We start from the raw sequence: 57275 nt of genomic DNA, 5'->3' as shown, positions 1-57275 counted from the left end.
TCGCGCAGCAACAATAAACTCGCGGATCAGCTCTACGTCTTTGACCCCACGGATTGATTCAACACCAGATGAAACATCAACACCCGCCGGCTTCAGCTGGGTCATTAGCTGCGCAACGTTCACTGGGTTCAAACCACCGGCAAGAATCCACATGCCCGATGGCGGGGTCTCTAGAAGTTTGCTCGCATCAAAGGTGACACCGGCTCCTGGCTCAACCGCGTCAAGCAAAATCCGTCCGGTTTCCCAACGTTTTCGTTCGGTTGTTTCAAGAGCGTGGTAGTCATCGATGGAAAAGGCACGCAACGTAGCAAAGCCGGCGTTTACGGCCGCTTCAAGTTCCGTATAGGGCTCGGTGCCGTGCAGCTGAATGGTGCCGACTCCAGAACGCCGCGCAAGATCTAGAACTTCATCAATTGGCTGGTTACGGAAAACTCCAACGGTTTCAATACCCTCGGGAACCATAGCAATCAGGATTTGTACCAACTCGGGAGCCACGGTGCGTGGACTTCCCGGAGCAAAAACGAATCCTACGGCGTCGGCCCCCGCGTCAACTGCGGCCTGGACGGCTTCGTGTGTGGAAAGCCCACAGATCTTGATGTATGGCTGTGGCATCGTGGTTCTTTCCCCCTAGGGATTCTTGTTGGTACCTTACCAATAGTATCGACTCCGCAGCGCTACTATTCTTCGGCGCTCCCACGGCGATTTTCCTTGCTCTCCTGGCCGTAGACTTTGCGTTACGTGAATGCCCCTAAGTGAGCGCATTCATCTTCTCGCACCGCCACCGAAACGACTTCGGGCGCGGTTTGGTTCGGGGGGAACCACGCATCGGCGCTCCTTACGGCGCGTCTGCAACCTATCTCCCGGCCAAGGTGCCGGGCACGCGGTGCACGTGGATCATGCACCAAATTCATGAGATAGGAGCCGTTCCCATGGCTCGCACCAAGAAGATCCGTTTCCTCACCATCCTTGGCACCCTGGCGGCAGCTGGTGCCATGTTGGTATCCGGCATTGCACCGGCCTCGGCGGCAAGCACCGTGACCCCGTCCGCGCACACCTCGCATGACAAGAGCATCAACTATGTAAACCTCGGTGATTCGTATTCGGCAGGGTTCGGCTCCGGAACGTTAGCTCCGGCCACGATCCCCAACTGCCTGCGCGGAACCGGGCCAACGCACGTGAGCAAGATCGACGCCCTAAAAAACATCACGTTGAGCCTTGATGCTTCCTGCGCCGGGGCCACCACCAAGGACATCGCGGAAATCGTCGGTGCCATCAAGCCCCAGCTTGCCACCGCCGATCTGGTCACGCTGACCCTCGGAGCCAATGACCTGGACACCCGCGGACTGGTCATGGCCTGTAGCACCTTGGGTTCCGATGCTGCCTGCAACCGGGCTCTGATTGCCGGCATCATGGCGATCCCGGCCGTCGGTGCCTCGGCAAACAAAACCCTACGGGCCCTTGACGCAGCCACCCCGGGCAAGATTCTGGTTCTTGGCTATCCACGGCTCTTCAGCACCACCAACGGGAACCAGCCCTTGATCACCGCCAAACGCGCGAAACAGCTCAACGCCCTCGATGACATGCTCAACCTAGCAATTCGCCGGGCCACCGTACGAACCAGCGCACGATTCATCCCGGTGACAGGTGCTTTCCTCCGGCACGGCCTGGGCTCGGTGGCACCATGGATCTATTTCAACGCCGTCAACGTCACCGATCCGTTTAACCTCCACCCGACCCCCACCGGTTATCTCGAAGGCTACTATCCCGCAGTGAAACGCCAGCTGCGGCACCTGCGCATCATCCGCTAGTTCTAGGCGCTACGCGTAATTGTCCGGCAACTCTCCACAAGTTCAATGAAGGAGAGCTGCCGGACACATACTTGTGGACCTCTGGTGCTGTATTTCGGCGACACCTGCTATTTAGAGGGCCTTGGTGCTCAGCAATATTGCACGTAGCCTGGCATACTCCGGTGTTGCAAGAATCTTCTTGGCTTGCTCGAGACTTACCCGATCCTCATCCACCCCGAAGCTTTCGATAAAGTCGTCCTGACTATGCAACATTGCCCAGTGCTCGGCCTTTGGAAAGAAATAATCTAGTTCCGGATTTTCGGTGCGTTGGGCATAGACTTCCGCATCAATCAGGAAAACCTCAAGCTTTGATTCGGTTGCACCATCCTCGGCGGAGGTACGGACCTGATGTTCGGCGACCAGCAGGGTGTCTTTGGACAAGGAACCGGGAACTGGCGTGCGTTCAAGCTCGGTGCGCTTGTAGGTGTTCACGTCTCCATCCGTATCCATCGCCGTATTTGCGGCGAAACTAAGGGTATCGATTCCGTTCTCGGAGATCACTTCCCAAGGTTCAAAGGGATTTTCATGTGTTTCTGGATCGCAGCCCTTGCAGTCTTCGGCTTTCACGTGCCATCCTGCCGGGTAACTAAATTGCACGCCAAAGGTTTTGAAAGTTTTCCACGAACTTGTATCAATGGGTTCTAGCAGCGAGGAAGTTTCAACCGGCGTTACCGAGGGCTGTGGTGAATCAGTGGAGGACGGAGTCGCACTGGGATTCGAGGTTTGTGTGGGAGCCGGTGAGGTACTTGGTGGCGCTTCGCTGGCCGGTGGGGTGCTTGCCGCCCCGTCCGGCGGGGTGGATGTACAACCGGTGAGCAAGGCAAAAGCGGCAAGCGAGGTTAGACAGAGCGAAAGCCCCTGCTTACGTGTTGTCGTGAGGTTCATGATTTTTGTTCTTTCAGCGCGAGTGCTGGGTGGACAAAACACTATCTTCACCCAATATGCCTTGGCGGGCGTCCTCTTCCAAGCACTAATTCAAAACGAATCAATAACACCTCGGAGAATTCAGCTATTGAGGTGCATACGCAAAACCCCCGTGTGTCCGATGAAATTTCCATCGGACACACTGGGATTTCATCTGCGCCTAAAAGGCGCCACCCTTAGTCAAGCAACAAGGCAGGTTCTTCCATGATCGCCGCAACGTCCGCCATGAAGCGGGCGGAGAGATCGCCGTCCACAACACGGTGGTCGAACGATCCGCCAAGCGTGGTGATCCAGCGCGGAACTACCTCACCGTCAACAACCCACGGCTTCTGGCGAATGGTGCCAAAGGCAACGATTGCTACCTCACCCGGGTTGATGATCGGGGTACCCGTATCGATGCCAAGCACACCAATATTTGTCACAGTCAGGGTGCCACCGTTCATATCTGCCGGGGAAGTCTTTCCGGCGCGAGCGGTTTCGGCAAGGTCATTCAGGGCAATGGCGAGTTCGCGCATTGAGAGATCCTGAGCTTCCTTGATGTTTGGCACCATCAGCCCGCGCGGGGTTGCCGCGGCAATACCAAGGTTCATGAAGTGCTTCACCTGAATCTCGGCACCGTTTTCGGTCTCCACCCAGGAGGCGTTGACCGATGGGTTGCGGGCCGCTGCCCAGATGACGGCCTTGGCCAGCACCAACAACGGTGAAACACGAATGCCTTCAAAGTCGCGGCTCTTCTTCAGACGTGCCACGTACTCCATGGTTCGCGAAGCATCAACGTCAACAAAGATTGAAACGTGCGGCGCGGTAAATGCCGAATCAACCATGGCCTTGGCGGTTGCCTTGCGCACGCCACGCACCGGGGTGCGAATGATCCGGTTATCCAATTCCTTATCCGAGGAGGACCAGAACGTTGGGGCTGCATCGCGTTCGGCTTCACGCTGTGCTTGGTAGGAGAACACATCCTCGCGGGTGATCTCTCCGGCCCCGCCGGTGCCGATGACCTGGGTGAGATCCACACCGAGTTCCTTGGCTACCTTGCGTACCGGTGGCTTGGCCAACACACGGTTTACCAGGGCGGCTACGGCTGGCTTGGCCGCTGCCGTCAGCCGGGTGCCTGCGGCACCAAGTTCGGTTGCGCGGCGTGAGATGGTGTCGGCAAGTGCCGCAGGAGTTGTGGGCGCGGCAGCCGGAGCCGGTGCCGGTCGGCCCGAGGTGGCGGGAGCCGGTGCCGGACGCGACACTCGGGCACGACGCTTCACGGCATCTGCTTTGGGACCGGAGCCGACAAGTGGGCCAGGCATCTCGGATGCCACTGGGGTATCTGAGGTGGCGATGTCTTCAACGTCTGGCACATGCGGCATGGGCGCCGGTTTGCTACCGACCTCGTCAACGCTGAACAGTGGTGCTCCCACCGCGAGGGTTTCGCCCTCGGCGGCATGAAGTTCGCGTACAACTCCCGCATAGGGGCTCGGCAATTCAACAAGGGATTTTGCGGTTTCAATTTCCGCAAATACCTGGTTGATGGCCACGGTGTCCCCTGGCTTGACTTTCCAGCTGACGATTTCGGCCTCGGTGAGGCCTTCGCCGACGTCGGGAAGATTAAAGGTGCTCATCGTTGGTCTCCTTGCAGGAACTTTGATGCGGTCTGTGGCGCAGGACGCCGGGGAGTAAAAGTGAAGTTTTTAGTAAGCGAAGGAACGGTCTAGTGCTTCGAGTACCTTGTCGATATCCGGTAGGTATTGTTCCTCGACCTTTGCCACCGGGTACGGCATGTGGAATCCGCCAACACGGATGACCGGGGCTTCGAGTGAAAGGAACGCACGTTCGGTGATGCGCGCGGCGATTTCTCCACCGAGGCCACCAAAGGTTGGTGCCTCATGGGTGACGATTAGTCGGCCAGTCTTTTCTACTGATTCGGTGATGGTGTCAAAATCAATGGGTGATACCGAGCGCAGGTCAATGACCTCGATGGAGCGGCCGTCCTCTAGCGCTGCCTCGGCCGCGGCAAGTGCTACGGGGACCAGTGGGCCGTAGGTGACAATTGTTGCGTCATCACCCGGGCGAATGACCTGTGCCTTGAAGGCATCGGGGGCCGGGTTGACTGTGTCTACCTCGCCCTTGAGCCAGTAGCGGCGTTTAGGTTCAAAGAAGATCACCGGATCTTGGCACTCGGCAGCCTGCTGGATCATCCAGTAGGCATCGTGTGCGTTAGACGGAGTCATAATGCGCAAGCCGGCGGTGTGCGCAAAGAGTGCTTCCGGGGATTCGGAGTGGTGCTCGATGGATCCGATGCCGCCACCGTACGGAATACGAATGACAACCGGTGCCCCGAAGCGGCCCTCGGAGCGGGCACGCATTTTGGCCAGCTGGGTGGTGATCTGGTTGAAGGCCGGGAAGACGAAGCCGTCGAACTGGATTTCGGCGATCGGTGAGTACCCGCGGATGGCCATGCCAATGCAGCTACCAATGATTCCGGCTTCACCCAGCGGGGAATCGATGACCCGATCCGCCCCGTAGGTGTCGATCAGTCCGTCGGTGACACGGTACACGCCACCAAGGCGTCCAATGTCCTCACCGATCAGCAATGATTTGGGGTTGTTGGCAAGGACCTGATCCAGTCCCGCGGTAATGGCCTTGGCCAGCGTCATAGTGGTGCTCATCGGGCTGCCTCTTCCTCTGCAGTTTCTGCGAATCCTGCCTCATATTCGAGGTGCCATTTCAGTTCTTCCTGAATCAGCGGGTGCGCTTCGGCGTACACGTTGGCGAAAGACTGAGCCAGCGTTGGATCGGGGAAAGCCATGGCTTCTTCGCGAACGCGGTTTGCCATCTCGTGACCATCCTCGATGACCTGGGCAAAGAATGCTTCATCGGCAAGGTTGTTGTCGATCAGGTATTTTTCTAGCCGGGAGATTGGGTCGCGTCCCACCCAGGCTTCCTCATCGGCGCTCAAGCGGTATTTGGTTGGATCATCTGCGGTTGTGTGGGCACTCATGCGGTAGGTGACTGCCTCAATAAGAACGGGGCCTTCTCCGCGGCGGGCGCGCTCCAGCGCCCAGCGAGTGACCGCCAGGACCGCGAGTACGTCATTGCCGTCAACGCGAATGCCGGGGAAGCCGTAGCCTGCCGCGCGATCTGCCAGCGGGACCTTTGACTGCACATGGAATGGGACGGAGATGGCCCACTGGTTGTTTTGGCAGAAGAAGACTACCGGTGCGTTAAAGCTTGCGGCGAAGACCATTGATTCGTGGACGTCGCCCTCGGTGGAGGATCCGTCACCAAAGTAGGCGACTACCGCTTCGCCTTCTTGTTCCAGGCGTTTGGCGTCCCAGCCGGCCTGGTCGCGCTGGATTCCCATGGCGTACCCGGTGGCGTGCGGCATTTGAGCGGCAAGCACCATGGTGTACATGTGGAAATTGTTTTCCCGTGGATCCCAGCCACCATTGGAGATGCCACGGAAAACGCGCAGCATCTGTGGGAAGTCCACGTTGCGGGTCAGTGCCACACCGTGTTCGCGGTAGGTGGGGAAAATGTAGTCGGACGGGCGCGTGGCCCGGCCCGATCCAATCTGGGCGGCTTCCTGTCCACGCAGTGGAACCCAGAGTGCTAGCTGTCCCTGGCGCTGAAGTGCTGTTGCTTCCTGGTCAAAGCGACGAGTCAGGGCCATGTCGCGATAGAAGCCACGGAGCATTTCTGCGTCAACATCTTGGACGTAGCTGTCGTACTCGGCATGTGAGAGGCGTTCGCCTTCGGGGGTTAAAAGCTGGATCAGCGTTTCGTCCGAAGGCTCGTGCATGGTTTGGGTCATACCGAGTGAGTCCTAACATCAAAGAAATATGCCCCAATTGGAATGCATTCCGCATGGGGCATATAGCGGTTTCTATTGATTCAAGCCTAACGGGGAACCGTCGCTGATTACGACTTATAGCCCCTAGGAAACTTAAGATCCTTTTGGATAGTTCCGACAAAGCTCGATGAAGCGAGTGTTTGCCTCAACCTCACCAATGCTCACACGGACACCTTCGCCGGCAAATCCACGCACCGATAGTGCCTGCTCGTCGGCTAGCGCCATAAACTCGGCGGTCTTTTCACCCAAGGGCAACCACACAAAGTTTCCTTCGGCGGCCGGAACATTCCATCCACTGTCCTTTAAAGCTGCAACAACGCGGGTACGTTCATCAACGATTCTTTGTACCCTTTCCACAACCTGGTCATAGTTGGCAAGCGAGGTGACCGCAGCGTCTTCGGCGATCGAGGAGACGGCAAACATGGTTGCTGCAACACGCAGGTAGTCGGTGACCTCGGGGTGAGCTACCGAATAGCCGACGCGAAGATTCGCTAAACCGTGAGCCTTGGAAAAGGTCCGCAAGACAACAACATTCGTGTGCTCACGGTAAATGTCGATGCCATCTACCGCCTCTTCATCACGCACGAATTCTTGGTAGGCCTCATCGATAACTATGAGCACATTTGAGGGAACCTTGGCAATGAAATCAAGTATCTCGGTGCGTTTGAGAATCGGGCCCGTTGGATTATTTGGTGTGCAGAGCAAAATCACCGACGTACGTTCATTGACCGCCGCAGCCATGGCCTCTAGGTCGTGACGACCGTCTTCGAGCAATGGAACCTGCACGGGAAGTGCACCGGCAGTTTGTACAACGATCGGGTAGGCCTCAAAAGATCGCCATGCGAAGACAACCTCGTCCTGCACACCATCATCGTCCTGCCCGGCGAATGTCGAAAGGATCTGCGTGAGGGCCCCGAGGGATCCCGCGCCGGTAACAATATCTGCGGCAGGTACGCTCAAAAACTCGGCAAGTGCGTTACGGAGTTTGGTGGACAGCGGATCCGGGTAACGGTTGATTGCTATCTGGCCACGGATTGCATCCAGTACCGCGGGAATCGGCGGTAATGGGTTTTCGTTTGAGGAGAGCTTAAACGCTGTCAGCCCGGGAACTTCGGTCGGCGGCTTGCCAGCCGCATATTTAGGCATCCGTCCAATGATGGTGCGTGGCTGAACCGGATCGTGGGGCACAGAGTTTTGCGTGGTCATTCTCACAGCTTATCTAACGGCATACTGGGAACGCACTGAGAAATGCATGTTTTGACGGGTTAGAGTCCTAAACCTATGCAAGTATGGGGCAATGATCGCGTTTATTCTCCGCATTATCGTCAATGCACTTGGTTTGGCAGCAGCCGCATGGATCGTTCCCGGCATCAAGGTGACGCCAGCTCCCGTCGATAATCCCGACCTTGGGCTTGTACTTTCCTACCTCACGGTGGGGCTCATCTTTGGGTTGGTCAATGCGCTGGTTCGACCCATCATCAAAATCTTGGCATTGCCAATTACTTGCCTGACCCTTGGGCTTTTTGCCATCGTCATCAATGCGGCAATGCTGATGCTTACCTCATGGATCACCGATCACCTCTCTTACGGTTTGCACGTGGATAGTTTCTTCTGGGACGCAATACTCGCTTCCCTGATCATTTCCTTGGTCTCCGCCGTTATTGGTTTCTTTACCCCCAGCCGGAGGTAGTTGGGTGAATGCCCTGGTGAGGATCCCTCATGGGCCAACCCTTCACCTTGGGTTTCTGCTGAGGTTTTGATGTCTCGTTCACAATCCTGCGCAAACCATAAGACCGCACACGCAGGCTCCCGGCACCCGCCAAAAGAGCTGAAAGTTCAGCGGTTGATCTGGCGATGCTCGGGTCTGTAGAACCAATCAGTTCGCGCCCGTGATCACGATAGTTTTCCAACTTATGAGCCGGACCAAATCCATCCGCGTTCAAAGCGATTTTGAGATCTGGGTGGTCAAAATACACGGTGACTCGACTAATGCTCGACGGGTTATCAGAGCCGTCGGTTCCCGGCACCATATCTTCACGATCTTCAAGATGCAGTGCTTGTGTGGACTTGGGAACCGCGGCAAGTGCAACCGGAGAGCCCGCGGTGAGTAGATAAGCTACCTCGTAGGTGTTGGTAATCCTTGTGTCGCCGGCCAGATTCGCCGCATGAATTCCTCCCTGACTGTAACCACTGAGCACGATCTTGTCACCGGGCTTAGCTCCAGCATCGACAAGTGCTTCGGACACTGCGACCGAAACTTGCTGAGAACCAAACCCCATTCCTTCGGCGATGCCAGCGAACTCCCAGGGGTTCTGCGCACTCATCCCCGCTGGAATGCTCCCGGCAATGTGCCGAATACTGGATTCCGGCCTCAGCGCACTGTCCTGCGTACCGGGGATCGTGACAATGTGAGTGGGCCTTGCACTTCCCTGCACAGTACTGATGAGGATGCTTCCCGGCGGCTCAAGTTCTGCAATGTGCTGCAATTCAAGCAAGGTATCCACCCCAGCACCGGTTTTAAGCGTGCTTTGAGAATTGGCCGCTGCAACCTCTACGGTTCCCAACTGAACCACACCAAGCTTGTCGAGCTTCTGGCTCAATGCTGGGTAGAGCCGTTGAGCAACTGTCGTATCAAAGGCCCCGCCGTGTTCCTTATCCCGAAAATTAGCCCCGGGGTTGAGCTCACTGGGGAATAGTCTGCCAATGATCTCCGGAGATTCATTGATGAGCGCTTCCATGGTTTTATTCCGTGGCCGACGAGCATTGGTGGTCAGGTCCCATAAGAAAAGCACCGGCAGCCATTTCCCACGCGCCGCATTAGTCAAACGTTGTGCCTCGGCCTCGGCCTGTTCATAAAGCGTGCGTGATAAAGCCACCTTGACCATCAGGGCCCCGGTTTCGGCGGTTCTGAGCACGCAGAGGGAAGCCAGTATTTTGTTCTCACTCATAGTGCTGAGGAGTTTTAGTTGCAGCCGAGCCGGTGCGATTGCTAATAACGCCGCCGAGGGTTCGGGAAAATACATGAGATTTGTTGCCCCCTCCCCTAGATCTTCGGCCGCGTTGCGCAGCATCAGCGCTGTACGTTCAAGTTCCTCGAAACTAAATTCAATGCTTCCCACTCCCCCGGTGCTTTCATATCCCATCGCACCGTCAGCTCCTACCCCGCACGTTGATCACACCGTCCAGTTCCGGAGGCAGTGTACCGGTGAGCATTCCGCTCCCCGGTACCGAAATCCCCGAAAGAATTCTCACTTCGAGTTCTGCGAGGTCCGCGCGTGCCGACCAAATCTGGATGCGTGCCGCTTCCAGCCGATGATCCAGCTCAGCGATCTTGCCGGCAAGCTCCATGGCACGATCCCTAAAGGCTCTTCCCGCTGGAGATTCCCATTCCAGATGCGATACCCGCTCCAGTTGCTCCCGGGCCTTATAAACTGCCGCTTGGGTCGCCACCACTCGCATGAGCATCTCATCGGCAATTGCTTCAAGCATTGTTCGCCCTCCTTCTCCCGCCCTGGGGGTACGCCTAGCATTGATGTGTGCAAGGTTAGACGACGAATACGCACCCGGGGCGAGCCATCTAGCGACCTGTGGATAAGTACCAAGGCATCGAATCCGTTCACAAGGAACGTGGCAGTGATCACGCGCCCGGCCGTGTGTTGCTAAAACATGAAAGAATGGGCATCATGGCTGATTCCGCGCGCATTTCACTTGCATCCGAACCCCTCGCCCTTGGTGCTCTAGACGGTCGTTACCGTGCAGCAGTAGCTCCATTGGTTGACCACCTTTCCGAAGCGGCCTTGAACCGCGACCGTGTCCATGTCGAAGTTGAGTGGCTGATCCACCTCACCGACAACTCGGTCCTTCCGGGTACCTCGCCACTGAGCGAGGACCAGCGTGCAGCATTGCGCGCCATCGTGACCGATTTCAACGCAGCCTCGGTCACCGAGCTCGCCGAAATCGAAGCAGTCACGGTTCACGACGTGAAGGCAGTCGAGTACTACATCGCCCGCCGTCTCGAGGCCATCGGCATTGAGAATCTCACCGCTATGGTTCACTTCGGTTGTACCTCCGAAGACATCAACAACCTTTCCTACGCACTTGGCGTCAAGGATGCGGTCATGAATGTATGGCTTCCGGCAGCACGCGCCTTGGTTGCACAGATTACCGGCATGGCCGAAGAGTCCCGCGATGTACCGATGCTTTCACGCACCCACGGTCAGCCGGCAACCCCCACCACGCTGGGCAAGGAACTTGCGGTACTGGCCTGGCGCCTGACCCGCCAGCTCGATCGCATCGAGAAGACCGAGTTCTTGGGCAAGATCAATGGCGCCACCGGTACCTACGCTGCCCACTACGCATCTGTCCCGTCCGCCGACTGGCAGGAAGTCTCCCGCACCTTCGTTGAAGGTTTGGGCCTGAGCTGGAACCCACTGACCACCCAGATCGAGTCGCACGACTGGCAGGCAGAGCTGTACGCGGACATGGCACGTTTCAACCGCGTGCTGCACAACCTGTGCACCGATGTATGGTCCTACATCTCCATCGGCTACTTCGCGCAGATCCCGGTTGCCGGTGCCACCGGCTCCTCGACCATGCCGCACAAGGTCAACCCGATCCGCTTCGAAAACGCCGAGGCAAACTTGGAGATCTCCAACGGCCTGCTCGACACCCTGGGTGCAACCCTGGTGACCAGCCGCTGGCAGCGTGACCTCACCGACTCTTCCTCGCAGCGCAACATCGGCACCGCTTTTGGCCACTCGTTGCTGGCGATCTCCAACGTTGCCAAGGGCCTTGACCGCCTTGACGTTGCCGAGGCCGTGTTGGCCGACGACCTTGATCACAACTGGGAGGTGCTCGGCGAGGCCATCCAGATGGTCATGCGTGCCGAGGCCATCGCCGGCGTCGACGGCATGGAAAACCCCTACGAGCGTCTCAAGGACCTGACCCGCGGCCAGCGCGTTGACGCGGCTCGCATGCAAGAATTCGTCTCCGGTTTGGGTCTGTCCACCGAGGCCGAGGCACGCCTGCTGGCGCTGACCCCCGGGTCCTACAACGGCATTGCTTCGCAGTTGGTTGATCACCTGAAGAAGTAGTCAACAGACACTTTTTTGAATAGTGAGGGCCCCGACAGTTTTCTGTCGGGGCCCTCACTATAACGTTTGATGGGGCGTGATCGCCCGTAGGTAGTTTGCCTTCTTACCGATAGTCGTAGAAACCTGAACCAGATTTGCGGCCCAGTTTGCCCTCGGCAACCAGGGATGCGATACCAGGATTCGGCGTATCCTGTTCGTCACCGGTTTCGGCGTAGGTGGCCTGAGCAATGAAATTAACAACGTCTAGTCCCACCAGATCCATAAGTTCAAATGGCCCCATCGGGTGTCCCAGCGCGGTACGCGCGGTGGTATCGATATCTTCGAGGCTGGCAATACCAGCATCGGCTAGGTATAGCGCTTCCTTCTGAAGAGCGCCCATGAGTCTGTTCGCAACGAAACCAGGGATCTCACGGTTAATCAGCACCGGTTCCTTGCCCATACGACGTGCCAGTTCCATGGTAGTTTCCACCGTGGCATCACTCGTAGCTTCGTGGCGCACCACTTCAACACACTTCATCACCAACGCCGGGTTGAAGAAGTGCATATTGCAGACCCGGTCGGCTCGACCCGTGGCCTGAGCAACCTTTGAAGAACCCAGCGTTGACGAATTGGTAGCTAAAATTGCATGAGCTGGAGCCAATACTCCGAGCTTTTCAAAGATTTGCAGCTTAATATCAAGCCGTTCGGTGGCCGCCTCAATAATGTAATCGGCCGTGACTGCGGCCGAATCCAGATCAGTGCTGTAAATCAACAGCCCCAACGCTTCATCCACCTTCTGCTGGGTCAGTTTGCCTTTGGCAACCCGACCGGCTGCCCATCGCTCAAGTTCGGTGCGAGCCGAGGCCAACCCGTCCTCGGAAATATCTTGAATGACAGTGGTGTATCCGGCTAATGCCGCATTCATCGCAATCTGACGCCCCATAGTTCCGGCACCAATGACCAGAATCGTGGAAATATTTTCAATGCTTGGTTGCGTGTTCATCAATTGAAACCCTATGTTTTGAGAATTACTCTTAGATAACGCCATGCAGTGCTTCATCGGCCAATAGAGCCGCATCGAATAGCGATTTTCCGGCGTCCTGGTGCATTTTGATCAGTTCAACCCATTGATTCAAAGCCACCTTGCTTTGCAAAATAAAGCTCTCCGCTGCAGGGTTCAATGAGCCGGACCGGTGCACGATTCCGTAGGATGTACGGATCGTGGGTGTTGTCTCTACGACTACTGCCCCCAGTTTTTTCGCTAGAACAGCCAGCCGAATCGGCAAGAAGGCATTCGCGCTTCCGTTCAGAACAAAGGCAAGCTGCGCATGCCGAGTCGGAACGTAGGCACGTATCTGGGCGTTAATCGCATGTTCGCTCAGTGCCGCAGCAACGATGTCATTTTCTCGGTGCGCCAAATTACTGGCGGCCAATGGTAGTGATTGGAGCCCGGATAGCGCGACGGGTTGAGTTTCTGGCAGAGGCGTTCCTGGCGGCATAACGAGCATCATCCGCTGAACCCCGTATTGGATTTTCTGTAGGTTTTCAACGGGAATCGGGAAGGTGGTAAACCCAATTTCGCAATGCCCATTGAGTACCTCATCGCAAAGCTCTGCAACGTTGGCGTACTCGGTCATATCAATACGGATATCCGGATACTGTTTGGTAAACGATCCGCTCCAGGCGGCCACTGCCTCGCTGGACATTTCGGGCATGGTACCGATCGTGATGGATCCAACCGATAGTTCTAAGGCACCACGCATGACGTCCTTGGTCGAAAGGATCTCATTGAGAATCTTGCGGGCCGGCTCGACCAAGAGACGACCCGCAGAATTCAGCACGACGTTACGACCCGTTCGGTGAAATAGCTCAAGTTTGAGTTCACGCTCGAGTTGCTTGATCCCCTGAGAGATCGTTGCCTGAGCCACGTGTAGATGTGCTGCGGCACGATTCACGCCGTTGTGTTCAACAACGGCCAAGAAGTATTCGAGCTGCCGTATCTCCACGCTTATCCCCTTTTACCTCGTCCAACGATGCCGGTTGGCAGGGCTACACACGGTAGCTGTTCGGGAGCCGACCGTCGATCTTCCCTTGTCGAATCATAGCCACGGCAAGATTACGTTCGTGAATCGGGGAGGAACCTTCATAGATCCGCAGTGCGCGCACATCGCGCCACATGCGTGGGATCGGGTGATTCCCGACGATGCCTTCACCGCCGAGCAGTTGGAGGCACTTATCGGCCACGCGGCTAGCCATTTCGGAAGCAAAGAGCTTGGCAGCAGCGATCCTGTGGCGTGGGACTTCTCCTTCGTCAAAGGAGCGAGCACCCTCCATAACCAATGCGCGTGCGGCTTCTACCTCGGCAAAGCATTCGCCGAGTACTGCTTGGACCGCACCTAGGTCTGAGAGTGGTGCATTGAATTGTTCGCGTCCCGTAACATGTCTGGTGATTTCCTCGAGTATGCGCGTTGCCTGGCCAACGCAAGTGGCCGCCACATGGAGCCTGGCATGGTTGATACCGCGTAGCGCCATGGTCAGGCCTTGGCCTTCTCCTGCACTTCCGCCGAGCATTGTGGAAGCCGGTACCGATACATTATTGAGATGAATTTCGCCAACGGGTGCTTCGGCGTGGCCGTTCATCCGGGTGGGTAGCGAGGTCGATACTCCTGGCAACGTGGCGTCAACGATCAGTGCCGAAACTCCCTTAGCTCCCGGAATCGACTGGTCTGTTCGGGCGAAAACAACGAAGGCGTCGGCCCAGCCGGCGTTGGTGATATACCGTTTGTCGCCATTGATCACGTAATTACTGTTCTCCAGCACCGCGGAGGTGGTCAATTGGGCGGCATCGGATCCTGCACCTTCTTCGGTCAGTGCAAAGGCCGTCACAAGTTCACCGGCTGCCATCTGGGGAAGTAACTCGGCGCGTTGATCCTCGGTGCCATGGTCGAGGATTGCTTGGGAGCATAACCCGATGACCGTAGAGAATCGTGAACGGTAGACGCACGATGCCCTGGTGAATTCAAGCGTCAGCAATACCTGCTGTTCCATGCTCCATTCCAGTCCTCCGTATCGGCGTGGAATGGAGATGCCGAAGAGTCCTACCTCGGCCATGCGCTTGACCAGACGGTCTGGAACCGCGCCGGCCTCTACCATCTCGTTTTCTGCCGGGATCAGTTCGTTCTCGGTGAAGTCCGCAATCAACTTGCGGTAGGCATCAAAGGTGAAATCAAAAATCTCTGGGTTGATCATGATGGTCGTTCCTTACTTATTTGCCCGCTGCAACGATCCGATGGTTGCAACTGGGGGCGTGCAAACTACGCCTTTGGTGTGAAGTTCTTCGATTTGCTGGACCGTGTAGCCAAGACCTGCAAGGATTTGGGAGTTCTGCGCTCCGAGTTCGGGTGCCTCGGCGGAAGTCGTCCTGCGCCATCCGTCGAGGGTGAAGGGAACACCCGGAGAGCTATACGTTTCTCCTTCGGAATCCACTTTTACCATTACCCCTGAGGCCGCCAGATCCGCGTCATCGTCCAGCTCATCGAAAGCCCGTACCGAGCCACACACGATGCCATTGCTCAGGAGCAGTTCAACAACTTCCGCTCGGGTGCTCGTTGAAAGAACCGTGCCCAGCAGTTCAAGTAGTTTCGGACGGTGCGCGACGCGCGCCGGGTTATCTACGAACCGCGGGTCATCAATAAATTCTGGGTGACCGATGGTGGTGCAAAGTGCGGCCCACTTCTCAGCGGTATAGGCCGAGAGCACGATCATTCCGTCCTTGACCCGAACCAAATCTGCGGCTGGTGCCGCATAGCCCTGTCCATTGCCTTTACGGCGTCCGGGTTCCCCGGTGATCGTGTATTCGCCCCACGTTGCTGCCTGCATGGAAATTGCGGATTCCATAAGCGAGGTTTCTACGTGAGCACCCTGCCCGGTGGTGAATCGGGCAAAAAGTGCCGTGAGGATCCCTGTGGCGAGTGCGTTTGCTGCCGCCACGTCAACCACTGCGAAGCCGACTCGCTGGGGATCTCCATTTTCTTCGCCGGTTGATTCCATAATCCCGAATTCGGCCTGGGCCGCTATATCGAGTCCGGGTCGAGTCGAGGATGGGCCGCTTGTCCCAAAACCTGTAATCGATCCATAGATCAGTGTCGGGTACTGATCGCGCACTGCTTCGGCGCCCAGGCCAAGTCTTTCCGCGGCCCCCGGCCGAAAATTGTGAATCAGCACATCTGTATCGGCCAATAATTGGTGGACAACGATGCGTGCCTCGGGCTTCCGCAGGTCTAGGGAAAGACTAGCTTTGTCTCGGTTATAGGCGCGTATCATGGCTTCACCAAAAACTCCGATGCTGCGGGCTTGATCTCCCCGAACATTTTCGATCTTGATCACGGTTGCACCCAGATCGGAGAGCGTCTGGCCGGCTCCAGGTCCCGCGATGTACTGACCAAAATCCAGAACCTTAATGCCGTTCAAAGGGCCCGGTTGCTGATTCATTGTGAGACCTGCTTTCGTGCTTCATACATTGCGGTAAGTTCCAGTAACCTGACTCGTGCTCGGGCCGGATTGAGCATCATTCCGCCCGCGACTCCAAAGACACAAATGGTTATGCCGACGATTAAGAACCCGTTTGAGTAGCCTTGCACCGGGTTTGGTGCGTTTTCTACGATGAGTCCTAGCACGTATGGGGCTACCATTCCGGCAACTGAGTAGGCGGCGACGATGCAGCCAAAGAATGATGCGCGTTGGTGTGCCGGAAGGAAGTCAGAGGCCCCGGCAAATCCAATGGAAAAGGCTACCGAGTTGATGGAGAAAGCTGCGACAACCAAGATCAGTTGCAGTGGGCCTGGCTGGAGCTGCGTAAAGGTGATCATCGAGATACCGGCAAAGAGGAGGCACGCTGCGGTGAGGAAAGAACGTGCAATACGTGACGAGTAACCGAGCTTGAGCAATTTACCCGAAAGCAAACCAGCGCTTATCAAGACAATGACTGCAACGATGTAGGGAATGGTGACCAACATGCCGACGCTCTCCATTGAATACCCGAGGCCTTCATTCATGAAGGCTGGCAGCCATGAGACTTTCAGCGAGGTGATCAGGTATCCGGCGAATGACAAGAGTGCCAGTCCCCAGAAGCTCGGAATCAAAAGCAAACGATAGAAGGGGACTGAAATATCGCCGTTCGGATCGACCTTGGCAACCTTCTCGGCTTTTACACCCTTGGAGGCTACACGTTTGCGGAAAGGTAGTTTGTCAGCGTAGAAGAACCACACAATGGTCCAGATGACACTTACCGCGACCAAGAAGATGAAGGATGCGTGCCAATCCCATTTGAGAATGATCCAGGTGAGGATCGGCGCTGCAAGCAGTGGTCCTAACGATGAACCCGCATTGACTACGGCGCCTGCTGCGGCGCGCTTCTCTGGGGGGAAGAGTTCATGAACAATCGACTGGCAGAGCGCGTGGGCCGGTCCTTCAAAAAAGCCCAAGGCTATGCGACTTGCAAGCAGAACACCGAACGTGGTCTGAGTGGTCAAGGGCAGCATCGTTAAGATCCACGTGATCATCAGGATGCCGGCGGCCCAGTTATAGGAAATCTTTCTAAATGCTGCGGTGAGCGTGACGGCACCGACAGCGAATAGCCAGAAGAAAGCGCTGGACAGCAAACCATATTGGCTCGCGCTCAGATCCATACTTTCGCGGATCGGCTTGCTCGCAAGTCCGATAGCTGCTTTGTCTGCGAAGTTCAGCATGAAGAAAATCAATAGCATCACGACGATGCCCCAATTGCGCCTGCTACTTGGCGTGCTGGAAACCCCGACGCTGTGTTTTGGGGATGTGGTGATGGCCATTGCGTTCTCCTTTTGATCCCAATTCGGATGATGTGATTCGAGACACATGATTTGCTCTCACCTCAATTAGAGGCCACGGGTCAGAAGCGTTCAACGGCCAAGTTGCCGTCACACCGTTCGGTTAAACCGAACGGTCAATCACACCACCACTTTCAGATCACTCAAGCGCACGCTCCCTCCTCAGAATCATTCGACCACCATCTTCCATTACTCACAGGGGGCCGATCCGAAGGTGCGGCTAACACCGAACAACGCAAACCATCACACACTGCAATACCCGCTGAGCTTGTCACTCGGCTTCACAACTGAGGTCAGCAAATGCATGCCAAACCCCACTTTAAACCCTGCTGATACGCGTCGGCAGCACTGCGGTTGCCAAGGCTCCTCCCGATCCTGAGTGATGCGTTAAATCTGCTGATTCCGCACCCATCACATCCCGCGAAGTCGCCGCCGGGTTCCTCGCGGCAAAACCTTTTGACACGTTCCTTGCCATCATGATTCGCTTGAACGCATCGGCATAGATTCTTTTCGTGGAACTATCGCGGAGGCGGCTGACCAGTTACTGGAAAACATTGCCGAGCGCACTTAGGAAGAAGCCCAAAAGATCGTTTCGCGTAGCGTGGGCGATGCCTAGACCCGCGGTGATTTGGTCAATATGCCAATGCCAACTGGAGTTTTGCGGCTACATACGACGCTTGTACGCCAGGAATCCTTCTTTGTTTGCGGCGAGGTTGGAAAACCTGCATTGGAAGAAATCATTGATGCTATTTGTCCGCCACTATTGCTAACGACATCTGTGGTCCAGCCAATTTGGCCTTCCGGCAAGTCAATATTGTTGCATCGACTAATTGTGTGTTTCCGTGCGCGACGGAATGAATCAATTAGCTGAATACCTGGACGTTGGTCACATCATCCAGATAAAGGCGAACAGCCCTCCTGAAACCTCTCAATAGCAGTCTCTGGGGGGCGGTAAAGTGCTCGGGTGCTTAGGCTCCGCCCGGCACCGGCTCCCTGGCCCTACCGCTCCCCATTGTGCCGAGGGCCCGCGCCGCAGCACGAATCTCAGAGTCGTTGCTCGAGATGATCGAGGCAGCGTCATTCAGGCGCCAGTATGCTCCGTAGGAGTCACGCGGGGTGTCAGTTCCGCATTCTCCGCAACCAGCTCCATGCGGATGAACTCAATCACGCTGCGCAGCTGGGCCCCGGCCACATCCGCTGCTGACGGCTTCCGTCACATGCTCCACCGGAACTCACAAACAAAAACTTTCGCAACGGACCGGAAGCGAGCGGGCTTCGAGCGAATCCTCATTGGAGATGTGAACTTCGGACTTAAACAACATCGGCCCATCCCTCAAATCTGGAATGCGGTCGATGTGTCGGTCAATCTAGTGATTACCCCAAGTTCATCTCCTGGGTGATCCAGAACTGCGCACCTGTTGCGTCGGTGAGCGCCGCATTGCGGCCAAATGGTGTGTCCTCAGCGGGCTGTATCACGGTTCCACCACGGGCCAAGGTCTCTTGGATGGTGGCATCCGCATTTTCCACGGCGAAGTAGACGTGCCAGTTGGCGGGAACCTCTGCGGGAAGGAACGAGGTGGCATCCATGATTCCTGCCGTAGCTTCCTCATTCGACCCCAAAGTGGAGTAGCGGAATTCGTCGCTGTCTCCCACCACGCTGATATCCCATCCAAACACGTCTTCATAGAACTTTACTGTGGCCGGGAAATTGCGGGTAAATAGCTCATGCCAGGCAGGAGCCCCCGGCTCGGCCGCAAGTTGGTAGCCGGTGTGGCCGCCGAATTCCCACAGGCCAATTGAGGCACCTCCGACATCCCCAATCATTGCCATCTTGCCCTGCTTGGGAACATCCATGGGTTGCAGATGAACCGTGCCGCCGTTGACCGCCGCCGCCTGAACACTTGCAGCAATATCTTCCACACGCAGATACGTGCTCCAGACATCCGGGTAGCCCGAGACGCCATCGTTCTCCATGAGGCCCGCAACGGCTTGCCCATCCTTGAATGCCATGGTGTAGCCGCCGTATTTTTCTTGGTCCCCAATTTCGAAGGTCCAGCCAAAGAGCGCGGAATAGAAACCCATGGAGCGCTGTGGGTCAGAAGTCATCAAATCGATCCAACAGGGTGATCCGGCAGTAATGGTTGGCTTGGGCATAGCGGTAATCCAATTCCCTCGAAACGGTCTCTGATGCAACAGCGAGTCTATGCCCGTGCACTCTGGGCGGCAATGGATTCCATCAAGCAGTTTTCCAATCGAGGTGCCACCTCTTTATCTGCACAAGAACAATCCCCGCATCACCCCAAACCGACAAGTTACGTCATGGCGTACATTTATGTACGGAATGGCGTAACATGAATTATTCGGTGTTTATCCAACCCGTTCCCTGACATCTCCAGCACTCCCCTCTCTAGGACCTCAATGACGAATCGTCCCTTCTTTCAATCTTCCACCGCCCGTTGGCGCACGCGCCTAGTGACAACGTTTGCGGCCATTGCGCTCACCACGGTGATGACTGGCTGCGACTCCCCCGGCGCCATTTCCGCTCCGGACGCCAACGACCGTCCGGTCGTGCTGACCACCTTCACGGTGTTGGCAGACATCGCCCAAAACGTCGCCGGCGACAAGCTTGAGGTCCAATCGATTACCAAGGTCGGGGCCGAGATCCACGGCTACGAACCCACGCCGCAAGACATCGCCAAGGCTTCCAAAGCCCAACTGATCCTGGACAACGGACTGAACCTCGAGGCCTGGTTCGGCAAGTTCGTCGCCGAACTCGACGTGCCCCATGCGGTGCTCAGCGACGGGATCGAGGTCATGGACATCACCGAGGACGCCAACGCCGGCAAACCCAACCCGCACGCCTGGATGAGCCCGGTGAACGTGCAGCACTACGTGGCCAACATCTGCGACGCCTTCATCGAACTCGACCCGGAAAACCACGAGCACTACACGGCCAACGCCAGCGCCTACACCGCGCAATTACAAGCCCTACAGAAAAAAATCGTCGATGGGCTCTCCGAGCTGAAGGAGCACGAACGCGCGCTGGTGTCCTGCGAAGGCGCCTTCTCCTACCTGGCCCGCGACGCCGGGCTGAAGGAAAAATACATCTGGGCGGTAAACGCAGAACAGCAGGCCACCCCGCGACAAATCGTCTCGGTCATCGAGTTCGTCAAGGAACACCGGGTGCCGGCGGTCTTCTGCGAATCCACGGTCTCCGATGCCCCAATGCAGCAGGTCGTCCAGGCCACCGACGCCGTATTCGGCGGCACCCTGTATGTCGATTCGCTGTCCGAGGCCGATGGCCCGGTGCCCACCTATCTGGAAATGATCACGCACGACACCGACGTGATCCTCGAGGCGCTGACCGGGAGCGTCAAGTGAGCGTCCCGGCCATCGAGGCCAACGGACTGACGGTGCGCTACGGCGAGGTGCTGGCCCTTGACGAGGCCAGCCTGACCCTGCACCCCTCGCGCATCTGCGGGCTGGTGGGCATGAACGGATCGGGCAAGTCCACGCTCTTCAAGGCCATCATGGGCCTGCTCAAGCCCGAGTCCGGCACCGTGCGCATCAACGGCGACACACCGGCCAAGGCCCGCAAATCCGCGGCCATCGGCTATGTTCCGCAATCTGAGGACGTGGACTGGTCATTCCCCGTCTCGGTGCACGACGTGGTGATGATGGGCCGCTACGGGCACATGGGCTTCACCCGGCGGCCCGCGAAGGCCGACAAGCTCGCCGTCGCAGAGGCTCTGGAGCGCGTGGAGCTGACCGACTATGCGCACCGACAAATCGGCCAGCTCTCCGGCGGGCAGAAGAAACGTGCCTTCGTGGCCCGCGGCATCGCCCAGGAGGCCACGGTGCTGCTGCTTGATGAGCCGTTTGCCGGGGTGGACAAGAGATCCGAGGCCACCATCACCCGGTTGCTGCGCGAGCAAGCAAGCGCCGGGGCAGCAATTTTGGTTTCCACCCACGATCTGCACGCCTTGCCGGCGCTGGCCGACGAGGCGGTGCTCTTGATGCAAAAGGTGCTCATGCACGGGGACCCACAGACCGTGCTGCGTCCCGAAAATCTTGCTCTGGCCTTTGGCCTCGATGTCCTGGGAAGGGACGAGAATTCATGAACCCAATCGACTTGCTCCTTGAACCACTGAGCTACGGCTTCATGCTCAACGCGCTGGCCACCGCGGTCACCGCCGCGACCGTGTGCGCGGTGCTCTCCTGCTGGCTGGTGCTGATCGGCTGGTCACTGATGGGAGATGCGGTCTCCCACGCGGTGCTCCCGGGCGTCGTACTGGCCTACATGTTCTCGGTACCCTTCGCCATCGGTGCGTTGCTCTTCGGGTTCCTAGCCGTGGGCCTGATCGGTGCGGTGCGCGATACCAGCCGAATCAAGGAGGACGCGGCCATCGGCATAGTCTTCTCCACGCTCTTCGCGCTGGGCCTGGTGTTGATCTCGGTGACCCCCTCGGAAACCGATCTGGGCCATATCATCTTCGGGAACCTGTTGGGCGTCTCGAAGGAAGAGGTCCTGCAGATCCTCATCTTGGGCGCGCTGGCTCTTGCCGCGCTATTGCTTTGGCGCCGGGATTTCACGCTTTTTGCCTTTGATGCCACACATGCGCACGCCATCGGGTTGAACCCACGGTTGCTGGGCGCAGCCCTGCTGGGCTTGTTGGCGCTGACCTCGGTGGTGGCGTTGCAGGCGGTGGGCGTGATCCTGGTGGTCGCGATGCTGATCATCCCCGGAGCCACCGCGCACCTACTCACCGACCGCTTCGGGCGGATGCTGTTGATCGCCCCGGCCATCTCGGTGGTGTGCGCGATCATCGGGCTGTACGCCAGCTACTATCTGGACACCGCCTCCGGTGGCATGATCGTGCTGGTCCAGGGAGCCGCGTTCGCGCTTGTGTACCTCTTTGCACCCGCGCAGGGGCTAGTGGGGCGCAAAATCAGCGCCTCGGTGCGCCGCCGATCCGCGAAAGCAGTTTAAACGCGCGAGACATAGAGCGCTTCGACTACTTGGCGACCCAGGGTCACCGCACGATTTCCGTCTTCGACGTCGACCTGCACGGCGTCGGAGAAGGGAATGAGCTCGGCGATAAGCAGTCTAACCCCGGGCACCACGCCTTGGGAACTGAGGTATTGCAGTAGCGCGGGATCCTCATCGGATATCCGTTCCACCGTGACTCGCTCGCCGGGCTCAACGGTGCTCAGCAGCACCGCATCGGGCACACTCAGCGCCCCATCGGCGGCCGGGATCGGGTCTCCGTGCGGGTCTCGCGTCGGGTGACCAAGAAATTCATCGAGGCGTTCGACCATGAAATCGCTCATGGCATGTTCAAGATTCTCCGCCTCGTCATGGACCTGGTCCCAGTCATAGCCAAGCGTCCGAACGAGGAAGGTTTCTAGTAGACGATGTCGCCGCACCATATCCAGCGCGTATTTACGCCCCAGAGTTGTCAGTTCCACGGCCCCGTACCGGGCGTGGCTCACCAATCCCTGCGCGGTAAGCCTGCGCACCGCATCGGAAACTGAGGAAACCTTCAGCCCAGATTTTTGGGCAATATCCGTGGCGGTAACCGGCTCGTCAGACCATTCGGAGAGGCCCCAAATGACCTTCAAATAGTTCTGTGTGCTGACCGAAAGTTCCGAAACCGACATGTGTACGAGTCTACCGATAGCCCCGCGTCGTTATGTGCAGCCCCAAGACCGAGTACTACTAGATCCAGCCCTGTTCGTGGGCTGCATGCGCGGCTTCGATGCGGTTTGCGGCGCCGGTTTTTCCTATGGCATTTGAAAGGTGGTTGCGCACGGTTCCAACACTTAGGTGCATCGCTGCGGCAATCTGCGCCACCGGAGCACCACTCTGGGCTTGCGACAGAACTTCTCGTTCGCGTTCGGTGAGTGGGTTGGAACCGCCCATCAAGGATTGCGCGGCCAATGACGGGTCAACTACACGGCCGCCTGCGTGAACTTGGCGCACCGCATCGGCGAGCGCAGCCGAGGGTGTGTCCTTCACCAGAAATCCGCTGGCTCCGGCATCGAAGGCGGCGCGCAGATAACCGGGCCGGTCAAAGGTTGTCACCATCAGTACCTTGCACTCTGGCATCCGCTGACGCAGGATGGCTGCTGCTTCCAGCCCATCCATGATCGGCATTTGGATATCGAGCAATGCCACCTGAACGCGGTGTTCGGCGGCCAGCGCAGCAACTTCACTTCCGTCACCGGCCTGCGCCACCACGCAGATATCGGGTTCAAGATTTAGCAATGCGGCAAGTGCCCCGCGCACCAGTGCTTGGTCATCTGCCAACAAAACACGAATTGGGTCTTCTTTTAGTTCCATCGCACAGCAACTTTAGTGCCACCGTGGGAGGATTCTCCGATGCTCAGTTCGGCCCCGGCAAGTCTTGCCCGTTCCCGCATGCCGCGAATGCCGTGTCCCTCGCTGCTGCCGGATAAGGAATCGCCATCGTCTTCGATGCTCAGTGCCTCATCAGTAATAGTGATCCAACAGGAAGCGGCATGGGCATGGCGCAACACATTGGTCACAGATTCGCGCAATATCCACGACAAGGCGTGGGAACGGACCACATCAATTTTTTCGGCGTTTCCCACCACCATGGTCGCGAGCCCGGCATCGCGCAATGCTTCACGAGTTAATCGTAATTCTTCCTCCAACGTGGTACGCCGTAGTCCGCCAACTGTAGCGCGAATTGAATCGAGGGCTTCAACGGTCAGTGCGCGAATCTGTTGTAATTCCTCGCGGGCCTTTTCAATATCGGTATCAAGTAGACGTTCGGCAAGTTCAGCCTTCAGGCTTACCGCGGTCAGCGAATGTCCCAAGACATCATGGACGTCTCTGGCCATGCGGTCCTGCTCGCTGAGGATCGTGAAGTCTTGATGTAATGCGTCAGCGGCAATGCTGCGTCTTATCAAGGTTGCGTTTACCGCGTTGGCAATAATGAGCACCACCAACAGACAAATCAAGAAAATCAGTTCATCAAACAGGTTTCCCACCAATGCCACGGCGATAGCCGATCCCAGGGTCACACCGCTGGTCCACCACATCCAACGCACGGACATGAGGTAGGCAGAGAAAGAAATAATGAATGGTCCAAAGCTATAAACATTGACCCCGATCAGCGGGATAGTTCCCAGCGCAACTCCGACTAATAGCGCAAAGTACAGGTATACCTGCGCGCTTGGTGTTCTGCCCATCTGTCCGCTGAATTTGTAGAAACCTACAAGATAAATCGCTGCGAAGCTACCTATAGCTCCGTAAGCGACGAGGCTTCGCGTTAAGTCCATATCCGAGGCGACTATTGCGTTGATCGGATAGATCAAGAAAATAATCCAGACCGCGGCCAGTAGCCACCCGTACCTTACCCAAAAGGAGTCGGGGCTTGGAGGTGCTGCCTTCATTTCCGCGCCTGCGAACGACGAACCGCCCACAGCGCGAGTCCCGCGAAGATCAGTATCCATGCAACAAGGTTAGCCATAAGTAGCCCCCATGAGTCGCTGGCACCCGTGTCATTGGCCAGATATCCCTCGGTGAGTGGGTATCTGGCGAGCCCCACGAAGCCATACATCGGGGTGAATTTAGCGATGTCCAGCAGGACTCCGCTGAGCGGCATGAAAACATTGCCAAAGAATGCGAAGAACACCATGCCGCTGCTGGCAATGCCGATTGCTGTTTCCGATTTGAAAGCTAGCCCTGCGGCCATGCCATAGAGGGCAAATACACCGGATCCCACTACGGTAATGGCGTAGCTTGCCACCCAGAGCCATGGTTCATCTGCTCTGGCGCCGGTTGCGGCGCCAGTGAGGAACACTGCCAGGGCGCTAGCACTGGAAACGACCATTGCCACCACTATTTTGCAGGCCACGAATCCTGCCGGTTTCATGGGGGTCAGCGCTATTTGCCGCCCCCACCCGAGCATTGCCTCGGTCGCCGCGGTTCCGGCAATGGCTGTTGTGGCAACCGCCGAACCATAGGCGGCCATGGAGACCATGATATAAAATTTCACGTTTCCGTTGCCGAAGGTCTCGCTGCCCTGACCAAACATGTTTCCAAAAAGCACATACATGGCTACCGGCATCAGTACCGCAAACATCAGGTTCATCACGTCGCGGGACTGGCGGAACAATTCGATGCGAACATAGGTGGCATTCATTATTTTGTCTCCGTCAATGCCATAAAGGCGGTTTCAAGGGTAGGTGCGCTGATTTCCAGGTCGGTGGCTCCAAGTTCTCGCAACAACATGAGTGCCGCAGCATCCGAGGCTGGCCCGGTGACCGATACCCGGTTTCCCTTGGTGTGTATGTCGATGACTTCTGGAAGGGTACCTAGCGCTTCAAGTGCGGGTTGTATCGGGAGCTGCGGCGGGAGCAACGCACTCACCACGCGTCCGCCTGTCATTTCCCGCAATGTTGTAGTCGGGCCATCGGCAAGAACCCTGCCGGCGCCAATCAATACAGTGCGTTCGGCGAAGTCTTGCGCCTCTTCAAGGTAATGGGTTGCGAACAATACTGTTCGACCGGCCAACGCATCTTCACGCATGGTGTCCCAGAATGCATGGCGTGCCGCAACATCCATACCCGCGGTTGGCTCATCAAGAATCAGTAATTTTGGATCCGGCAGCAATGCAAGGGCAAACTTCAGGCGTTGTTGCTCACCACCCGAGCATTTAGAAACCTTGCGGCGTGCCAACGCCACGATGTTGGTTCGTTCCATGACCTCGTCAATGCGGTCTTTGACTCCGTGCAGTGCGGCAATGGCGGTGACCGTTTCACGTACTGTCAGATCACGCAGCAGTCCTCCGGTTTGTAGCACAGCCGAGATTTCTCCGGCTTCAACGGCTTCGCGCGGACTCTTGCCTAGTACCGAGATGAGCCCAGCAGTTGGCTGGGTCAGTCCGAGCATCATATCGATGCTTGTGGTTTTGCCTGCCCCGTTTGGGCCCAGAAACGCAACGATTTCCCCTGCGCCGACGCTTAAATCGATTCCTGCTACAGCATCGAACGGGCCGTCAGCCGTGCGGAAGGTCTTGCGCACGCCACGCAGTTCAAGGGCGCTGGGGCACCCTTGGCTCTGCTTTTCGTCCCGTAACGAATGCGTGTTTTGCTCGGTTCTTTCACTCATGCCTCTAGTCTTCAGCGTCTTAGGCAGGGACAGAAGAGCAAAAACTCATGAATTGCCCATGACACTTGTCATGGGCAACGCACGAGCCGCAAGAATTTTCAATCGGTGCGGCCTCGCGTTGCACCATAAACCTTAGTTTCTAGCGTCCGAAAAGACGTGCAAACCAGCTGCCGGAGGATTGCTTAGGGGCATTTGGATCGCACGTACAGCGTTCGGCGCGAGGCACGTGGGCCATGACTTGTTTGATGTGTTGACCGCATCCCGCCCAGGTGGTCTTCTGACACTTACGACAGCTAACTGCACGGCACATGCACTAATTCCTTTTACTCTTCTCTTATGAGAGCACCGCCTGGCGCTCTCTGGCTACTTGACGCAAGTCTTTCATATACCCCGCGGGGTATAAAAATCACGCGGGTCAGCCAGTGCGCCCCCGCCTTCCGAGCCGAGACACATTCACGCAACATAAGCACCACCAAAAATTCCGAGCACTTCACAAAACAACAAGTCAGAGTCCACTTTTGAGGCATACCTCCACGCGCAGCCGCGCGTAGCGTAGATAACAATTTGAACCACGTAAGCCAGATCACAGGGCGAGGATTTGATCGCTTTATCGGGTGAGCGGCGCCACCGGCGCGCCAAGCGGAATGATGCACACCATAGGACTCGCTCGCATTGGGCAAGCGCCCAGCGGGACCGGCATTTCTGAGCATCATGCACATAGATGCGGGTCACGTAGTTCGGGGATAGTGCACGGTTGACTGCACAAAGGAGTGATACCCCCACCATGACCACAGATTCAAAGTCACAAGCTGCACCGGCGAACACGCTGGCCAAGACGCTGGGCAACCGCGATGCACTCGCACTCGGCTTCGGCGCCATGATCGGATTCGGCTGGGTGGTACTCACCGGCGGCTGGCTTTCCAGTGCCGGAACCATGGGCGCCATCCTCGCGATGCTCACCGGCGGTGCCATCATGGCTATCGTCGGCCTGACCTACGCCGAATTGACGGCTTCAATGCCCAAGGCCGGAGGGGAACACAACTTCATCCTGCGCGCGCTGGGCCCACGCCCCTCATTCATTGGCTCTTGGGCCATCACCGGCGGCTACGTGACAATCGTGGCCTTCGAGGCCGTGGCCCTGCCACGCACCATTGAATACATCGTCCCCGGTTTGAGCCAGATCCCGCTGTGGACTATCGCCGGGTTCGAGGTACACCTCACCTGGGCACTTGTCGGTGCGGTGGCAGGGGCCATCATCACGGTCATCAATATCTTGGGCGTGAAACAGGCCGGTATCGTGCAGACCTTCACGGTGCTCTTCCTGCTGATCATCGGCGCGCTACTGCTCTTTGGCTCGGTGACCGGTGGTAGCACCGAGAACATGTTCCCGATGTTCAACAACGGCGTCAGCGGTTACTTTGCCGTGTTGATGGTTGTTCCGTTCCTCTTCATCGGTTTCGACGTGATCCCGCAGTCGGCAGAAGAGGTCAACATCCCACCGCGTCAGATCGGCAAGCTTGTGGTCCTTGCCGTGGTGCTTGCCACCGCTTGGTACATCATGGTCGTCCTGACCACCGCTTCCTCCATGCCGGCAACGGAACTAGCCGGGACCGACATCGCCACGGCGGACGCCATGGGCGCACTGTTCGGCTCGGACATTATGGCCAACATCCTGATCGCCGGCGGCATCGCGGGCATCCTGACTTCGTGGAACTCGCTGCTGCTCGGCGCCTCCCGCTTGGTTTTCTCGCTGGCTCGCTCCGGCATGCTACCGGCCTGGTTTGGCGCGCTGCACCCGAAGTTCCGCACCCCGCACAACGCCATCTTGTTCATCGGCGGCATCTCCATGCTGGCACCGTTCTTCGGCGTCGAGATGCTCGGCTGGCTGGTTGATGGTGGAGCCCCGAGCATCATCATCGCCTACTTCCTGGTGGCCGTGACGTTCCTAGTGCTGCGTAAGCGCGAACCGAGCATGGACCGCCCGCTGCGCGTGGGCGGAACCGGCAACGGCGGCATCATCATCGGCATCGGCGCCGTGGTGCTGACCCTTGCCCTGTTTTCCCTGTACATGCCGGGCATGCCTGCCTCGCTGTCCTGGGAACCCTGGCTGATCTTCTTTATCTGGTGGGGTTTGGGTGCCTTGTTCTTCTTCAAGGTTCCCGGCGGCATCAAGGCCGGCATTGATGCCGAGGAACATGTCCTTGAAATCGTCAATGCTCGTAAGGCAGCAAAAGCCAAGAAGTAGTTGCTGGCACTTAGCCCAGGACCAAACACGGTAAATGGTGGGCTCCGCTTCTTGTAGGGGGGCCACCATTTGCTTGTGAATGTGCTGCGCCACCTTCACCTAAAATATTAACTAACCTGATATTTGGTCGCGCGTGCCTCGTGGATGAGTGCCAGTAGCTATGTTGTCCCTTCCTACCCCGGAGCAATTCGCGGAGTGAATAGCAGCATTGGAATTCTGGATGTGGATGTTACACGAGCATGCTGCAGAAGCCAGAATCGTGGGTGGGCCCAAGAACACCGACGGCATCTTTATAGATGCGCTCGAGCGTAGTCACGTTGGTACAGGGCGGTAAGCATTGAACGTACATCGGCTACGCTGACAGTCGTGGTTAACTACACGCTTAGACAATTGCAGTACTTCATAGCCGTCGCGGATTCCGGATCAATCTCCGGTGCCGCAGTAGCATGCCATATTTCTCAGGCTGCTATGTCCCAGTCGATCACCGAGCTGGAACGAATCGTCGGCTCACAATTGCTGGTTCGTCACCGCGCCCGTGGCGTTGTCCTCACAGCAGTGGGAACCCATTTTTTGCGTGACGCCAAAGATTTGATTCGACATGCCGAAGAAGTTCAAGAACATATCGGAGATCGCCAAAGCACGCTCTCGGGACCGTTGGTGATCGGTTGTTATACGAGCCTTTCGGCATTCTGGCTGCCGATCATCTGCGAGCAATTCACCAAGCCAAATCCCGGTCTCGAAGTTAAAATCATTGAGGGCGACGGTACTTTACTGCAAGAGCGCATGCTTGAAGGCTATCTGGATGCGGTGCTCACGCACACTCGGCATCTGCTTCCAACTGTCAGCCATACCTCGGTCATGACAGGAAGACCCTATGTTTTGCTTCCTGCCAATCACCGGTTGGCAGCGGCAGGTAGCGTGAAACTTGCAGATCTAGTCGATGAAGATTTTGTGTCTCTGGATATCCCCACGGTGCGCGATAACCAGTTAGTCAACTTGCGTATGTCTGGACTTGACCCGAAAATTGCTTGGCGGTCCAGTAGCTTTGAGGCTGTGCGCGGTATGGTTGCCCGTGGACTTGGATATTCGGTATTGGTCCAACGCCCACCGGTCAATCTGAGCTACGACGGATTGCCCTTGGCGGTACTAGAAATCGACGGACCAGTGGGGCAAAGCGACGTGTGCGTCGCCTACACAGCATCCCAACGCCCCAGTTTGCGGTTACGTGCGTTCATTGAATTTTGCGAGCAGGTGGGCGCCGAACGCGACGCGGGGGCGGACCTGCCGTAGCAGTTCCACCCCCGCTGAGTGTGTCTTTGTGCCTTACATATGTTCGGCGTTAAGATCGGCGTCTTTGCCTTCCTTCATGCTGCGCATGGCAAGTGCTGCAACAATGAAGGCACCGGCCCAGACGGCCCCAGCAATCCATAATGTTCCTCCACCGAGGATCACCAATCCTGCAACAATCATCGGGGTAAACCCGGCACCAAGTGTCGAGGAAAGCTGGTACACCAGTGAGGCACCGGTGTAGCGAATACGGGTTGGGAACAGCTCGGCGGTGAAGGCACCAAACGGGCCGAAGATCGTGCCCTGGACCAAACCATTGGCCAGGAACAAAGCGATGGCAAAGAGCCAGAGTTCACCAAGCTGCAGCATCCACATGATCGGCAAGGCCAGCACGGCACCGGAGATGATACCAACCATCATGACCGGGCGGCGTCCGATTCGGTCCGAATAACGGGCTGCGATCCACACACCAACGATGGTCAGCGCTGCACCAACCGCCTTGATATTAAGCACGGCTGTACGATCCATACCGGCTTCTTCAACTACATAGGAGATCGCCCAAACCGTCATCAGTCCCTGAACCGTGTAGGAGCTCATGCCCACCAAGGTGCCCATGATCACTGATTTGGGGTACTTGGTCAGTACCTGCATCAGTGGGATCTTCTTTTCCTCGGCCTTGTCTTCAAGCGCAAGGAACAATGGGGACTCGGCAACCTTGAGACGAATCACCAAACCAATGCCAACCAGCAGAATGCTGGCAATAAACGGGATACGCCAACCCCACGCCAAGAATTGATCGTTGGGAAGTGTCGATACGGCAGAGACAGCCAACGTTGCCATAACGGCGCCTGCCGGGCCACCCATGTTTGCAAAACTTGCTGCAAATCCGCGGCGTTCCTTAGGAGCGTGTTCAAGCGCCATCAGCATAGCGCCACCCCATTCACCACCTACGGCCAATCCTTGGACAATGCGTAGGACAATCAGCGCGATCGGTGCGATCATGCCCACCTGTGCGGTGGGTGGCAGCAGGCCAATGATGGTTGAGGCTACACCCATCATGACCATGGAGGTGATGAGCACACCCTTGCGGCCCAGCTTGTCACCGAAGTGTCCAAAGACGATGCCACCGAGCGGTCGCGCCAGATAGCCTACGGCGAGGGTCGCAAAGGATGCGAAAAGGGCAACCGAAGGGGGAAGGTTTACGAAGAAGACCTTATTGAAAACGAGCGATGCTGCCGTTGCGTACAGGATGAAGTCGTAGAACTCGATGGCACTGCCAATGAAGGATGATGCCAAGATTCGGCGCATCTGTGGGGAGTTCAGCGAGGGGACTTCTAGTTGTTCTTTCGCGTGTGCGGCGACTGAATTTCGACTCATCGGGAAGCCACCATTTCTGCGTGCTGGGTTGCAAAGGAGATGATATCCAAATCATCGGGAACAAGGAAGGTGCCTGCGAAGTCTTTAGCGTGGGAGCGCCAGACTTCAATCGGTGTAGTACCGGGAACCAAGTGGTGCAAGGCCAGCGTACGGGCCCCCGCACGTTCTGCTAGATCGATAGCCTGCGCGGCCGAGGTGTGCGAAAGCCGGTGGTGATCCATGGATGCTTGTGCGGCTTCGGTACCGATGCTGCCATAGGCACGCTCGACCCAGTCAAAATCGATGGCTTCATGAAGCAAGAGATCGGTGTCTTTGGCCAGCGTGACAAGGTTTTCACATGGTGCGGTGTCCCCAGAAATCGTTACCGATCCTTCTACTGTGTCAAAGCGGAAGGCGAAGGCCGGGGCAATCGGTGGGTGCTTGACCAAGGTTGCGGTCACGGTGACCAGCTCATCACGGTAGATCTCGAACGGTTCGAAGTTCTCCGGGGTCGGATTTTCATTTGCGTGATAGTCGGTTCCTTCGGGAATCTTGATATCACGTGCGATGAAGTGGTCCAGCGGGGAAGGCCGCAGCGCGTCAATGACTCGGTCATTCAAATCCGTGGCGTAGGCCTGCATCAAGTGGCTGAACATGCTCGCGGTACCCGGAGTTGAATTTGCCGGGTAAAGCGGTGTTGGCGGGACCTTGGCACGCGGTGAGACCGGTGGCAACATGCCGCGGTCGCCCGGACCAATAATATGGATCGGAGCCTGCCCATCCTTGAGCGTAAACAGACCGAAGATGGCAAGCGATGCAAGATCAATAGTGTGATCCGAGTGCAGGTGGGTCAGGAAGATTCCACGCACGTCGGCGGTGCTGAAGCCCGCCTTCATGAGCTGGTTTCCCACGCCGGTTCCGGCATCGACCAGGTACACGGTTGAACCGACAACTACCGCCGTTGAGATTCCTGCGCGCTTGCCAGCATTTTCGCCGGTCCACCAGCGTGGCCCGCCCGCGGTGCCCAGCGTAACCACGTGGGGTTTCAGGGTTGTGTTGTGCACGTGCCTGGCTCCTTGTTGTAAAAGGGATGATTCTTCTACTAACCAGCATGCGTGACCTGCACTACATTCGTAAAACTGTTTTTATCAACCTTGTTCATCGGTTTTACTTATGCATGGTTTTTGCGGCACCCTCCTGCCCTGCCTAGCGTGCCCAAATGCGCAATGCAGAGCGCACACGCGGGGTGTCTCGTCTCAAGACAACGGGACACCCCGCATGATCTACAACTCGGAGCGCAGTTCACTAAAACTGGCCGAGTCCGTATTACTCGGGCAGGACTTCCCTAGTTGTACTCAACAACAGCACGCACTACGTCACCGCGTCCCAATTCCGCGTAGCCTTCCTTGATCTCATCAAGCCGATATCGGTGGCTGATGAGTTCATCCAGCTTGAACTTTCCTTGACGGTAGAGATTTAAGATGGTCGGGATATCGCGTCGCAGAGATGCAGAACCCATGACAGTGCCACGTACGGTGATGTCGTTCATGACCAAATAATTCACCGGAAGTTCCAAACGGAACTTTTCCGGATCTCCCAAGGCCGCCAGCACTAGTCGACCACCCTGTTCCAATTCGGCCAGCGCAGCACTCGCAATTGCGGCTACCGGCACCGTAATAATGGCAACCGTTGCTTTGCGGCCGCCCGTAGCTTCTTGGATGAATGCGCTCGCCTCTGCCAACGAGGTGAAAGCCGCATCCGCTCCAAAATCGTTGGCTAGGTCCAATTTCTGCTCCGAGAGATCCACCGCGACAACGGTAGCCGCGCCGGCAACGCGAGCGCCTTGAAGCGCGTTGGTGCCGACGCCGCCCATCCCGATCACGATTACGTGGTCTCCGGGCTTTACCTGTCCGGCATGTACTGCTGCCCCGTAACCAGTGGGAATTGCGCATCCCAGCAGCGCAGCAACGGCCATAGGTATGTCCTTAGGAATCACCACACAGGAAGTTGCCGGAACGATTGAGTGTTCTGCGAACGTGCCAATGAGGCTCTGAGCATTCAGCGGAACGCCATTTTCGTGGAATCTAGGAGCGGCGTCACCGGCTTGCACCTTGGCGATCTCAACACATAGGTTTGCTTTTCCATCGACGCAAAAACGGCATAGGCCACAGCTTGGCCTAAAGGTAAACGCTAAGTGGTCCCCCGGCTCAATTCCTTGAACGCCTTCCCCCACCGCAACCGCGATGCCAGCGCCTTCGTGGCCGCCAACCAGCGGAAGGCGTGCCGGAAGTTCACCATGACGAATATGTTCGTCGGTATGGCATAGACCCGCAGCACCCATACGGACAAGAACTTCTCCGGGACGAATCTCGTCGTGGAGTTCAATTTCTCGAACGTCCCATTCTCCACCAATTTCATCGAGTACTGCTGCCTTGAATTTCATCTGCTTTAGTCCAATCCGATCCAGGTTGCTTTTACTTCCGTGTAAGCTTCTAACGCTTCTTCGCCCATCTCGCGGCCCCAGCCTGAGGACCGTAAGCCTCCCCAGGGTGCTGCCGGGTCTAGCCCCGAAACAGTATTTACTCGTACAGCACCAGCCGAAATACGCTGCGCCATTCGATGTCCACGCCCGAGGTTTTCCGTCCAGACCGAAGCGGAGAGACCATATTCAGAATCGTTGACTCGAGCCAAGACTTCTTCTTCATCGGAGTACGTCATCACCGGCATGACGGGACCAAAGATTTCTTCGCGTGCCACGTCCATCGATTCTTCGACACCGGTAAGTAGCGTCGGGGCATAAAAGCTTCCCGCGGCCAAGGAACCACCCAAGCGTCCGCCCCCGACCACCGCTTGTGCACCAGCATCAAGAGCGCCGGCAACCAGGGAATCAACGCGATTCAAGTGTTCCTCGGAGTTCAACGGACCCATTTGTGTTCCAGCGGCTAGGCCCGGACCAATCTTCAGCCCGCCAAGTATTGCCGCAGAACGCTCCACGAATTCCTCATAACGCGATTCGTGGACATAGAAACGAGATAGTGCTCCACAAACCTGTCCGGAGTTATTCGTTACGTTTGCAATGTTTTTGGGAACTGACTTTTCCAGATCGGCGTCCTGGCACACTATGGAGGCCGCTTTTCCGCCGAGTTCCAACGAGACGCGTTTGAGGTTACCTGCCGCGCCCCGGACAATTGAGCGACCTACGGCCGTTGAGCCGGTGAAGGAGACTTTGTCGATTCCAGGATGTTCGACCATCAGGCGTCCGGTCGATCCTCCGCCGGTGACTACGTTAACAACGCCACGGGGGAAACCTGCATCCTCCATAATTTCCATCAAACGCAACGTTGTCAGGGAGGTTTGTTCGGCTGGCTTGAGCACTACCGTGTTGCCCGTTGCCAACGCCGGGGCAAGCTTCCATGCAGCAATGAGCAATGGGAAATTCCAGGGGGTGATCAACCCGCATACACCGACTGGAATACGTTGGGTGTACAGCATGGCATCCGCGCGGGATACCGAAGGAACACGCCCGTCGAGCTTAGTAGTCCATCCCGCGTAATAACGGAAATGAGCTGCCGCTCCCGCTGCAGACATATTGGCAGCAATCCCGACCGGCTGTCCTTGATCTAGTGATTCCAGGCGAGCTAGTTCGTCACGATGGAAATCAATGAGATCTGCCAACCGCCAGAGCAATTCACCACGTTGATTGGGCAGCATCCCACCCCATGCGGGAGATTCTAAAGCGGTTCGTGCCGCATCAACTGCCGCATCAATTTCGGCAGCATTCGCTTCAGCAAGATCTGCAATGCGCTCTCCCGTTGCCGGGTTGATCGCGGTAAAAACGGCACCTGAAGCCGATTCCACCCACTGACCACCGATGTGATGGCGGTTCAGCCCGCCGATGTTTGCACGTTGCTGGGACTTGGCGCCCAGCTCCTCCAACAGATCCATTAGGAACTCCTCGTTCGGTATGGATCGAGCGTTTCAATTCTTGAGCCATAGTTCAAATACTAAAAAATGCTGACATGTATAGTTTTTGAGTATGGATACACGATTACTCCGCTATTTTCTGGCAATCGTCGAGGAAGGTTCAATCTCGAGGGCGGCCGCTCGTCTGCATATGACGCAGCCTCCACTGAGTGCCGCCTTGGGGCAGCTAGAAAAGGATCTCGGAGTCACCCTGCTCACCCGCACCGCGCGTGGAGTCGTTCCCACACCAGCTGGCCACGCTTTAACCAAGCATTCTCACGAGATCCTCGCTTCCATGGAGGATGTTCGAGAACGCTTGCGACACATCCACGAAGGTGGGGTTGGAGATCTCCGGCTCGCCGTAGTATCCCCATTCCTCTGGGGGCGCTTGCCGGAATTATTGCGCAGGTTCGTCGCGGTGGCGCCCGATGTCGACGTCTCAGTCAGTTCACCGGCCCCACTCGATGTGCTCGACGCGGTTCGGTCAGGAAAAGCTGATTTAGGGGTCCTCTCGGTGACCGAAACTGCGGAACTGCGCGAACGCTACGGACACGAGTTGCACGTGGCTAGGGCGGGCTCGTTTCCACTCATCGCTGCCTTGCCGCCCAGCTACGCCGGCGCGGCAGATCCCTTCGACCTAGCCGAACTGGACGGAGCCACGTGGATCATGGCCAGATCCACGTTGGGTGTTGCAAGTTTGCCCGAAATCATTCGCGATGCGTGGCGGGATAACCGCATTCGACCTCAACGTGAACGCACTGTTGAGTCGGTTCCCACGGCAATGCCCCTGATCGCGGCGGAACTTGGTGTCACCCTTGTACCAGAGCCCGTTCGCACAATGCCCGGCCCCGGGGTTGTACTGCGATCTCTCATGCAGGATTTACCAGTATTGGAATCCGCTATCGTATGGAGTCGCCGCGAAGAGCCCAGCGCAGTCATGCGCCGCTTCCTGTCCATGGCTGTCGGATAATCGGTCCACACGGAAGCCATTGGTTAAACCTATGAGGTAGGCAAGAAAAACATTCTTGTCGTATGACAGGAGAGCTGGAATGGTTTGGTTAGCCACATCACAACAACTTAACGGCGATGACCGCAACATTGCCGCCATGTCCTGAGGAGGACCCTCCATGAAACGTCGCCTTTTCCTCGGAGCCCTTGCTGCCATGCCGCTCCTAGCAGCTTGCGGCGGAGAATCATCCAAACCAGCAGCTGGAGCTAACGGTTCGGTAGGCACCGGAGGTTCAGGACTTTTGACCGTCGGAATGATTCCTGTTGCCCACTTCGCGCCGCTCTATATCGCTCAAGATCACGGTTTCTTCAAAGCCGAGGGGTTGGAAGTGAAGACGCAAGTAATCCAAAATGCCGCTTCTATTGTTCCTTCGGTCATCAATGGCCAGCTGTCATTCGGCACCTCGGCCGGAACACCCTTCATCAACGGTGTTTCCAAGAAGCTACCAATCTTGGCCGTCGCCCCGGCTGGTGCCAACCCAGCGACCCCGGCTGAGGACACCATTGGTGTTCTTGTTAAGCAAGACGGACCAAAATCATTGGCCGACTTATCTGGACAGACACTTGCAGTGAATGCCCAAGGTTCCCAGCCACATATTGCCCTGAGCAAGATTTTGAAGGAAGCCGGCGTTGATCCCGCCTCCGTACAGATCGTGGCAATGCCCATGGCTGATGCACTTGCAGCCCTCAATCAGGGCCGTGTCGGGGCAGTTGCAGTTGCTGAGCCATTTGTAACCATGGGAATTAGCCAAGGCGCACGTCTCCTCTCACCCCTATATTCGTTGGCGTTCAAGAACACCGGTGCAGAGTCGGTCTACTTTGCTTCAAAACAATTCATCGCGTCGAATCGTGCCGAAGTAGATGCTTTTAGTCGAGCTCTCATTAAGGCGAATCAGCTGGCAAACCAGGACCGTTCAGTCCTAGTTGACGTATTGGTTACCAAGTTGGATATGGACAGTGACTTGGCCAAAAAGATGGTCGTTCCAACATTCGCCACCGAACTGAAGCCGGAAACCCTCATGGAGATTTCCGATGTCATGGTTGAAACTGGTTTCTTGACTGAGTCAATCCCTGCCGAGAATTTGGTTCTCTCATGAGTGCAAGTGCTTTCGGATTCTCGTTAGGCAAGGCTGTTTCAAGTCAACGTCGTCGAGCTCGATTCGCCGAGAGTATGTGGGGCCTTGGCACAGTAGTTTTTGTCCTGTTGCTCTGGGAGATCCTCTCGCGCACGGGGATGCTGCCTACAATCGCGTTCCCTTCGGCTAGCGATGTTCTTCTGCGTTTGGTCTCTTTACTCGCAAGTGCCACATTCTGGACAGCGGTTGGAAATACGCTCTCAGCGGCCGCTATCGGTCTAGTCATCGTTCTGGTGATCGGTTTGCCATTTGGCATGGCAATTGGACGTAGTCGATGGGTCGAACGTTCCACGCTTCTCACCTTCGAATTTCTCAAACCAATCCCACCGGTAGCGTTACTCCCATTGGTTCTGCTCTTTTGGGGACCGTCACTAACTATGAAGGTTTTCCTTGTAACGATGGGGGCCCTGTGGCCATTCATGGTTCAGGTAGTTTATGGCGCCCGTGAATTGGATAGCACTCAATTGGATCTCGCCCGCTCGTACCGTTTGAGTCGTTGGCGTACCATCCGGCAGATCTTTCTACCCACGCTCTTACCGTTCGGGATGACGGGCATGCGAGTCGCCGCGAGTATCGCGGTCATCGTCGCCGTAGTTGCCGAATTGATTGGTGGAGCCACCGGCATGGGTCAAGAAATCGCTATGGCACAAAACTCGGCAGATTTGCCCACCATGTACGCATATATTTTCGCCACGGGTCTGCTTGGTTTGGCCATCAACGGAGTTTTCAATCTCATCAGTAAACCATTGCTGTTCTGGCACCCCTCGCAGCGCACAAAGGAGCACTAGAATGCGTACCCTGTTCAAAGACATGGGCCTCTTGCTGTGGTTACCCATAACGATTTTGCTTGCGTGGTGGTTTGGTTCAGCAAATTCCACCAGCATTTACTTCCCGCCGCTAGAACTAATTCTCGAAACTTTCGCACGCGATTGGTTGGGACCGCGTTTTGTCACCGATGCCCTCCCAAGCATCGGAAAATTCCTAGTAGGATTCGGCATCGCAGCCGCGGGCGGGGTCTTCCTGGGGATGCTGATCGGTCTGTCGCGACGGCTCAATGCTGCCTTAGACCCTCTCATCCAGTTCCTCAGAGCAATCCCGCCGCCTGCAATCCTGCCCATCGCACTACTCCTCTTTGGCATTGGCGCTTCAATGAACATAGCGGTCATCGCGTTAGGGGCAATCTGGCCAGCACTTTTAAACACCATCGATGGCGTTCGGGCCTTAGACCTGCAGGTCATTGATATGACCAAGTCATACCGTTTGTCACCAGCCAAGAGAATCTTCAAGGTTCTATTGCCTGCGGCTTCACCACAGATATTTGCAGGTTTGCGAGTAACTCTTCAGATGTCAATCATTCTCATCGTGGTCTCCGAGATGTTCGCTTCAACCTCTGGCATCGGTTTTTACGTGTTGAACTCGCAGCAGCTTTTCGCCGTCCCTGAAACATGGGCCGGGACTATCGTGCTTGGGCTACTTGGCTATGTTGCCACACTTGTTTTCGTCCTTATTGAACGCCGTGTTTTGGCTTGGCACCGCGGCATGTACAACTCCCTCGAGAAAGCGTGATCCCCTTGAGCACCTCAACAATCTCCACCGAGACCATCATGGCCGTCGAGGGCCTACGCAAGAGCTACGGCGAAGCGCAAATCCTCGATGGCATCGATTTTACTGTCAATAAGGGTGAATTCGTCTGCATCGTTGGCCCCTCGGGTTCAGGTAAAACTACGTTGCTTCGATGCATCGCGGGGCTGCAAGCTCCTACCGAAGGCAAAACGATGTTCGAGGGAGTAGAAGTTACAGAGCCACCGGCCAAACTAGCTGTTGTCTTCCAAGACTATTCCAGATCACTGCTGCCGTGGATGACAGTACAAGAGAATGTGATGCTCCCTATTGAGGGCCGCTTCCCCAAAGAAGAGCTAGCCGAGCGTGTCAAAAAGGCCTTAGTCTCGGTCGGCTTGGCAGGAAAGGGCAAGCTTTATCCGTGGCAAATGTCCGGTGGCATGCAACAGCGAGCCGCTATCGCGCGCGGACTGGCTTACAACCCTGATGTTCTGCTCATGGACGAGCCTTTTGCAGCAGTTGATGCCCAGACTCGTGTTGAGCTTGAAGATCTAGTGCTTCGACTGCGCGACGAATACAACACAACAGTTCTATTTGTTACCCACGACATCGATGAAGCCGTGTACCTAGCCGATCGAGTTCTGGTGCTTTCGGGAGCACCCACTTCAGTGACCGAGAACATCGAAACATTACTACCAAATCCACGGAACCAGATTGAGACCAAACGTCTTGAGCGTTACAGCGAGGTACGTGCTCGCGTCATGGGACTTATCCAGGCGGCTAAGTCCCACGCCTCGATCTAATAGTGGATTATGGTCCTGGTTCTTGACCCAAGCCCAAAGCACCAGACAAATCGTTAAAGCAACGCAATAAACCATCTTTTGCCATAGCTCCCCGGTGCAGAACCGCATCGGGGAGCTATTTCGTTTTCCGCGATTACGCCGAGTTCAGCTCCACCAACGCCGAATGTTCATCTGCGCGCCATTTAGAGTCCGTCAGTCTCGAAATTACTTGTCACCTTGAGCCGTCATGGTTGGAGACAAGAAGATGACTCGCAGATTTGAAAAGGACACGGCATGAAAACTCCACCAACCGCAGCCCGTCGCCATTCCGCCCGACGCCACCACACCAAACGAATCATGACTGTTGCCGGAATCGTCGGCATTGGAACCATGGTCATAGCCGGATGCTCCGCCGCCGAGGCCCCCGCAAAGGCAGCGAGCAATACCGAAAAGTTGGTCTTCGCGATGCCGCCATCCCCGGAAGACGCGGATATCAATGAAGCGGCAACCGAGATGAAAAACATCATCGCCACCGCCACCGGGCTGCAGGTAGATCAGGAAATGCCCGCCGACTACCTCGGCGTGGTCGAGGCCCTGCGCCAGGGACACGTCGATGTCGCATTCATGAGCCCCTTCTCCACGGCGCTGGCCGTCAAAAACGGTTCTGTTGATCCGCTAGTGGTGTGGGAGGCCGACGCCACCAAGCCGGCATCATTCTGCTACGCCCGCCCGGATTCTGGCATCAAGAACCTTGAACACGTGCGCGGCAAGCAGGTTGCATTCGTTGACCCGGGGTCTGCCACCGGCTACTTCATGCCTTCCTCAATGTTCACCGAGGCCGGCATGGTCGCCGGCACCGACTACAAGTCGACCTTCGCCGGCGGCCACGATACCGCCATGCTTGCCTTGGTCAACGGTTCGGTCGATGTCGCATGTTCCTCGATCGCCGATCGACTGATCACCGCGGGCACCTTTGAGGCCGACGACGTGGTGCAAATTGCCGCCACCGCTCCACTTCCGGTGGGCGTGGGCATCGTGGTTTCCACGGACATGGACCCCGCGGTACGCGCCAAACTCTCCGAGGCCATGCCCCAGCAAATGACCGGCAATGAAAAACTCAAGGATATGGCTCTGGGTGGTACCTATACCCTGGATCCGGGCATTGAGGTCTACCAGCCACTGCTCGACGTCGCGGCAAACGTTGGAGTAGATCTGGAGGACATGCGGTGAGCCGGCCCGATACTCCTTTGGTCTCCACCCAGCAAACATCTTCCGGCGGACTACTGAGCCTGGAACCAGCAGTACTTGCGGCCAAGGAACTCACCGTCACCTATGAAAACGGCTTCACCGCGCTCACAGGCTTCACCCTTGATGTACGTCCGGGTGAGATCGTCTCGCTGCTGGGCCACTCCGGCAGCGGCAAATCAACCTTCATGAAGGCCGTCACCGGCATGGCCCCGGCCACCGCCACCCAACTGTCCGTGGCCGGAACCGAGGTCATTGGCGCGCACGGTGCGCAATTACGCGCGGTACGTTCCGATATTGGCTACGTCTTCCAACACTTCAACCTGGTACCCCGGCTCAGCGCGCTGACTAACGTGCTCACCGGAGGGCTACACGCGGCGGGCCCCCTGAATCGGCTCGGACTCTTCCCACGCGCCCAACGCGTGCGTGCCTTAGAACTTTTGGATCGGGTGGGGCTTGCCGATCAGGCGAATAACCGTGCCGATTCGCTCTCCGGCGGGCAACAGCAGCGCGTGGCTATCGCCCGGGCGCTGATGCAGGATCCCAAGATCATCCTGGCCGACGAGCCCGTGGCTTCCCTCGACCCACGTTTGGCCGGTTCGGTGCTCTCGCTGATGCGCCAGATTGCCCACGAAGACGGCATTCCGGTAGTGGTCAGCCTGCACGTTGTGGAACTAGCCCGACGCTACACCGATCGTTTTGTGGCGCTCGACGCCGGTACCGCAACCCATCGTGGATCCATCACCGAGCTCACTGATGACATGGTTTCAAGCATCTACGGAGAGGACCCGATCAATGTCCGCGCATAAACCAGAAGGCAGCACGCTGACCCGCGAATCGGCCGCACCCTCATCCATCGATGAACGAGACCGGCTACGGCTTTCCCGTCCGTTCCAGGCCCCCGGAGCCGGAGGGGTCCTCGGGATTATTATCGCCGCCGCGGCGGTGCTCTGGTCAATGAGCGGGGCCGGGTTCAGCTTCACCAAGCTGTTAGACGGGATCCCGAAGATGGGCGACTATCTGGTGCGCATGTGGCCGCCGAACTTCGAGAAAATCGGGGTCATTATCGACCTACTGGTCGAAACGTTGCAGATGGCGATCGTCGGCACGCTAATCGGTGCGCTGCTCTCGCTGGTTATCGCGTTCGGTGCCGCCTCCAATATCGCCCCGCGTTGGCTCTACGGTTCGACGCGCGCCTTCCTCAATGTCTTACGCTCCATCCCGGAGCTGGTCTTCGCGCTGATGTTCGTCTCCGCCGTGGGACTGGGACCGTTCGCCGGCATCCTGGCGATCGTGCTGGGTTCCATCGGCTCGATCGGCAAGATGTACGCCGAATCTATGGAATCGGTGAACCCCGCTCCCCTGCTGGCCCTTGAATCCACCGGCGCCAACCGCCGCCAGGTCATCACCTACGGGGTGCTGCCACAGGCCTCGCCGTTGTTGGTCAGCTACACGCTGATGCTTTTCGAGGGCAATGTGCGCGGCGCCTCGGTCCTCGGCTTGGTCGGAGCCGGTGGCATCGGCCTGGAACTAACTAATGCCATGCGTCTATACGACTACGGGCATATGTTTGCCATCATCATCTCCATCGTGGTTCTTGTGACAATCATCGACCGCGCCAGTGCCTTGATCAGAAAGAAGCTTTCCTAATGAACTCCCCGGTTTATCTTGAAGAGGCTACCCGCACTCCCCTAGCAAACCTGCGCGATCTATCCGGAGTGCCACTTGCTCGGGGCAGCATAATCCCCGGCATGCTCTGGCGTAGCGACGATATCTCGCTGAGCCCAGAAACGCAGGTTCGTTCGCTAGCTCAAGCCGGGCTGAGCACCATCATTGACCTGCGTTCGGCCGATGAACTGAAGAAATCAGTCTCGCCTTTCCTTTCCGCACTGGGAATCGAACACAGACACGTGCCCGTCCTGAGCGATGTCTCCGATCCCGAATCTCTAGGTGATTCCTTGGCTAACATTGATTCCGCTCAGGCCGTGGGTACCTGGTACGCGCAAACATTCAGCAACAGAGCCGGCACCTTTGTCACAGCCTTAGACATCATTGCCAATTCCACGGGTGCAACGCTGTTCCACTGTGCCGCAGGCAAGGACCGCACCGGAATGCTGGCGGCAGCAATATTCACGGTGTTGGGAGCATCGCGTGACGACATCGTCGCCGACTATGCGCACACCGATACAAATATTGCAGCGGTGATGGGACGCTTAGCCGTTGCGGCGAAGGCCTCCGAAAACGAAAATAACCACCAGGTATTTGAGCCGGATCATCCGCTGCTTCGGGCTCAGGCTCCAACCATGGAGTCAATGATCGATGCTCTCGAGCCAGCCGGCGGCATACGTGAGATTCTGCGTGAGGCGGGTTTGGGCCAGGAGCTTGAGGTACGTTTGCGCAACAAGCTAGTGGTGGGTGGCTGACCCCTTTGCCCGGAACAGATTCGGCTCCCCCGGTCCCGCATACGGCAAAGCGTGGGCCGGGGCGTCCGCGCGCCACGGATATTGAGCGTCGGGTGCTGCAAGCCTCCCGCGAATTGATCAGCGAGAGTGCCAACGCGGGCGAGTATACGCTGAACCAATTGGTGGAGCGCAGCGGCGTTAGTCGAGCGGCAATTTATCGTCGGTGGGACTCGCTTCGGACGCTTAATGTTGCGGCGCTGGATATTGATCGAGTTCCACTGCCCCAACCTGCTGCCGATACCCTGCGCGAGACCCTTTTACAGGGATATGCCCAAGGAGTTACGGCAATTGATGACAGTGCAATGGCGATGATCACCAAGCGGCTCATTATGGGCTTGCGTGATCCGGCTCTGCAGCGCTCCTATTGGGAACGCCATGTGCGGCGCAGGCGTCAGGACTTCACCGAACTTTTGCTCCGGGCGCAGCAAGACGGTCAGATCAGGAAAGATATCGATGTTGAGATAGCCCTCGATTTGATCAATGGCCTTGGCTACTACCAAGGAGTGGTGCGCGGTGAATGGGGAACCAAAGCCGCGCAAGCAAGGGTAGCTGCGGGAATCGAATTGGTCTGGGATGCGATCGCGGTGAAGTAGCTAGTGTGTCGTGTTCTCGTGTCACAGGGAGTACCTTCACCGTATGGTCTTGAGCACGCCCGGGAGCAGATCGGCCCATCCACTAGATTTCTAGGAATCAAATAGGGCGTGGCCTTGATAATCTGGTGGGAATCCCGCCGAGTTTTCGGTACCTCAAATGATTGCGAGCGGCAATGTCCAAGAAAAATAAGTCGGTAGCCAAGAAGGCCAAGCAGGGGCACCCTGCGCGCTCCGCCAAGGCAGCAAAAATCATTAGTATCGACGAATTTCGGGCGCGTAACAGCGGCGATGAAATACTGACCAGCTTCGCCAAATGGATTCGCAGCAATTCCTCGCTCAATGCCATGGGTGACCCGGTACCGGCACTTCAAAAATTCCTCACCGTGTACTCGGAAAGCGGCGCCGTTGACCACACCGCTTCCTTGTTCCCGTCATCGCTGGTCGCCGCGCTGAGCCGCATGCAAGAGGAATGCAGCACTGCCGACTTCGAATTTATCCTCCATGTTGTGCTGGGGTACGCGCTCTTCCTCAGCGCCACCGAGCGTTGGAACGCCAGCGAAGAACAATTCGATGCTGTCCAGGAAGTCATCATGGACTTTGTTGATGAGGCCGCGGATGACGAATTTGACGACCGTGTCTTGGTGGTTCCGGCGCTCGATCAAAACACCACCTACCGGACGCTGAGCCAGCTCGCTCTGGCTCGACGTGTGATCGCATTCATGCAGTGGTTTGGTGCTAAACGCGATGTCACGTCCAAGGGCGTGCTGACTCGCAAGGACATTGAGGGCGCCGCAGCAGCATTGGATGTTTCGGCCATCGGGGTGGCCTCCAATGCCACCCCGCCCGGTGTTGAGCCAGAGGGACCGTTGCGAGTGTCCAGCGCGGTCGATGTTCAGCGATTGGATCTGTATTGGGAAGCCTTGGCTGCGCTGGGAGTCATTGAGTTAAGTGCTACGAAGGCCATCCTGCACGATCCTCGTGTCGGGCTCGAAGGCACCGAATACGAAGTCATGTCCATAGCTTTGCTCAGGGATCTTGCATTAGTTATCTACACTCGCTTCTGCAACCTAGGCCAACCGTTGGATGAAGAGTTTGATGAGCTAGACGACGAAGAGGAGTTCGATGACTCCGGAACCGGAGAGCTCATTGGTGCTCTGCTGCTCGAGGCCGCGTATGAGGATGGCTACCCGGTCGAAGACCTCCGCATGGTTACCCAGACGCTTGCCGGAGACGATCAGCTTGAGATCATGGCGGCCGAGGCGGCATTCGAGATCATGGCCGCTGAAGGTTTGATCGATATCGGTGAGAACTACGCTATCCCACCGGTTTTCAAAAAGACGATCGCTTTCTTGCTTGCCGAGCCCGCGGAATGCGAGATCGAGTACGAAGATCCCGCCGATGAAGACATCGAATACGCGGGCGCTCACTAATACGCGCAGCCGCTGAAATTCATCCAGGTACCCGCGGTGTTAGTCGCCAAAGCGCCTAGAACCGCGGGTATCTGTATTCCTATTTCAAGGCCCTAAGACACGGAACTATTTACTGTCCGAGGCACCAATCGCCCAGACACGCGGCAAATGGCGGCCATGGACAGCATGCTCACCGATCAATCGAGCCTTGAACACCCACGGATTGTGGTTTCCCGCGGTGCGCGCATTACGCCAATGCCGATCAAGATTTTTGGCCGTGCTGGTTGCCGATGCCGCCAAGGCGTCAAAGGCCCTTGAGAGTGCATTGGTCACCAGTGGAGTCAGCACCACCTGGCCTTGGGCCGAGGCCAACTCCGCGGCGTCATTTGCTGCTAGATCCTCTTCCGTGGTGTGCTTCCCCGTATACAACCCCACGGCCGTGTTGTAGGCGGACTCTAAGGCTTCCGCGGTTGCCCTGACCGTTGCCTGTGCGGCAAACGCGGAGGCGGAGACTTCACCAATAATCTGAAGCAATTGTGGGTCTTCATTGGCCGCACTGGCTGCGCCATGGCTAAAGGTCCGTTTGCGTGATTTCAGTTCTGCGGCAAAATCGTTGGCCGCGGCCTGTGCGCTTCCGGCCAGCACCACCAGCAGTACCACCTGGTAGAAGGCTGTTTGGTAGCGGAACCGGGTGTCAAAATCGATGAGGTGAGCCTCATGCACCGTTGCACCGCTAAACGTGGTGGTCCCGGTTCCCGTGGTTCGCTGCCCAAACCCATCCCAATCATCTTGCAGTACGACTTCTGGTTGTTTGGCATTAACAACTGCAATGACCCGTGCGCCGGTGTCGGTTCGTTGGGCATAGGTGTCAATCCAGTGCGCAAAGATGCTACCGGTTGAGTAGTATTTTTCTCCCGTGACACGAAATCCTCCGTGAGAATCGGGGCTCACTCTGGTATTCACCTCACCGAGGGCCACGGTGCCGATCTCGGTCCACGCATTGCCCACCAATTCTCCGGCAGCAAGACGCTCAAACCATATGCTTTGCTGATCATCCGCAACGGCCACGAGGCGATCTTCAACGAAGGCAAAGTGTCCGCGCAGCGCCTGAGCAATATTGGTGTCAGCAGTTGCCAGTTCGGTGAGCAGCTCAAAGAACTCGGGCAGGTTTAGCCCGGCACCGCCATGGCTACCGGGGACTCGTAGTGCGCCAAATCCCGCGGCCGCAAGCTCATTGATCTCGGCGTACGCAAGCGTCTGGGTTGCATCGCGTTCCGCGGCACCGGCAACAATGCGGGCAAAGATTGGTGCGAATTTCGTGCGCAGTGCCGCAAGGTAAGCGACCCGGTTTTGGGTGGTTTTTTCTATCGTTGTGGTGCTCATGAAGCGCTCCAATCTCAGGATTCGCTACACCAGGAGGTGCACTTCCGATGTAGCTGTAGCGAATGTGGGGGGTGGAGCTTTAGGTGTACAGCGAAAGTGGTGCGTTGGTTCCGTGCAGGAAGTACTTGCCGACCTCGATCTTTTTGTAATCGACCGGATCATGCAGCGAGTGTGTACGCACGTTGCGCCAGAACAGGTCAAGGCCCACATCGTTCTTGGTGGAGCTAGAACCGGTAACCTCAAAGATTCTGTTTGCTACCTCTAACCCAACTTCGGTTGCTACAACCTTGAGCTCGGCAATTTCAACTGCGAAGGCTCCGCGCTGCTGCGCATTTAGTTCCCCTGCCTTGCCGACTACCGTGTTGAAGCGGCGGTTCAGCTTTTCGGCAAGTGCACCAACTGCCGCGGTGCGGGCCTTCAATTCGCCAAGGGCACGCTGGAAAATTGGATCGTGGGAGTAGGTTGGCGCCTCGGAGAGAAACCAGGAATTCTTGCGTTCTAGCAGGATTTCGCGTCCCTTGGCCAAGGCGCCTTCGGCAATACCGAGGTAGAAGTTGCCGAAGGCAAGCTGCAGGCCCGGGGTCAGTAGCGTAACGATGGGCTCGGCGGTGACCTCACCAAGAATATCTTCGGGTGCTACTTGTACCTCGCTGTACTTCACCGATCCTGAGGCCGAGAGCCGCTGACCTAGGAAGTCCCAGTCGCCAAGTAGCTCAAGTCCTGCGCGGGAGCGTTCAAGGACGAAGGCGAGTACCTTTCCATCGTTTTCACCGCCGGTGACTGCCGCGTTGATGACGATGACATCGCCCACCGAGGATCCCGTGGAGAAGCGCTTGAGTCCGTTCAGTACATAGCCATCACCCGTGGCAACGAACGAGAGATCCGGGTCAACCGGGTTCACCGAATCTCCCCACAGCCAGCCTTCGGCGGCACTACGGACAAACCATTCACGCTGATTCTCCGGAGTTGCGTAGTACGCGATGCTTGCTTGGTTTGTGTAGTGGTAGGCAAGTAGCTGTGCAATCGAACCATCAACCGAGGCAATAATGCGCACTGCTTCAAATGAGGATTCCCAGTGGCCACCTGCGCCACCGAATTCGGCGGGAATCAGTAGGTTCAGCAACCCGGATTCACGAAGCAGGGCCACCTCGTTGAAGGGCTCTTGGTTTGCTTTGTCGCGTTCCAAGGCGTCGCTGGCAAGGGCTTCGGCAACGGTACGAGCCACCGATTTCCAATGCTCAAGTTCTTGTTCATCGGGATGCCCACTCCATGGGGTGCGGGGAAGTGTCTGGGTTTCAAGGGTCGTTGCGCTCATTGTTACTGGGCTCCTGTCGGTGGTTCACATCGAATCAATGAGTTGACTCTAGGAACTTTCAGGGGCGTCGCGCATCCGTTGCTTCACCGTGCGAAGTACCTCGTCATGGTTCGTCACCATTGCCGGTTTATCACCGTCAGGGATCACCAATTTCAGCCCTAGGGCGTCATCTATTGGTCGTTTTTATACACATAACGTCATGAATGCACCGCGCACTGGTCATTTGAGCGGACCGACAGACGGAAAATGAACTACGGGCGCCATTTAGGCGTTGGCCGGTGCCACCGCGGTGACTAGATCCTTGAGTTCGGGAACCTTTGCAGCATTTTCCAAGGCTTCTTGGAGCACCGCATCGTGAGTTGGATGTGCCTCGTTGAGGAGCTTTTCTCCGGCAGCCGTGAGCTCGGTATAAATTCCGCGCCTGTCATCCACGCACAGGATGCGGGTGAGCAGCGCACGATCCTCAAGTCTGGTTACCAGGCGTGTGGTGGCCGAGGAGGAAAGCGCCGCGGCGCGCGCCAGCTGGGCCATGCGCATGTGCCATCCGTCCTGCCTGCCTAGTGCATCAAGAACCGTGAACTCAACAACGGAGAGGCCATGTTCTCTCTGGAGCGCGCGTTCAAGATCTCCCTCAATGAGGTTGTGCAGCGCAGCGAGCGTACGCCAACCTTGTGCGCGAACTTGCACCGCGTCATCCCTGATCCCCATGAGTGATACTCCTCCTATTTTTGACATCTCAAGCATAACACCTTGCGCTGATATAGCGCGTGTGCAATCATTGCGTCAGCAAGTAATTGCACACGCAATGAATTGTTGAGCGTCCTCAAGGCGCCCACTATTCCCTCTCATCTCACGTCAAAGGTTCACCATGCCCATAGCTCTCTACGCCCTCGCCCTGGGCGGCTTCGGAATCGGGCTCACTGAATTTGTCATCATGGGCCTACTGCCCGAAATTGCCGCAGATTTCGGCGTTTCCGAAACCGTTGCCGGCTACCTCATTTCAGGTTATGCACTAGCAGTGGCCCTCGGCGCCATCATCCTCACCGCACTCCTTAGTCGGCTGGACCGCAAAAAATCGCTGCTCTTCCTGATGCTGCTATTCATCCTCGGAAACCTGCTCAGTGCCACCGGACCCAGCTATGAATTAGTGATGCTCGGACGCATTATTGCTGCGCTGTGCCACGGAGCCTTCTTCGGAATTGGCTCTGTAGTCGCAGCGGATCTGGTCTCGGCGAACAAGCGTGCAGGTGCCATTGCCTTCATGTTTGCCGGACTAACCATCGCCAACGTACTCGGCGTCCCCTTTGGCACATTACTTGGTCAGGCTGCCGGGTGGCGCTCAACCTTCTGGGCTATCACCGGCATCGGCATCATTGCCTTCTTCGGCATCAAGCTGCTGGTTCCGGGTAATCTTGCCCGCTCGGCGAGCAGCGGTGTTTTCGCAGAATTCAACATCTTCCGGAATCCTCAGGTCTGGCTCTCCATGGTCGTGACAATTCTGGGCTACGGAGGCATGTTTGGTGCCTTCACCTACATTGCTTTCACACTCACCGGAGTCAGCGGTTTTGCGGCAAGTTCCGTTCCTTGGCTACTTGTACTCTTCGGGATTGGACTCTTTGTTGGCAATATCCTCGGGGGTCGCGCTGCCGATCGTAATCTAGCGGCCACACTGATCATCGTTCTTGGTGCCTTGGTCATAGTCTTGGTTACCTTCGCATGGACCGCTGGCAACCAAATCGCCACCATTATTGCGTTGTTCCTGATGGGCGGCATTGGTTTCGCGTCCGTCCCCGGGCTGCAGATGCGCATCATGAACCACGCTAGCCATGCGCCAACACTTGCCTCGGGCGCCAATATTGCCGCCTTCAACCTAGGCAACGCGCTCGGAGCGTGGGTAGGCGGACTGACCATCGCCGCAGGCTTTGGCTATACCTCACCGTTGTGGGCTGGTGCGGGGATCACGGTTGCAGGTCTCGCTGTCTTGCTTATCGCCACGCGCGCGCCGGGCGGCGAATACGCAAAATCAAAGGTTTCCGACCCTGTTCCGGCCACCATCGGGTAAATCCTATACCCAAACTTCACCCGTCTCCGATCCGTCTCTATTCAAGGAATCTGTTCATGAAAAGCACAACAAATAACATCCCAAACATCACCCTCAACGATGGAAACACCATGCCGCAACTGGGCTTTGGCGTCTTTCAAGTCCCGGGTGAGCAGACAACCAATGCCGTGGCCTCGGCCTTGGAAGCCGGGTACCGCAGCATAGACACGGCCTCTATCTACGGCAACGAATCAGGTGTAGGCCGGGCGCTTACAGAATCTGCTCTCAAGCGCACCGAACTCTTTGTCACAACCAAACTCTGGCTTGGCGACTTAGGGAAAAACTCGACCCGCACTGCAATGCACTCAAGCCTTGAAAAACTGGGTTTGGATCATGTAGATCTCTACTTGATCCACTGGCCGGGCACCGATACCGCGGCCTACCTCGAATCCTGGCAAACGTTAGAAGAGCTACGGGCCGAGGGACTCACCCGGTCCATCGGGGTCTCCAATTTCCTGCCCGGACAGCTCCAACACGTGGTTGAGCTAGGTGGCACGGTTCCGGCCGTCAACCAGATAGAGCTGCACCCCTTCCTGCAAAATCGCGAGACAGCTGCTGCGAACCGCGCCAATGGTATCGTCACAGAGGCTTGGAGCCCGCTGGCCCAGGGTGCCGTGCTCAACGATCCAGCGGTAGCGGCGGCCGCCGCGACTCATGGGGTCAGTGCCGCACAGGTGGTACTGCGCTGGCACCTACAGCGCGGCAATGTGGTGATCCCCAAGTCGGTCACTCGCTCACGGATTGCCGCGAACTTGGATGTATTCGGTTTTGAGTTGACGAATCCCGAGATTGCAACTCTCGATGCGCTGGATCGCGATGGACGCACCGGCCCGTTCCCGGGAACCTTCAACGGCTAGCTCTCGGCACGGCGATTTTTGATTCCGCTTCCGCGCGATCGCCAATCGAGACACGCTTTTTACATGCCCTAGAGCGCGTCAGGCTCGCGACCTCTGGGAGACATCGTGTACCGCGGCGTCCTGAGTACGATGGTGACCACCGGTACGCAACCGCTAGGAAGCGGCAGGGTCCGAGGTTCCGGGCGCAAACTGGGCCAGGGATATGGCCAATGCCTCGGCGAGTTGTTCGGGCGTGGCAGTGCCCGATTCCCGCACCGTCTCGGCCCAGACCCGAACCGAGCGTTCGGAAAAGGCCAGCGCTTCGGGTGAAAGCGCTGCGGCCGCAGGATCCTCGGACACGATGCCGTCCACAAACAATCCCAGGGCCAAGAACATCCCGTCCCAGCCCGGACCTACCCACAGTGCCCCGGCACCGCTTTGCGCCATGGCCAGCGGAACCGTGTGCTCCAACTCTAGGGATGTTGTCCCGGATGCTCCGGCGGTCAGGCGTAGCTCGACGAGGCTTGAGTCTCCCCCGAAAGTGACCTTGAGCCGGGACGGTGGCAAGCATTCCAGAATTCGGCCGCCGGCATTGCCCTCCAGTTGGAAGGTACCGCCTTCCCGGAGTTCTCCGCTGATTGGAAGGAACCAGCGCGGGATGCGTTCGGGATTAGTCAATGCATCCCATAAGTCTTCCGGATCTGACTTGTACCTGCGGCGCGCCAGCACCGACACTGTTTCACTGCCGTCTTCCATGCTCCGGAAGGAAACCGACCGGTCGATGGCTCCGATCTGATGTGCGATGTCGATCATTGCTACTCCTTAAGAGAGGTCGTTGGGTCATTGATAGCTAAAGCGACCAGTCGCCGTTTTCGTTTTCCACGGGCAATTTCGGTTTCCAGCGCGTCCAATGGCTGGTCCCAGAAGTGCCTGAAGTCCGCGAGCCACGCATCGATGTCGCGTAGCGGCCCGGAAGCAACTGCGTATAGCCGTCGGGTTCCCGCTGCCCTGACGGAGGCGAACCCACTGTCTCGCAACACCCGCAGGTGTTGGGAAACAGCCGGTTGCGAGATTCCGAACTCTTCCCGGATGGATCCGGTAATGGCCCCGGAACTCAGTTCACCGTCGGCCAGTAGCTCGAGGATGCGGCGTCGCGTCGGGTCGCTGAGGACTTCAAATGCATGCACAAGGACATACTACAACTTTGACTTATATAAGCAAGAGCTTATTTATGAATTCCTTGCATGGATTCAGTCGCCCGGCGTTAGATTTCGGGTCACCACTGGCACAAAAAATCCACTCGCACGCGCGGTTGGGACGCGTGTATGCGAGTGGATTTTCATGCGGGAACTACCCCGGCCAAGGGAAACTAGGCGTCGATGAGATCCTTCTTGTCGTCGCCCTGGTCCTCCGCCTCCGAATTCTTGCCCTTCCACGCGTGACCCTGCTCGGTATCAAGGTGCGTGGTCTTCTTGTTCTTCAGCGCAAAGATGTAGACCAGCAGGGAGATGGCAATTGCCACGGTGACGTAAGTGAAGAACAGGTCAATGCGGTCGGCCTTCTGGAAGGCGGCGCCGATCAATGGGACGGTGCCACCGAAGAGTGAGTTGGCAATCGCGTAGCCAAGACCAACACCGAGGGCACGGATAGAGGCGGGGAATAGTTCCGCTTTCACCAGCGCGTTGATAGAGGTGTAACCACCGACAATGATCAGTCCGCCCATCATCAGCAGGAAGGCAAAAATGGGGTTCTGGGTACCGGCGAGTAGCGAGAGCAACGGCCAGGTAAAGAGGACGCCGGTGATGCCGAACCAGAGCAACAGCGGCTTGCGGCCGATCTTATCCGAAATCATGCCATAAACGGGCTGTAGCAGCATGAAGATAAACAGTGCCCAGAAGTTGATCAGCGAGGTTTGGGTCTTGGGAATACCTGAGGTATCGTTCATGAACTTCAAGATGAAGTTGGTGTAGGTGTAGAAGGCCACGGTGCCGCCCAAGGTGACACCAATGCAAATCAGCAGCGGCTTCCAGTACTGGGTGAAGAGCAGCTTCATCGTGCCAGGCTGCGCTTCGCCGGCAACACCAGGCTTATTTGCCGCAGCAACCTGCTCGGCGGAAACCGTTTCTTCCATGGAGCGTCGCAACCAGAGGACCACGAGCGCCGCGACACCACCGATGGCGAACGGGATCCGCCATCCCCACTCGACAAGGGATTCGTGGCTCATGGTGTTTTGCAGGATGACCAGGACCAGCAGGGCCAACATCTGACCACCGATCAGTGTCACGTACTGGAATGAGGAGAAGAATCCACGACGCTTGGAGGTCGCGGCCTCGGACATATAGGTGGCACTGGTTCCATATTCGCCACCTACCGAGAAGCCTTGCAACAGGCGCACGAAGACTAGCAGGATCATGGCCCACATGCCGATGGCTTCCTGGGTCGGCAAGATTGCGATGGCGAATGAGCCGGCGCTCATCAGTGTGACCGACAACGTCAGCGCGGCCTTGCGGCCGTGTCGGTCGGCGTAACGACCGAAGAACCAGGCGCCTACCGGACGCATCAGGAATGAGGTGGCGAAGACCGCCATGGCTTCAAGGCCCGCCTGCAATTCATTGGTGGCGTTGAAGAAGTGTGACTGGAAGTACGCGGCAAATACCGTGTAGACGTAGAGGTCAAACCATTCAACAAGGTTGCCTGCAGAGCCCTTGAGAATGTTGCTGACGGCACGACGTGTTTCCGCAGCTTCCCGTTCCGACGCGGCGGATTTGACCCCGTTTCCGGACCTACGCGTTTTCTTATTTTTATCCACGGCAGCATTGCTCATGCGGGTTCCTCCTATGACGTTGGCGACCCACACAAACCCAGGGCCATCAACCTAAGGTATGCGTGATACGTGGCACGGCCAACGCAATCCGGATTTCCTAACACTTCCTTAAGTCTTCACCGGCAGAGTCAAGAAAATCGTGCGTTGTGAGAACCCGCCGTAGGGGGCGGAAAATGCCGAAAACTGCTACCCTCCAAGACGGAAGCAACAGCATTTTGGCGCCCATTGAAAAGCGTTTTCAGCGGCAAACCAGCTAAGACAATGACTCGTGAGGGAAGGAAACCTATCCCATGGATGCACTCATCGTTGAAGACGATGACTCCATGGCGGCTGCACTGCTAGCAGCGGTACGCTCCACCGGACAAAATGCGCAACGTGTGGCTCGCGGATCCGATGCGCTGCTGCGGCACAGGGATTTCGATGTCATCCTGCTGGATCTGGGTTTACCGGATATGGATGGACTTGAGGTCCTGCGCAAGCTGCGCCAGGTGACCCAATGTCCCATCTTGATCCTTACGGCCCGCGATGATGAACGCAGCGTTGTCCTGGGGCTACGCTCTGGCGCCGATGATTATCTAGTTAAACCGGTCAAGCTGGTGGAGCTCCTAGCCCGCATCGAGGCTGTCACCAGGCGCACCCGACTACTTGAAGAACGCAATAGTTCACGGCTGACGGTAGGTGAATTGGAGATCGAGCTGGATCGTCGCGTGGCGTGGGTAGCGGAACGTGAAGTATCGCTGACTGCCACCGAATTCGATCTCCTCGCACTTTTGGCCAAGAGCGCAGGTTCGGTGGTGACCCGGGAACAAATTCTCGATGTGTTGTGGGGAGATGCCTTCCTGGCTTCCTCGCGTTCCTTGGACGTCCATCTCACCGGTCTGCGTTCCAAACTCCAGCTTCCGGGTTTCATCGTCAACGTTCGTGGCGTCGGCTATCGGATCGAAGCCGACCCTCGGTGAAGGCGCGGGTCCTTGGCGTACTCAGTGTGCTCGTCATTCTTTTGGTGCTGATCATTTCCAACGTGATCCTGACCTCGAGCAGCCGTGAGCTCACCCAAGAAATCCAAATCAACCGTGTTGCCTCACTGAATAGAATCGCGTTGCTTGCTTACGACGCAACGGTCGAGACAGATACCTCCGGGCTACAGCTAGAAATGGATACCTATTCCGCGCTTTACGACGAGGGCATCTTGGTGCGCTTACAAGGAAAAATCTTGGAGTCTGGTGCTCTTGATGCGCGGCGGGCAGATGTCATTGAAGCCTTGGGGCGTGCAAGCCTGAATCTGAGCGACACCACACTACCGGTTATCACCCCCTTGGGGAGCGGAACCGAGGTCATCTCGCGTTCGGTGGGAAGCGCTAATCAGGTTCTTGGGGAGGTGGTGTTGGAGGTGAGGTTGGATGCTGCGCGGCAGAAACTGCTGCTGCGTTGGCTACTCGTGGGTTTGGCGGCCGCGGGACTTTCAATCTTGCTGCTCTTCGCTGCATGGCGCGTGACCGGATGGGTTTTGCGTCCGGTACACAGATTGAATGAGGCGGTGACTCAGTTACGCGAGACAGGTCGCAGCGACTCTTTACCTGAGGACGGGCCGCCGGAATTACGCGAGCTGAATCGCTCGTTTACAGCCATGGCCGAGGCCGTCAGCGAGAGCTTGGAGTCCCAACGCCAACTCATCGCCGATACCTCACACGAATTACGCAACCCCATTGGCGCCCTGCGTCTGCGCGTAGATTTATTGCTGCTACAGCTTAGTAATGCCACTGAACGTGAAGCGGGTGCCGGGGTACTCAAAGAACTTGAGCGAGTCGAAGAACTTTTGGATTCGGTGCTTCGACTCGCGGTGGCCGAACACCGGGCCTTTGAAGGTTCCGCCCGCGAGGCACTAAATTCACCCAACGCGACAATGGCTGCCACCACCAACCCGTTTTTGGTGGTGGAAGAAGAAATCGATAGGGCACAACCCGCAGCGCTTCGCGCGGGGACAAGCATCAGTTTTGACACCGTTGAAGACCCGCAGGTGGTGATCGCTTGTAACCCGGTGGAGTTGGCCCAAATGATTGGCGAGCTGCTCACCAACGCCCTCAAATACGCGGAGGGTTCCAAAATCAGTGCAGCGCTTCATGTTGGGCTGGGGCGTGTAGTCATTGCTATTACCGATTCGGGTCCCGGTCTCACCGGCCAGCAACTGGCACAGGCAACAACCCGCTTCTGGCGCGGCACCGGGCATGAGGGAATTCGGGGTACCGGAATGGGCATGACAATAGTTCAAAAACTTGCCGAGGCCAATGGAGGTCATTTGGTGCTGGGTCCAAACGATACTCAGGGACTGAGCGCACGGCTCGAATTTGGTGTGAAAGATTCACACCCAACGATCGGTACGCCATGAACACAGCATGTTCCAAGAAGCCCCTAGTTTCTAGGCGCGGCCTGCTCAAGGCCGGAATTGTGGTGAGTTTAAGCAGCGCCCTGAGCACTGTACTTAGTGCATGTACAACCGAGGGACGGCCCGCACAACTCACCGTTGCCGGTGGCGAACCCGGAGGTTTCTACCTTGAATTTTCAATGTTGCTCGCCGAATCCTTACAACGTTACGAAGTGGCAGAGCACGCGGTAGTCGTGGAAACCGGTGGCAGCCTCCAGAATCTGGAATTTTTGCGCACCGGCAAGGCCGATCTCGCCGTGGCTCTGGCCGATGCTGCGGCCCAACAAACCCAGGGATCCACCGCATCACCGGGACAGGTTCTTGCACTGGGCAAAGTCTATGAAAACTATGTGCACTGTGTGGTGCGCAAAGATAGCGATATCAATTCATTTGCTGAACTTGCCGGTAAGACAGTGGCGGTTGGCCAACCGGGATCGGGGACATCGCTGATCACCCCGCGACTATTCAATGCAGCCGGACTAACTAGTGCTACTCAAGACGCCCGAAACGGTGTAGCTACGATCACCGTGAAACATTTGGGGCTCAATAGCGGCATTGCTGCCTTGCAGCAGGGCACCGTCGATGCCTTGTTCTGGTCCGGTGGTGTGCCGACTGCCGCGATTGCCACGGCTCACCGCGAAACGGGGTTGAAACT

Annotated in this window: 53 protein-coding genes (2 of these 53 running past the window's edge); 24 read left to right on the top strand and 29 right to left on the bottom strand. The window is 57.0% G+C overall.

The window, feature by feature from the left end:
- Nucleotides 1–612, bottom strand: the 5' portion of a protein-coding gene (locus CQ018_RS06515; RefSeq protein ID WP_105549167.1) for a phosphoribosylanthranilate isomerase. It extends 12 nt beyond the left edge of the window; the window shows 612 of its 624 coding nt (coding positions 1–612); it begins with the start codon at nt 610–612; its stop codon lies off the left edge, out of view.
- Between the two features lie 317 nt (nt 613–929).
- On the opposite strand from CQ018_RS06515, the gene CQ018_RS06510 reads away from it, so the two are divergent.
- Nucleotides 930–1808: an SGNH/GDSL hydrolase family protein gene (locus CQ018_RS06510; RefSeq protein WP_181149765.1), complete on the top strand. Its 879-nt coding sequence runs from the start codon at nt 930–932 to the stop codon at nt 1806–1808.
- Nucleotides 1809–1919: 111 nt separating this feature from the next.
- Here the strand turns inward: CQ018_RS06510 and CQ018_RS06505 are convergent, their stop codons facing one another.
- The 5 genes from CQ018_RS06505 to CQ018_RS06485 all read right to left on the bottom strand — a co-directional run bounded on the left by CQ018_RS06505 (nt 1920) and on the right by CQ018_RS06485 (nt 7821).
- Entirely contained in the window at nt 1920–2732 is an 813-nt protein-coding gene (locus CQ018_RS06505; protein ID WP_105549165.1) for a hypothetical protein, read from the bottom strand.
- A 215-nt stretch (nt 2733–2947) separates the two neighbouring features.
- On the bottom strand, nt 2948–4384 hold the full coding sequence (locus CQ018_RS06500) for a dihydrolipoamide acetyltransferase family protein (protein WP_105549164.1): 1437 nt from the start codon (nt 4382–4384) through the stop codon (nt 2948–2950).
- A gap of 69 nt (nt 4385–4453) precedes the next feature.
- Nucleotides 4454–5431: an alpha-ketoacid dehydrogenase subunit beta gene (locus CQ018_RS06495; protein ID WP_105549163.1), complete on the bottom strand. Its 978-nt coding sequence runs from the start codon at nt 5429–5431 to the stop codon at nt 4454–4456.
- Complete coding sequence (gene pdhA / locus CQ018_RS06490) at nt 5428–6576, bottom strand: pyruvate dehydrogenase (acetyl-transferring) E1 component subunit alpha (RefSeq protein WP_105549162.1); 1149 nt, start codon at nt 6574–6576, stop codon at nt 5428–5430. The genes CQ018_RS06495 and pdhA overlap by 4 nt, the downstream gene beginning before the upstream one ends.
- A gap of 132 nt (nt 6577–6708) precedes the next feature.
- Nucleotides 6709–7821 carry a histidinol-phosphate transaminase gene (locus CQ018_RS06485; RefSeq protein WP_105549161.1) on the bottom strand — a complete coding sequence of 371 codons (1113 nt, stop codon included), beginning with the start codon at nt 7819–7821 and terminating at the stop codon, nt 6709–6711.
- 91 nt (nt 7822–7912) lie between these two features.
- Between CQ018_RS06485 and CQ018_RS06480 the strand changes: the two genes are divergently transcribed.
- Nucleotides 7913–8305, top strand: a complete 393-nt coding sequence (locus tag CQ018_RS06480) for a phage holin family protein (protein ID WP_105549160.1) — start codon at nt 7913–7915, stop codon at nt 8303–8305.
- Here CQ018_RS06480 and CQ018_RS06475 read toward each other — a convergent pair.
- Entirely contained in the window at nt 8286–9758 is a 1473-nt protein-coding gene (locus CQ018_RS06475) for a hypothetical protein (RefSeq protein WP_105549159.1), read from the bottom strand. The two genes, CQ018_RS06480 and CQ018_RS06475, sit on opposite strands and share 20 nt — an antisense overlap.
- 7 nt (nt 9759–9765) lie before the next feature.
- Nucleotides 9766–10104: a hypothetical protein gene (locus CQ018_RS06470; RefSeq protein ID WP_105549158.1), complete on the bottom strand. Its 339-nt coding sequence runs from the start codon at nt 10102–10104 to the stop codon at nt 9766–9768.
- 194 nt (nt 10105–10298) lie between these two features.
- Here CQ018_RS06470 and purB point away from each other — a divergent pair, with 194 nt between their 5' ends.
- A complete protein-coding gene (purB, locus tag CQ018_RS06465; protein WP_105549344.1) occupies nt 10299–11708 on the top strand; it encodes an adenylosuccinate lyase in 1410 nt (469 codons plus the stop codon).
- A gap of 103 nt (nt 11709–11811) precedes the next feature.
- On the opposite strand, the gene CQ018_RS06460 is transcribed toward purB, so the two are convergent.
- From CQ018_RS06460 to CQ018_RS06435, 6 genes are all read right to left on the bottom strand, one after another.
- Nucleotides 11812–12690: a 3-hydroxyacyl-CoA dehydrogenase family protein gene (locus CQ018_RS06460; RefSeq protein WP_105549157.1), complete on the bottom strand. Its 879-nt coding sequence runs from the start codon at nt 12688–12690 to the stop codon at nt 11812–11814.
- A 31-nt stretch (nt 12691–12721) separates the two neighbouring features.
- A complete protein-coding gene (locus CQ018_RS06455) occupies nt 12722–13693 on the bottom strand; it encodes a LysR family transcriptional regulator (protein ID WP_105549156.1) in 972 nt (323 codons plus the stop codon).
- Between the two features lie 43 nt (nt 13694–13736).
- Nucleotides 13737–14936 carry an acyl-CoA dehydrogenase family protein gene (locus CQ018_RS06450; RefSeq protein ID WP_105549155.1) on the bottom strand — a complete coding sequence of 400 codons (1200 nt, stop codon included), beginning with the start codon at nt 14934–14936 and terminating at the stop codon, nt 13737–13739.
- Between the two features lie 12 nt (nt 14937–14948).
- Complete coding sequence (locus CQ018_RS06445) at nt 14949–16178, bottom strand: CaiB/BaiF CoA-transferase family protein (RefSeq protein ID WP_105549154.1); 1230 nt, start codon at nt 16176–16178, stop codon at nt 14949–14951.
- Nucleotides 16175–17533, bottom strand: a complete 1359-nt coding sequence (locus CQ018_RS06440; protein ID WP_105549153.1) for an MFS transporter — start codon at nt 17531–17533, stop codon at nt 16175–16177. The genes CQ018_RS06445 and CQ018_RS06440 overlap by 4 nt, the downstream gene beginning before the upstream one ends.
- Before the next feature lie 1392 nt (nt 17534–18925).
- Entirely contained in the window at nt 18926–19705 is a 780-nt protein-coding gene (locus CQ018_RS06435; protein WP_105549152.1) for a VOC family protein, read from the bottom strand.
- 264 nt (nt 19706–19969) lie between these two features.
- Here CQ018_RS06435 and CQ018_RS06430 point away from each other — a divergent pair, with 264 nt between their 5' ends.
- Genes CQ018_RS06430 through CQ018_RS06420 form a run of 3 tightly spaced genes read left to right on the top strand, consistent with a single transcriptional unit; the run spans nt 19970 to nt 22541 of the window.
- Complete coding sequence (locus CQ018_RS06430) at nt 19970–20932, top strand: metal ABC transporter substrate-binding protein (RefSeq protein ID WP_105549151.1); 963 nt, start codon at nt 19970–19972, stop codon at nt 20930–20932.
- On the top strand, nt 20929–21672 hold the full coding sequence (locus CQ018_RS06425; RefSeq protein WP_105549150.1) for a metal ABC transporter ATP-binding protein: 744 nt from the start codon (nt 20929–20931) through the stop codon (nt 21670–21672). Before CQ018_RS06430 ends, CQ018_RS06425 begins: the two co-directional genes overlap by 4 nt.
- Nucleotides 21669–22541 carry a metal ABC transporter permease gene (locus CQ018_RS06420; RefSeq protein WP_105549149.1) on the top strand — a complete coding sequence of 291 codons (873 nt, stop codon included), beginning with the start codon at nt 21669–21671 and terminating at the stop codon, nt 22539–22541. Before CQ018_RS06425 ends, CQ018_RS06420 begins: the two co-directional genes overlap by 4 nt.
- On the opposite strand, the gene CQ018_RS06415 is transcribed toward CQ018_RS06420, so the two are convergent.
- From CQ018_RS06415 to CQ018_RS06395, 5 genes are read right to left on the bottom strand one after another with little or no spacing between them, the layout of a single operon-like run.
- Entirely contained in the window at nt 22538–23212 is a 675-nt protein-coding gene (locus CQ018_RS06415) for a metal-dependent transcriptional regulator (protein ID WP_105549148.1), read from the bottom strand. The genes CQ018_RS06420 and CQ018_RS06415 overlap by 4 nt on opposite strands.
- A gap of 58 nt (nt 23213–23270) precedes the next feature.
- Entirely contained in the window at nt 23271–23894 is a 624-nt protein-coding gene (locus CQ018_RS06410) for a response regulator transcription factor (RefSeq protein ID WP_105549147.1), read from the bottom strand.
- On the bottom strand, nt 23885–25033 hold the full coding sequence (locus tag CQ018_RS06405) for a sensor histidine kinase (protein WP_105549146.1): 1149 nt from the start codon (nt 25031–25033) through the stop codon (nt 23885–23887). The genes CQ018_RS06410 and CQ018_RS06405 overlap by 10 nt, the downstream gene beginning before the upstream one ends.
- A complete protein-coding gene (locus CQ018_RS06400) occupies nt 24970–25725 on the bottom strand; it encodes an ABC transporter permease (protein WP_105549343.1) in 756 nt (251 codons plus the stop codon). Before CQ018_RS06400 ends, CQ018_RS06405 begins: the two co-directional genes overlap by 64 nt.
- Nucleotides 25725–26693: an ABC transporter ATP-binding protein gene (locus tag CQ018_RS06395; RefSeq protein ID WP_105549145.1), complete on the bottom strand. Its 969-nt coding sequence runs from the start codon at nt 26691–26693 to the stop codon at nt 25725–25727. Before CQ018_RS06395 ends, CQ018_RS06400 begins: the two co-directional genes overlap by 1 nt.
- A gap of 784 nt (nt 26694–27477) precedes the next feature.
- On the opposite strand from CQ018_RS06395, the gene CQ018_RS06390 reads away from it, so the two are divergent.
- Nucleotides 27478–28938, top strand: a complete 1461-nt coding sequence (locus tag CQ018_RS06390; RefSeq protein WP_105549144.1) for an APC family permease — start codon at nt 27478–27480, stop codon at nt 28936–28938.
- Nucleotides 28939–29304: 366 nt separating this feature from the next.
- The gene (locus tag CQ018_RS06385; RefSeq protein WP_105549143.1) at nt 29305–30228 is read left to right on the top strand and encodes a LysR family transcriptional regulator; all 924 of its coding nucleotides are present in this window, start codon (nt 29305–29307) and stop codon (nt 30226–30228) included.
- Nucleotides 30229–30261: 33 nt separating this feature from the next.
- On the opposite strand, the gene CQ018_RS06380 is transcribed toward CQ018_RS06385, so the two are convergent.
- From CQ018_RS06380 to CQ018_RS06365, 4 genes are all read right to left on the bottom strand, one after another.
- Nucleotides 30262–31602 carry an MFS transporter gene (locus tag CQ018_RS06380; RefSeq protein WP_105549142.1) on the bottom strand — a complete coding sequence of 447 codons (1341 nt, stop codon included), beginning with the start codon at nt 31600–31602 and terminating at the stop codon, nt 30262–30264.
- Complete coding sequence (locus CQ018_RS06375) at nt 31599–32645, bottom strand: MBL fold metallo-hydrolase (RefSeq protein WP_105549141.1); 1047 nt, start codon at nt 32643–32645, stop codon at nt 31599–31601. The genes CQ018_RS06380 and CQ018_RS06375 overlap by 4 nt, the downstream gene beginning before the upstream one ends.
- A gap of 281 nt (nt 32646–32926) precedes the next feature.
- A complete protein-coding gene (locus tag CQ018_RS06370; protein WP_105549140.1) occupies nt 32927–34024 on the bottom strand; it encodes a zinc-binding dehydrogenase in 1098 nt (365 codons plus the stop codon).
- 5 nt (nt 34025–34029) lie between these two features.
- The gene (locus tag CQ018_RS06365) at nt 34030–35526 is read right to left on the bottom strand and encodes an aldehyde dehydrogenase (protein ID WP_105549139.1); all 1497 of its coding nucleotides are present in this window, start codon (nt 35524–35526) and stop codon (nt 34030–34032) included.
- Nucleotides 35527–35617: 91 nt separating this feature from the next.
- Here CQ018_RS06365 and CQ018_RS06360 point away from each other — a divergent pair, with 91 nt between their 5' ends.
- From CQ018_RS06360 to CQ018_RS06310, 11 genes are all read left to right on the top strand, one after another.
- On the top strand, nt 35618–36514 hold the full coding sequence (locus tag CQ018_RS06360) for a LysR family transcriptional regulator (RefSeq protein WP_105549138.1): 897 nt from the start codon (nt 35618–35620) through the stop codon (nt 36512–36514).
- 157 nt (nt 36515–36671) lie between these two features.
- The gene (locus tag CQ018_RS06355; RefSeq protein ID WP_105549137.1) at nt 36672–37649 is read left to right on the top strand and encodes an ABC transporter substrate-binding protein; all 978 of its coding nucleotides are present in this window, start codon (nt 36672–36674) and stop codon (nt 37647–37649) included.
- Entirely contained in the window at nt 37646–38476 is an 831-nt protein-coding gene (locus tag CQ018_RS06350) for an ABC transporter permease (RefSeq protein ID WP_105549136.1), read from the top strand. Before CQ018_RS06355 ends, CQ018_RS06350 begins: the two co-directional genes overlap by 4 nt.
- A gap of 1 nt (nt 38477) precedes the next feature.
- Entirely contained in the window at nt 38478–39254 is a 777-nt protein-coding gene (locus tag CQ018_RS06345; protein ID WP_105549135.1) for an ABC transporter permease, read from the top strand.
- Entirely contained in the window at nt 39251–40051 is an 801-nt protein-coding gene (locus CQ018_RS06340; protein ID WP_374954179.1) for an ABC transporter ATP-binding protein, read from the top strand. Before CQ018_RS06345 ends, CQ018_RS06340 begins: the two co-directional genes overlap by 4 nt.
- A 273-nt stretch (nt 40052–40324) precedes the next feature.
- The gene (gene phnD, locus CQ018_RS06335) at nt 40325–41260 is read left to right on the top strand and encodes a phosphate/phosphite/phosphonate ABC transporter substrate-binding protein (protein WP_105549134.1); all 936 of its coding nucleotides are present in this window, start codon (nt 40325–40327) and stop codon (nt 41258–41260) included.
- Nucleotides 41257–42084 carry a phosphonate ABC transporter ATP-binding protein gene (phnC, locus tag CQ018_RS06330; RefSeq protein WP_258142417.1) on the top strand — a complete coding sequence of 276 codons (828 nt, stop codon included), beginning with the start codon at nt 41257–41259 and terminating at the stop codon, nt 42082–42084. The genes phnD and phnC overlap by 4 nt, the downstream gene beginning before the upstream one ends.
- Nucleotides 42071–42925, top strand: coding sequence for a phosphonate ABC transporter, permease protein PhnE (gene phnE, locus CQ018_RS06325; protein WP_105549133.1), 855 nt, complete (start codon nt 42071–42073; stop codon nt 42923–42925). The genes phnC and phnE overlap by 14 nt, the downstream gene beginning before the upstream one ends.
- On the top strand, nt 42925–43698 hold the full coding sequence (locus CQ018_RS06320; RefSeq protein WP_105549132.1) for a tyrosine-protein phosphatase: 774 nt from the start codon (nt 42925–42927) through the stop codon (nt 43696–43698). Before phnE ends, CQ018_RS06320 begins: the two co-directional genes overlap by 1 nt.
- Nucleotides 43699–43703: 5 nt before the next feature.
- Nucleotides 43704–44330, top strand: a complete 627-nt coding sequence (locus CQ018_RS06315) for a TetR-like C-terminal domain-containing protein (protein ID WP_181149764.1) — start codon at nt 43704–43706, stop codon at nt 44328–44330.
- Nucleotides 44331–44503: 173 nt separating this feature from the next.
- Nucleotides 44504–45760, top strand: a complete 1257-nt coding sequence (locus CQ018_RS06310) for a hypothetical protein (protein ID WP_105549130.1) — start codon at nt 44504–44506, stop codon at nt 45758–45760.
- Nucleotides 45761–45865: 105 nt separating this feature from the next.
- On the opposite strand, the gene CQ018_RS06305 is transcribed toward CQ018_RS06310, so the two are convergent.
- From CQ018_RS06305 to CQ018_RS06295, 3 genes are all read right to left on the bottom strand, one after another.
- Entirely contained in the window at nt 45866–47122 is a 1257-nt protein-coding gene (locus CQ018_RS06305) for an acyl-CoA dehydrogenase family protein (protein WP_105549129.1), read from the bottom strand.
- 79 nt (nt 47123–47201) lie between these two features.
- Nucleotides 47202–48437 carry an acyl-CoA dehydrogenase family protein gene (locus CQ018_RS06300; RefSeq protein ID WP_105549128.1) on the bottom strand — a complete coding sequence of 412 codons (1236 nt, stop codon included), beginning with the start codon at nt 48435–48437 and terminating at the stop codon, nt 47202–47204.
- 264 nt (nt 48438–48701) lie between these two features.
- Nucleotides 48702–49145, bottom strand: coding sequence for a MarR family winged helix-turn-helix transcriptional regulator (locus tag CQ018_RS06295; protein ID WP_105549127.1), 444 nt, complete (start codon nt 49143–49145; stop codon nt 48702–48704).
- A 160-nt stretch (nt 49146–49305) separates the two neighbouring features.
- Between CQ018_RS06295 and CQ018_RS06290 the strand changes: the two genes are divergently transcribed.
- Both CQ018_RS06290 and CQ018_RS06285 read left to right on the top strand, forming a co-directional pair.
- Nucleotides 49306–50499 (top strand): MFS transporter, encoded by a 1194-nt coding sequence (locus CQ018_RS06290; protein WP_105549126.1) that lies wholly within the window; start codon nt 49306–49308, stop codon nt 50497–50499.
- Nucleotides 50500–50555: 56 nt separating this feature from the next.
- Nucleotides 50556–51395, top strand: a complete 840-nt coding sequence (locus tag CQ018_RS06285) for an aldo/keto reductase (RefSeq protein WP_105549125.1) — start codon at nt 50556–50558, stop codon at nt 51393–51395.
- A 153-nt stretch (nt 51396–51548) separates the two neighbouring features.
- On the opposite strand, the gene CQ018_RS06280 is transcribed toward CQ018_RS06285, so the two are convergent.
- The 3 genes from CQ018_RS06280 to CQ018_RS06270 all read right to left on the bottom strand — a co-directional run bounded on the left by CQ018_RS06280 (nt 51549) and on the right by CQ018_RS06270 (nt 54198).
- Nucleotides 51549–52187 (bottom strand): SRPBCC domain-containing protein, encoded by a 639-nt coding sequence (locus tag CQ018_RS06280; RefSeq protein ID WP_105549124.1) that lies wholly within the window; start codon nt 52185–52187, stop codon nt 51549–51551.
- A gap of 2 nt (nt 52188–52189) precedes the next feature.
- Nucleotides 52190–52561, bottom strand: a complete 372-nt coding sequence (locus CQ018_RS06275; RefSeq protein ID WP_105549123.1) for a helix-turn-helix transcriptional regulator — start codon at nt 52559–52561, stop codon at nt 52190–52192.
- Nucleotides 52562–52743: 182 nt separating this feature from the next.
- Nucleotides 52744–54198 carry an MFS transporter gene (locus CQ018_RS06270; RefSeq protein ID WP_105549122.1) on the bottom strand — a complete coding sequence of 485 codons (1455 nt, stop codon included), beginning with the start codon at nt 54196–54198 and terminating at the stop codon, nt 52744–52746.
- 290 nt (nt 54199–54488) lie between these two features.
- Between CQ018_RS06270 and CQ018_RS06265 the strand changes: the two genes are divergently transcribed.
- The 3 genes in view from CQ018_RS06265 to CQ018_RS06255 are tightly spaced (each overlapping or abutting the next) and all read left to right on the top strand, a layout consistent with a single transcriptional unit that may run on beyond the window.
- On the top strand, nt 54489–55157 hold the full coding sequence (locus tag CQ018_RS06265) for a response regulator transcription factor (protein ID WP_105549121.1): 669 nt from the start codon (nt 54489–54491) through the stop codon (nt 55155–55157).
- Entirely contained in the window at nt 55154–56584 is a 1431-nt protein-coding gene (locus CQ018_RS06260) for a HAMP domain-containing sensor histidine kinase (RefSeq protein ID WP_105549120.1), read from the top strand. The genes CQ018_RS06265 and CQ018_RS06260 overlap by 4 nt, the downstream gene beginning before the upstream one ends.
- A protein-coding gene (locus CQ018_RS06255; RefSeq protein ID WP_105549119.1) for a TAXI family TRAP transporter solute-binding subunit crosses the window boundary here: on the top strand, nt 56581–57275 show its 5' portion. 319 nt of this gene lie beyond the right edge of the window; the window shows 695 of its 1014 coding nt (coding positions 1–695); its start codon is at nt 56581–56583; the stop codon falls past the right edge of the window. Before CQ018_RS06260 ends, CQ018_RS06255 begins: the two co-directional genes overlap by 4 nt.

The sequence above is a fragment of the Arthrobacter sp. MYb227 genome (assembly GCF_002975435.1).
Lineage (GTDB): Bacteria > Actinomycetota > Actinomycetes > Actinomycetales > Micrococcaceae > Paeniglutamicibacter.
The sequence above is the reverse complement of the archived record's forward strand: the minus strand, read 5'-3'. Positions and strand labels throughout refer to the sequence as shown.

What these genes read in the sequence shown, in the direction of transcription:
- CQ018_RS06510 (WP_181149765.1), top strand. Translation starts at nt 930, where the DNA reads ATGGCTCGCACCAAGAAGATCCGTTTCCTCACCATCCTTGGCACCCTG.
- CQ018_RS06410 (WP_105549147.1), bottom strand. Translation starts at nt 23,894, where the DNA reads ATGGAACTAAAAGAAGACCCAATTCGTGTTTTGTTGGCAGATGACCAA.
- CQ018_RS06370 (WP_105549140.1), bottom strand. Translation starts at nt 34,024, where the DNA reads ATGAAATTCAAGGCAGCAGTACTCGATGAAATTGGTGGAGAATGGGAC.
- CQ018_RS06480 (WP_105549160.1), top strand. Translation starts at nt 7,913, where the DNA reads ATGATCGCGTTTATTCTCCGCATTATCGTCAATGCACTTGGTTTGGCA.
- CQ018_RS06350 (WP_105549136.1), top strand. Translation starts at nt 37,646, where the DNA reads ATGAGTGCAAGTGCTTTCGGATTCTCGTTAGGCAAGGCTGTTTCAAGT.
- CQ018_RS06405 (WP_105549146.1), bottom strand. Translation starts at nt 25,033, where the DNA reads ATGGATACTGATCTTCGCGGGACTCGCGCTGTGGGCGGTTCGTCGTTC.
- CQ018_RS06390 (WP_105549144.1), top strand. Translation starts at nt 27,478, where the DNA reads ATGACCACAGATTCAAAGTCACAAGCTGCACCGGCGAACACGCTGGCC.
- CQ018_RS06280 (WP_105549124.1), bottom strand. Translation starts at nt 52,187, where the DNA reads ATGATCGACATCGCACATCAGATCGGAGCCATCGACCGGTCGGTTTCC.
- CQ018_RS06450 (WP_105549155.1), bottom strand. Translation starts at nt 14,936, where the DNA reads ATGATCAACCCAGAGATTTTTGATTTCACCTTTGATGCCTACCGCAAG.
- CQ018_RS06285 (WP_105549125.1), top strand. Translation starts at nt 50,556, where the DNA reads ATGAAAAGCACAACAAATAACATCCCAAACATCACCCTCAACGATGGA.
- phnD (WP_105549134.1), top strand. Translation starts at nt 40,325, where the DNA reads ATGAAAACTCCACCAACCGCAGCCCGTCGCCATTCCGCCCGACGCCAC.
- phnE (WP_105549133.1), top strand. Translation starts at nt 42,071, where the DNA reads ATGTCCGCGCATAAACCAGAAGGCAGCACGCTGACCCGCGAATCGGCC.
- CQ018_RS06420 (WP_105549149.1), top strand. Translation starts at nt 21,669, where the DNA reads ATGAACCCAATCGACTTGCTCCTTGAACCACTGAGCTACGGCTTCATG.
- CQ018_RS06485 (WP_105549161.1), bottom strand. Translation starts at nt 7,821, where the DNA reads ATGACCACGCAAAACTCTGTGCCCCACGATCCGGTTCAGCCACGCACC.
- purB (WP_105549344.1), top strand. Translation starts at nt 10,299, where the DNA reads ATGGCTGATTCCGCGCGCATTTCACTTGCATCCGAACCCCTCGCCCTT.
- CQ018_RS06310 (WP_105549130.1), top strand. Translation starts at nt 44,504, where the DNA reads ATGTCCAAGAAAAATAAGTCGGTAGCCAAGAAGGCCAAGCAGGGGCAC.
- CQ018_RS06470 (WP_105549158.1), bottom strand. Translation starts at nt 10,104, where the DNA reads ATGCTTGAAGCAATTGCCGATGAGATGCTCATGCGAGTGGTGGCGACC.
- CQ018_RS06345 (WP_105549135.1), top strand. Translation starts at nt 38,478, where the DNA reads ATGCGTACCCTGTTCAAAGACATGGGCCTCTTGCTGTGGTTACCCATA.
- CQ018_RS06380 (WP_105549142.1), bottom strand. Translation starts at nt 31,602, where the DNA reads ATGAGTCGAAATTCAGTCGCCGCACACGCGAAAGAACAACTAGAAGTC.
- CQ018_RS06495 (WP_105549163.1), bottom strand. Translation starts at nt 5,431, where the DNA reads ATGAGCACCACTATGACGCTGGCCAAGGCCATTACCGCGGGACTGGAT.
- CQ018_RS06460 (WP_105549157.1), bottom strand. Translation starts at nt 12,690, where the DNA reads ATGAACACGCAACCAAGCATTGAAAATATTTCCACGATTCTGGTCATT.
- CQ018_RS06295 (WP_105549127.1), bottom strand. Translation starts at nt 49,145, where the DNA reads ATGGGGATCAGGGATGACGCGGTGCAAGTTCGCGCACAAGGTTGGCGT.
- CQ018_RS06290 (WP_105549126.1), top strand. Translation starts at nt 49,306, where the DNA reads ATGCCCATAGCTCTCTACGCCCTCGCCCTGGGCGGCTTCGGAATCGGG.
- CQ018_RS06500 (WP_105549164.1), bottom strand. Translation starts at nt 4,384, where the DNA reads ATGAGCACCTTTAATCTTCCCGACGTCGGCGAAGGCCTCACCGAGGCC.
- CQ018_RS06355 (WP_105549137.1), top strand. Translation starts at nt 36,672, where the DNA reads ATGAAACGTCGCCTTTTCCTCGGAGCCCTTGCTGCCATGCCGCTCCTA.
- CQ018_RS06365 (WP_105549139.1), bottom strand. Translation starts at nt 35,526, where the DNA reads ATGGATCTGTTGGAGGAGCTGGGCGCCAAGTCCCAGCAACGTGCAAAC.
- CQ018_RS06445 (WP_105549154.1), bottom strand. Translation starts at nt 16,178, where the DNA reads ATGAATCAGCAACCGGGCCCTTTGAACGGCATTAAGGTTCTGGATTTT.
- CQ018_RS06475 (WP_105549159.1), bottom strand. Translation starts at nt 9,758, where the DNA reads ATGGGATATGAAAGCACCGGGGGAGTGGGAAGCATTGAATTTAGTTTC.
- CQ018_RS06400 (WP_105549343.1), bottom strand. Translation starts at nt 25,725, where the DNA reads ATGAATGCCACCTATGTTCGCATCGAATTGTTCCGCCAGTCCCGCGAC.
- pdhA (WP_105549162.1), bottom strand. Translation starts at nt 6,576, where the DNA reads ATGACCCAAACCATGCACGAGCCTTCGGACGAAACGCTGATCCAGCTT.
- CQ018_RS06440 (WP_105549153.1), bottom strand. Translation starts at nt 17,533, where the DNA reads ATGGCCATCACCACATCCCCAAAACACAGCGTCGGGGTTTCCAGCACG.
- CQ018_RS06415 (WP_105549148.1), bottom strand. Translation starts at nt 23,212, where the DNA reads ATGTCGGTTTCGGAACTTTCGGTCAGCACACAGAACTATTTGAAGGTC.
- CQ018_RS06430 (WP_105549151.1), top strand. Translation starts at nt 19,970, where the DNA reads ATGACGAATCGTCCCTTCTTTCAATCTTCCACCGCCCGTTGGCGCACG.
- CQ018_RS06270 (WP_105549122.1), bottom strand. Translation starts at nt 54,198, where the DNA reads ATGAGCAATGCTGCCGTGGATAAAAATAAGAAAACGCGTAGGTCCGGA.
- CQ018_RS06300 (WP_105549128.1), bottom strand. Translation starts at nt 48,437, where the DNA reads ATGAGCGCAACGACCCTTGAAACCCAGACACTTCCCCGCACCCCATGG.
- CQ018_RS06320 (WP_105549132.1), top strand. Translation starts at nt 42,925, where the DNA reads ATGAACTCCCCGGTTTATCTTGAAGAGGCTACCCGCACTCCCCTAGCA.
- CQ018_RS06505 (WP_105549165.1), bottom strand. Translation starts at nt 2,732, where the DNA reads ATGAACCTCACGACAACACGTAAGCAGGGGCTTTCGCTCTGTCTAACC.
- CQ018_RS06435 (WP_105549152.1), bottom strand. Translation starts at nt 19,705, where the DNA reads ATGCCCAAGCCAACCATTACTGCCGGATCACCCTGTTGGATCGATTTG.
- CQ018_RS06360 (WP_105549138.1), top strand. Translation starts at nt 35,618, where the DNA reads ATGGATACACGATTACTCCGCTATTTTCTGGCAATCGTCGAGGAAGGT.
- CQ018_RS06305 (WP_105549129.1), bottom strand. Translation starts at nt 47,122, where the DNA reads ATGAGCACCACAACGATAGAAAAAACCACCCAAAACCGGGTCGCTTAC.
- CQ018_RS06265 (WP_105549121.1), top strand. Translation starts at nt 54,489, where the DNA reads ATGGATGCACTCATCGTTGAAGACGATGACTCCATGGCGGCTGCACTG.
- CQ018_RS06395 (WP_105549145.1), bottom strand. Translation starts at nt 26,693, where the DNA reads ATGAGTGAAAGAACCGAGCAAAACACGCATTCGTTACGGGACGAAAAG.